The sequence below is a fragment of the Colwellia sp. BRX10-4 genome, assembly GCF_014077465.1.
GTDB lineage: Bacteria > Pseudomonadota > Gammaproteobacteria > Enterobacterales > Alteromonadaceae > Colwellia_A.
The window spans coordinates 1-57671 of the sequence record NZ_JACGVZ010000004.1 but is presented as its reverse complement, the minus strand read 5'-3'; the positions used below and the strand labels follow the sequence as shown (position 1 = coordinate 57671).

Sequence of the window (57671 nt, the reverse complement as noted above, 5' to 3'; positions counted from 1 at the left end):
TGCCGCTTTCGCCCAGTAATAAGGCTGTAATTTGTGTTGGCGCAATGCGCTTTACCATCATGCGGAGACGGTCAATAGCTTCACTGTTACCAATAATGCCAATATCACTACCCGCAACTTGACGCATCTTACGGTTTTCTTCTTCAATTGCCGAAACACTAAACGCCCGAGCAATAATGACATTGATCACATCAGCATCTATTGGCTTTTGATAAAAGTCGTAGGCACCCGCCGAAATAGCTTTTAACGCATTAGTACGATCATCATTGCCGGTGATCACTATCACCTTAGTATGAGGTGCTATGGTCAAAATTTCCTGTAATGCCGCTAAACCTTCAGTGGCATTAGCTTCATCTGGCGGCAAACCTAAATCAAGCGTAACAACTTTGGGTTCAAAACGACGTACTGCAGCAATAGCACTTTCACGATCACCAGCTAATACAGCCTCATAATCAGATAAGCTCCACTTAAGTTGCTTTTGTATTCCTTTATCATCATCAATGATCAGTAACTTTTCCATACGACTAAAACCCTTTTATTATTTATACACTTTATTTGAGCGCCTGATCCTAAATTCATGTACGTCATGCTGAATTCACGAACGTCATGCTGAATTTATTTCAGGATCTTAACCCAGATACTGAAACGAGTTCAGCATGACGGAGGAAAACAACCTTACCTATCGACATACTGAATCCACGAACGTCATCCTGAAACCACTACGTCATCCTGAATTTATTTCAGGATCCCAGCCCAGATATTGAAACGAGTTCAGCATAACGGGGAAAAACAACCTTACCTATCGCCGTCAAGAAATCACACACGTTATACTGAATCCATGTAAGTCATCCTGAAACCAAGTACGTCATCCTGAAACCAAGTACGTCATCCTGAATTTATTTCAGGATCTCAGCCCAGATACTGAAACGAGTTCAGCATGACGGAGGAAAACAACCTTACCTATCGACATACTGAATCCACGAACGTCATCCTGAAACCACTACGTCATCCTGAATTTATTTCAGGATCTTAACTCAGATACTGAAACGAGTTCAGCATCACGGGGAAAAACCTTACCTATCGTTGTCATAAAACCACACACGTTATACTGAATCTACAAACGTCATCCTGAATTTATTTCAGGAACTCAGCCCAGATACTGAAACGAGTTCAGTATGACGGGGGAAAATAACCTTATTTATCGTCATCCTGAATCCACAAACGTCATCCTGAATTTATTTCAAGATCTGTATTACACGGTAATATATATCATTTATAAGCTTGGGTTTATTGGTAAGTCTATTATAAAAACAGTGCCTTTATCTTCAATACTTTCGACTTTAATTATTCCGGCAATACCTTCAAAAAATTGCTTAGCCTCAAAGACACCAATGCCCATACCCGCATTACCTTTAGTGGTATCAAAAGGTTTGAATAGTCGATTATTAATAAAGTCTGTCGACATACCGCAGCCATTATCAGAAATTTTAATGCCTATGTGGTTTTCTCTCTGAGTAAGTTCTACTTTAACCCAGCCATCTTTGCTTGTCGCTTCCTGTGCATTCTGTATTAAGTGATTGAGCACTGAATGAAATGTCTCATTATCAATAGCCATTTCGCAATGGTTGATTTTATCAAAGGTCACCTTAGGCAACTCAATATTTCTCTGTTCTATTACACTGTTAATGACAGCTGAGATATCAACCAACTCACTTTTGGATTGAGCTGCTTGTTTATTACGTAATTGCGAAAGTACTTTAGATAAACGTTCTGTCGCTGACTCTACCGTTTCAAAAACATCAGCAATAAACTCTGGATTATCTCGGTGTTTTTCTGCATTAGAGGTAATAAGTGCTAACTGAGCTTGTACATTTTTCAAATCATGCACTAAAAAAGCGGACATGCGGTTAAAGGCATCAAACTGTTTTGATTCTGCTAATTTATCATTAGCTTCATGTAAAGACACGAAATTTCCTAACTGTTTTGATATGGCGAAAAGTAAGTCTCTGTCTTCCCAATTTAATTGCTTAACCTCATTTTTTCCCGCTAAAATAAACATCCCATAGAGTGCTTTACCAATAAAAATAGGGACTATAATTCTAATGTCTTTGGTATCGAATAACGATAAGTCTAGAGATAAGCCAGGATAAACAGTTGGCGTTTGGCGATATTCTTCAATATCAATGATCCAACCTTGGCGCTGACAAAAAAGACTGCACTCGACCAGTTGTTGATTAAAGGTATCATCTAGAAGCAATTTTTCAGAGTATTGAACACTGAAACGTTGACCTGTTACTTTTTTCAAAATAGCGCCAGCATAAGCATCTACTTTTGACATCATTATTTGAGTTGCCATTTGATAATAGCTTTCAGCATTGGTGGTTTCTATTTTTCCAATAAGGTTTAACCATTCATCTCGGTATTCGTATTTATTAGCAAAAAAGTTTTTTGCTATAAACACTTTTAATTTCCGGCGCAACGATTCGGTAATCAATAAAGCGACTAAGACCAAAGCACTTAACATTAGAAAGCCGATACTAACAACGCTGCCCCACTCTCCACCTATGTAGTTAATAACATAGCCAGCAAAGGCCATAACCAACAAATATATACCGGCAATCATCAACATTGAGCTATAAAAAACAACATGTCGAGAAACAAAAATCCTTACCGCGCCATTACGAATCCGTCGAGTACTGATCAGTAATAAAGGCACAACAATAAGAGAGATAAAGCCACGACTAAACCAAAAATCAAAATCAATACCATCAACCATTGTGGCTTGTGCATATAAAACAAAGTCAAAAATTGCAATGCTGGCTAATGCAATAACCATCGGCCAAATAGCCCAGCGCACTTGTGAGTCAGCACTTCGGTATAACTGTTCTAGTAGCACTAAACTCCATAAATTAAGCACAATAAAAAGCAGAAATAAATATTCGTAAGAGTAATGAAGTAAGACACTCGCCAACCAGCAAGCAACCATGAGTATGGTCCAAACTTTGATATATTGACGAATATGTGAATTCGCAATTATCGCTCGAAAAGAACGTTGTTCGGTGTTACAAAGTAGAATTAACAATGACCAACAAGCTACTTTAAGACCGTCAGCAAGCATTGCCCACTGCAAACTAAAGCCGATCTGTATTTGCAAGGCAGCAACCACATTAGCAATGACGGTTACTAATACTGAAACTAATACCCAGCGAGCTAGGCTTGTCTTATTTCGCGCCGCAAAAATGAGTAATGCAAAAACAAAGTATGCAGCACTCGCTAACGAATAACCAAAGAGCCCTAATGAATCCATAATATAAACTTCTTATTGAGTTTTTGTTTAATCGTTCTGCACTGCATTTTCTTTAGTAAATATTTCAGTTAATACCGGTACCAGTAGAAAACTAGCAATCGCCGAAACGCATAATCCTGAAATAATCACTGTACCTAATGGCTGCCATAAACCGCCGCCAAAAAGAGTGAGTGGTAATAAGCCGCCAATAGTCGTTAATGTTGTTAATAGTATTGGGGTAAAACGGGTGGCACTGGCATCGAGTATCGCTTGCTTTAAATTATTCGACTCAACAAAGTTACGGTTCGCCGTATCAATTAATATAATGGCGTTATTCACCACAATACCAAACAAACTAATTAAACCTATAAATGCCATCATCGAAAATGATTGACCCGTAATATATAACCCTATAACTGAACCAGCCATCGCAAATGGAATGGAAGTAAATATCACCAGCGGTTGTAAAAACGATTTAAACTGTAAGACCAACACCGCAAATATACCTATAGCAGTAACCAGCATTATTTGTGCTAAACCTGAAAAGTTTTCTTGACGAGATTCTTCTTCTCCGCCCAAGGTATAGCTAACTCCCTCAGGCATTTCATACTGCGCTAAGTAGTCGATAACTTTAGTGGTTAACTCACTTACGGTATGATTTTTATCAACATCTGCAGATACCTTCGCCATACGTAACTTTTGGTAATGATAGAACTCAGTACGACCTTTTTGCAGCTTGGTAGTAATAACTTGATTAAGCGGAATAGCTTCACCTAAACGGTTAGTGACATTAATATCAGCTAAACCGTCAACATCAGGGTTTTTACGGCGCACAACAATAGGATAGCTTTCACCATTATCATCATTAAATCGACCTACAGCCGTTCCAGAAAGTATTGTCTGTAAAGTAATATCAAGGGTATTAATATCAATGTTAGATAAGCCCGCTTTTTCATAATCAATATCAAGTAAGAGTTCGGTATTAGCAATGCCAATAGGATTATCAATGTTTATAATGCCTTTAGTGCTTGCCATCATAATTGAAAGGTCATTAGCGACCTGCTCTAAATCAGACAGTGATTCGCCCATTAGTCGAACACTTATTGGTAGATCGGTAACCGGTCCTTGGGTAAATTCACTGACCGTAATTTTGGCTTGTTGCCACTTGCCAAACTCTTCACGAAGTTGACTAACAAAATCAGATACTCTTTGTGCATCATACTCACTTAATACAACAATGACCTGACCATAAGTTGCCACACCACGTTTAGGAATTTGATTATAATAAATACGCGGGTTTGCATTGCCGACATTTAAAGCAACTTTATCAACCAACTCATGCTTTTCAATAACCTCAGTCATTTTTTGCATGATGCTATCTGTATAGGCTAACGATGAGTTGGGCGGTGTTTCAACATCAAGCATAATCATTGGCTTTTCGGCTTTAGGAAAAAGACTCACTCCCACTTTACCAAATAATGACAACATACCCACCAAACAGACTACGGCAATAGCGATAACAATCCAGCGGACATTCATAAATCGTGACAGCCATTTCGCATAAATGTGCTCGGCAAATATATTCACGTAATGCTGAAGCGTTTTTATTTTAGCTTTATTTTCAGCTGTATTTTTTGCAAAAAAACGACTGGCTAACAATGGCGTTAATGTCAGGGCGATTAATAAAGATGCTAGCAGTACTAAAACAACCGTTACCGGCATTGAACGAACAAAGTCGCCTGTGTTGCTGGCTAGCATTAACATAGGCAGAAACGCTAACATCGTGGTAACAGTACCGCTGGTTATTGCCCAACCTACTTTTGCTGTGCCCGCTGCTGCAGCTTCAGCAAGATTTGTTGTTGTTTTCTTTTCTCTATGGATGCTTTCAGTCACCACTATCGCATTATCTACGAGTAAACCTAAAGCGATAATCAAACCCACAATAGACATTTGTTGTAAACCAAAGCCACTAAAGTCTAACCAACCTATTGCCACTAAAAAGGACAATGGAATAACGGCAATGACCACTAAAGATTCACGTAGTCCTAAAAATAACAGTGACATAATGCCGACGAGCACCAGTCCTTGCCACAGGTTGTCAAAAAAACCATTCACTCTCATTTCTACACTGTCGGCTTGCTTAAACAAAACATCAACTTTCATATTGTCGGGTAAGCTGTCAGTAAAGTTGGCGATTTCATTATCAATACTTTCAGTTAGGCCAAAAATATTGGTATTAGGTCGTTGTTCTATAGTGAGAAAAATAACTGGCTTATTATCATAATAAGCTAAATAGTTTGGTTCTAATCCTGAAAACTCGACTGTCGCTATGTCTTTTAAACGCAGTACAAAACTATCATCTGAGCGAATAACCGTTTCACCTAACTCAGCTAGTTGTCCAAAGTTACCACTGGCTTTTACATTAAAACGCCGTGAACTCGCGTCAACATAACCTGGGGTAATATTTACCGCACGTCCTTGTAAAACTGAGTTAATATCGGTAACAGATAAGCCGTAATGTTTTAGCTGTGCTAAATTAATGTCAATGGCGACAATTTGCTGAGGATAACCCCAAACATCAGCTTTTCGAACATCGTTAATCGCTTCTAAACGTTTTTCTAACTGTTTGGCATAAAATTCCATAACTTTATAATCTATTGGCTCACTCCATAATGCCAATTGCATGATAGCAACACTTGTAGGCGTTGCTTTTAAAACGAGTAAATCATGAACACCTTCAGGTAGTGTTGGCTTTACTGTTGAAACCGCCTGCTTTACTTTGTTATAAGATGCCTCAGGATCTGTGCCGTACAGAAAAGTAATTTCAATACGTGCACCACCATTTTTGACTTGTGATTCTATTTTTTGAATGTTTTCTATATCAGAAAATTCTTCTTCGAGCGGATTAACCACTAAAGTTTCAATATCTGTTGGTGATGCGCCAGGGTAGATCACTTCAATTAAGGTGATGGGCATATCAAACTGTGGATCTTCTGAACGTGGCATTTGAAAGTAGGAAACAATACCAACGAGTACTAATAGCACCACTATTGTTAGGGTAAATTGTGCGTTCTTTATAGCGAGTTTAGGTAACAGCATAGTAATTACTTACCTAATTTAATATGTTGCCAGCCACTACTGACTATTTGTATGGGTTGATCATCAACTGAAGCAAACAAATACACAAATTGGTTATCTAAACGGTAAATATCGTAATACTGATAAACTAGTTCTTGATTGTCTTTTACAATAACAACAGCTTGCCCTTTATCGTTAACAGAAATCAATGCTGATATCGGTAAGCGATAAACAAAGTTATCACTAGTGAAATCGATAATGATTTCGGCAATTTGCCCAGCAACAATCCCACTGTTCAGATTAATATTTGGTAGCAACACTTCAATGATAAACATATGACCCTTGGTGTTTGAAATTGCGGGTATTTTACTTACTTCGCCAATAACACTACCAAGTGCTTGTAAAGAAACATTCACTTTTTGACCTAAACGCACTTGGCTGACTTCGTTACCTGTTAAGGCAACTTTTACCACCCAATTTTGTTCTAATGCGGCTATTTTTAGTACATTACTTCCTGGTGATTGTAGTTCACCTAGTTCAGTATAACGATTTAATACCACACCTGAAAATGGCGCAAAAATTTGTGCTTTTTCAAAATGATAAAACGCAACTTGATAGTTAGCTCTGCTTGTTTCAACACGAGTTAAGGCAAGATCAAGATCTTGTTCTGAACTTAATTTATTTTCGAGTAGTTTTTTTTGCCGGTTAACTTCGCGCTTTGCTTGTAATAATTGCGCATAAGTAGCGTTTTTATTTTGCAGTAATTCGCGAGTATCTAAAGAAGCAATGAGCTGGTTTTTTTCAAAGTACTGCCCTTCATCAAAGACTAACTTAGCTAAATACCCACTACTTTTAAATGACAAATTTAACGTTCTTTTAAAATCAAGTTTCCCTGTCCGTTTTATGGTATCGGCGTAGGGCTCAACAATGATCTGTTCAAAATCGTAACTCTGCGACAATGTCGATGATGATGCAAGAATTGTCATTCCTATCATCAAAAACCTAAAAAAACTATTCTGTGATTTCATATGCAATTCTATAACGCGTTAAATTAACTGATTTTATTATAGCCAATACTTTAGGGTTGTTGCTGAATAAAGTACATCTTTTTTCATTATTTTTGCTTAGCGCAATAAAGATGGATAGAATTCCCCCCTGTACCTAAAATAAAGACGACAAAGCTAGACAATTTTCACGATTAATTATAGTATTTGCCGCGCTTAACACAGCAAACCACCCGTAGCTCAGCTGGATAGAGTTCACGCCTCCGAAGCGTGAGGTCACAGGTTCAAGTCCTGTCGGGTGGACCAATTTTTTCCTAAAAACAAAATTCACGTTAAATAAACAGTTTTATTTTTACAATGACCGCTTATCTATTTTACCACGTCACTCATTAGCTGTAGTAAGCTGCTACTGCAGCTAAAAACGCTTCAATCTTATCTTTAGGAAGCGCATTGATACCAGCGGCAGCGGCACGTCCTCCACCTGTCGCAAACTGACTACAAATATCGCCAGCACCTTGTTTATTCGCTAATGGCGCTCTTAAAGAAACCGTATAGGTGTTATCTGTATTTATTGTAAAAATAGCGTGTGCTTTCTTTGGGTTTATATTGGCTAATTCATTACCAAAAACACCACTTATTCTTCTGGCCCATGTTTCATCCGGTAATTCAAATGCGGTTAATAACGCTGTGTCATAAAATGCTTTGGTGTTAACGGCTTTTAAATGGTCTTGGTTATATAGTTTTTGCAAAATATAATAAGGAGAGTCTAGATCTTTAATTGCATCAAAAGGGCTTGAGTAAGCTAACAGTAATTCATATAACCTTGCCGGATGAAAATGCAAGTCGTCAATATGTGAACCATAACCATTGTAGTTAATTAAGGTACCTAACGTTTCTAACTGCTCGCATTCGTTATCGTTTAAACCGGCTAACTTGGCTAACTTAGTCGCTTTAGCAATAAGATTGTCACCAAAAGCGGCACAAATTGCCCAATAATGAAACTTCCCAGCTAAAATCTTATCAACGATTAAAGCCGTACAAGTATTTGCATCTAAATCAATATGCGTTTGTAAATTTACATGTTCCGGAATGTCACCCGCACGGTGATGATCGATATAAGTTACGTTGCCGCCTTCAGCTAATAAGGTATTCAATGCGTCTTTATTTTTTTCCATTGAAATATCTAAAACGCGGATAACACTCCCGTCTCTACTATTGCCTTGGGCATTTGTTATTTCAACGACTTGTTGTAGTAAAGCAATATCACGTTTAACGCCAGTAATTTTGACACTTACTGTCGGATTGGCTAATTGCAACTGCAGCAAAGCGATAATTCCGTCGGCATCACCATTAAATACGTCATAATTCACAGATAAATCCTTTATTGTTATTATTTACAATAATTTCTTTTCGATAAAGCCATTGGTAAAGACTATGATTTTATAATTTGTTTTTCTATTAAAGCGTTTATCACTAAATCAGCACATTGTTCAATTGATAAATGCGCTGTTTCGATATGTATTTCAGCATTTTCAGGGGCTTCATAAGCTGAACTTATACCGGTAAAGTTAGCGATTTCACCTGCTCTTGCTTTTTTATATAAACCTTTAGGATCTCGGTTTTCACAAACATCTAAAGGTGTATCAATAAATACCTCTAAAAATAATGTGTCTTTGAGTAACCCTCTTGCTTGGTCTCTATCTTTTTGAAAAGGAGATATAAAGGCCGTTGAAACTAGCAAACCTGCGTCTACAAATAACTTAGCCACTTCACCTATCCTGCGTATATTTTCAATACGGTCTTCGTCAGTAAACCCTAAATCATTATTTAAACCGTGGCGAACATTGTCACCATCAAGTAAATAACTATGACAGCCACGTTCCAGTAATTTCTGCTCAACTGCGTTGGCAACGGTAGATTTACCCGAACCACTTAGGCCGGTATACCATAGTAATGCTGCTTTATGGCCTTTTAACTGGGACTTTTGTTCAGCAGTGACACTCTGTTGATGCCAAACCACATCTGACGATTTTTCTGTGTTGTTTTTTTCTATATAAGGGCTTGCTGGGTTATTTTTTTTCATAATTCACATTTATTATTGAACGCTATTTATAGCTAAAAAGGAAAGAAATATAAAATACTACCTATCGCAGTAGTGCAATATATAACGCTAATTGGCACACCTATTTTTATAAAATCTATTAACTGGTATTGCCCAGCACTAAAAACCATTAAATTGGTTTGATACCCATATGGGCTAATAAAACTAGCACTAGCACCAAAGGCTACGGCCATAATAAAAGGAGTAATATCTACGCCATAGTTCAACGCTATACTGTAAGCTATTGGGAATATTAGCGCGGCTGCGGCATTATTAGTGACCAACTCGGTTAATAATACCGTCAATAAAAATATAATAATTAAGGCGACAGTCGGTGTAATACTGCCAGAAAAAGAAGTAATTGTTTCAAGAGATGTTAATAACCCACTATTTATTAACGCACTGGCAAGCATTAGCGCCGTAGAAATAATCAGCCAAATTTGTATTGGAAAACGTCTAATCACTTCATCTTTAGACAAGCAATTTGACAATAAGAAAAAAGAAAATAGTACTAGCATTCCTTTGAATAAAGAAATAATCCCTAGTGCACTTAATGCTACGGTTAAGAAAAAACTTATAATAACAAAAGGTTCTTTTTTACCCGTCAGTTTTGATTCTGGCTCAACGCCATTGACAACAATAAAGTTTTTATCAACATTATTTCTGGCTTTAAAATCTTGGCCAGTTGCTAATACTAAGTAATCACCCGGACGAATACTAACATCCCCAAGCTTACCTGTAACGGCTTGCCCGTCTCTTTTCATTGCTACCACAGCGGCATCAAACTTAGCTCTAAAGCCAACACCTTTTAATGTTTTATTAATAAGTACACTTTCAGGTCGAATAAAGACTTCCGTCAAGTTGTCATCAGACAACCCTTGCTTGTGTGCAAAAACAGTTAAACCATCAAACTGCTTAAGTTGATTTACTTTAGTAACGTCACCATTAAAAATAAGCTTATCGTTGGCACTAATAACTTGATCGGGTGAAACAGGCGTAATTGTTTGCCCAGCACGAATTATTTCAATTAAAAATAAAGAGTCTAAATGCCTTAAAGCGTTTTCTTCTACGGTTTTGCCAATCAATGCCGAATTAAGTTCTACTTTAGCATCTAATAAATATGAACTTTCTAGCGTTGAATTAATATCTGTCTCGGGTAAATATCTAGATAAAAACCACAGCGCACAACCACAAGTAATGACGATAAAAAAACCTACCGGGAAGAAATCAAAAAAACCTAAGGCAGGTAGGTCAGCATTTAAGACTAAACTGTTAACAATTAAGTTAGTAGACGTGCCAATTAAGGTTAGCGTACCGCCAAAAATAGCCGCATAAGACAAAGGTAATAATAATCGACTGGCAGAGTGATAAGGGTTGTTTCGAATCGGCGCCAGCATGGTAGAGACAACAGCGGTATTATTTAACAAGGCTGAAGAAACAACCGTTAAACTAAAAAGCCTGATCCATGTTTTGCCATAACTTGAGAATAAAACTTTACTGGCAAGTAAGCGTAGTAAGCGGGTTTTTTCTAACGCTAGAGAACACAGTATTAACAAAATAAGCGTTATTAAGCCTTTATTAGACATACTGGCTAACACAGCTTCATTTGAAACTTGTCCACTAATAATAAGAGCAATAAAAGTAAAGCCAAAAACCTTTCCAGGCTGCTTCTGAAACTTTAATAAACCTATAATTGTACTAATAAAAATTAATAGTACGAACGCTGCATCTATATTCAAATATATAAATCCTTTTAACTTTTAACTGCTAATCTTAAGAAAAAAGTAGAGGTAAATAACAACTAAGAACAAAGCGGCTGAATAAAAAACTGAGATATTGCTAGCTGTTTTTTACACAAACCTCATTGCCCTTAGTTTACATCTTTTAGCCTCGTTACTTTTTAGCTAAATTTTTAGCTCCCCAATGAGGAAAGTGCTTACAAACAAAAGCATTAAGTTCAAGTTCGTAATCACTGTACTTTTTAGGCTGTCCTTTTTCCAATGGCGTCAGTTGTGAAGCTATCATGCCAGCGCCAACTGTTGCATTGGTCAAACGGTCAATAATAATGAAAGCACCTGTTTGACGGTTCTCTTGATAAGCATCAAACTGCACAGGTTCGTTTAACGTAAAATTACAACGCCCTATTTCATTCAACGATAAATGCTGTACGTCTTGCTTTTCCATGGTATTAACATTAACGCTATACTCTATTTTATCAACAGAACCAAACGTGGCATGAGTGCCCACTTTAATAATGTATTCACGGTCTATTTGTAGTGCCGCTTCATCCATCCACACAACATCTGCACTAAACGAATTAGAAGAAGCGGGTTGCTCATGCGGTCGCACAATCATATCACCACGACTAACATCTATCTCATCTTCAAGCGTCAACGTTACAGCCATATCGGCATAAGCCGTTTCAAGTTCGCCATCAAAGGTTACTATCGACTTAATTTTACTTTGCTTACCTGAAGGTAGCGCAACAATAGTATCACCAACACGTATTTCACCTGAAGCAATCGTACCGGCAAATCCTCTAAAGTCTAAGTTAGGACGATTAACGTACTGAACAGGAAAACGAAAAGCACTGTTTTTTTCACCGCTAATTTGCACGGTATTCAATAATTTAAGTAAAGGTGACCCCGGGTACCAAGGCATATGTTCACTTTCGTTAACTACGTTATCGCCGCGTAAAGCTGAAATAGGCACAAAACGAACATCTTCAATTTTTAATGATTTAGCAAATTCACGATAATCACTTTTAATTTTTTGGTATGTTTTTTGGTCATAATCTACTGCATCCATTTTATTAATAGCAATAACCACATGCTTAATACCTAATAATGAACAGATATATGAATGACGTCGTGTTTGCACTTGTACGCCATGACGCGCATCAATTAATATAATGGCTAAGTCACATGTAGAAGCACCCGTTGCCATATTACGTGTGTATTGCTCATGGCCAGGAGTATCGGCAATAATAAATTTACGTTGCTCTGTAGCAAAGTAACGATAGGCAACATCTATAGTAATACCCTGTTCGCGTTCAGACTGTAAACCGTCAACGAGTAACGCTAAATCAAAATCACCATCTGTGGTATTAAACTTTTTAGAATCTTTTTCAATAGCAGCCATCTGATCTTCAAAAATCATTTTGCTATCAAAAAGTAAGCGGCCTATTAATGTCGACTTTCCGTCATCTACACTGCCACAGGTGATAAAGCGCAGCATATCTTTGTTTTCATGCTGTTTTAAGTAACCTTCAATATCTGTTGCCAATAATGTTTGTTCATCGTTCATTAAAAGTACCCTTCCATTTTTTTCTTTTCCATTGAACCGGCTGAATCATTATCAATGACTCGGCCTTGTCGCTCAGAAGTGGTTGTTAAAAGCATTTCTTGAATAATTTCAGGCAATGTTGTTGCAGTCGATTCAATAGCGCCAGTAAGTGGATAACAACCTAGCGTTCTAAAGCGTACTGATTTCATTTCAGGCACTTCACCCTCATTTAGAGGCATGCGTTCATCATCTACCATGATTAACGATCCATCACGTTTAACAACAGGTCTTTTGGCTGCAAAATAAAGTGGAACCATTTCAATATCTTCTTGATAAATATACTGCCAAATATCAAGTTCAGTCCAATTAGACAATGGGAACACACGAATACTTTCGCCTTGATCAACTTTAGCGTTATAGATATTCCAAAGCTCTGGACGTTGATTTTTAGGATCCCAACGATGATTTTTATCACGAAATGAGTAAACACGTTCTTTAGCACGTGACTTTTCTTCATCGCGACGAGCGCCACCAAAAGCGGCGTCAAAACCATGCATGTCTAAGGCTTGCTTTAAACCTTGTGTTTTCATGATGTCGGTATGTTTTGCACTGCCATGAGTAAACGGACCTACACCCATAGCCAGTCCTTCAGGATTTTTATGGACGATTAAATCGAAGTCATACTTTTCGGCTAGATTATTACGAAATTCAATCATTTCTTTGAATTTCCAATCGGTATCAACGTGCATTAATGGGAAGGGAATTTTCCCTGGATAAAAAGCTTTACGCGCTAAATGCAAAAGAACAGAAGAATCTTTCCCTATTGAATACAACATAACAGGATTATCAAATTCAGCAGCAACTTCACGCATTATTTGAATTGATTCAGCTTCCAGTGCTTTTAAATGTGTTAATTTATTCTTATTCATATATGCCCTATTTTACATTTTTTATGTCAAAATCTTACAAAAAATTATATCAAACCAAAACGATATAGCGAAATAACTAAATAACTTAGGTTATAACTAGCTTGTAATAAACTAACTATACATAAACTAAAGCTAACTTAGAGAATTAAATTAAAACGACTAAACAAGAGTGAAAGCACGACTATTACAAACGCTATGTTAGTATTATTAAATATAGCTACCTTGCAATGATTATGGCGGTGACGAAGTTATTCTGCAATTAAATATTTAGCTGATTATAATGATCTATTTTTCTATATTTAGCATTATTATTGAGCATTTCTGGCAAAAAAAAACCGATAGATAAATCTATCGGTTTTTATTCAGATAATAGTTACTGGGATTAGTTACCCACCAGTACCACCTGTACCGCCAGTACCACCTGTACCGCCAGTAATTTCGTCATCTAGATCAACAGAAGCTGCAATATCATCAGGATTGATTACGTCAGGAATATTTACAATACCCACAGCATTACCTGTATCGCCCGAAATAACTGATGCTAAATCTATAATTGCTTGCGAAACTTGAGCTTGAACAGCATTAATACTTGCCATTGCCGCTACTGTGTCAGCATCTAATGCTGCGCCAGGGTTATTAATAATCGCTTTGGTAACTAGTTTAACTGCAGCGATATAAGTTTCAATTGCATCAGCAAGAGTTTCATCAGTGCCTGGCTCTAAACCTGAAAGCGAACCGTTAATAAGCGTTAACGTTGCTGCTACCATATCATCTGTTGATACATTTGCAGATACTGAAGCATCAACAATTACAACGTCAAAAATGTTAGTTTCAGATAAATCTAAACCTAAAGTAGCACCAATTACTCGAGAAGCATCTACTTGAAACGCTTCAAAAATTTCTGGGTCAGAAAGGTCGATATCTGCATCGTCTTCAATTACCGCTAAAATAGTTTCAGTTGCAAGTGTTGTTAATGCGTTAACTTCAGCAAAGATTGTACCGCTACCGTCAGAATTGCTCATTGTTGAAAGTTTTAAGCCCGCTAATTGTGAAGCAGGAACAACGCCACCTCTAACTACGTCACCACAAACTGTAGCATCACAAATCATTGTAGTATCTTCGTCAGCACTTACGCTTACAAAAAAAGTACCTGTAATTGCTTCACCAGAAGCATCAGTTAATGAAAGTGTGTAATCACCATTTTCATCTGTTTGAGTGTTTGCTAGAGCAGTTTCTAAATCTGAGCTATCAAAAACCTCAACTAAAGCGTTAGCTAATACACCTTTGATACCAGAACCTGATACATCTAATGTAGAAGGCGTTGGTGGAACCGGCGGCGCTTGGTTTGGCGCAAGAACAGTACCATCATCTTGGTAACATGCCGATAAAGTCAAAGAAATTGCCGCAGCAACTGTTGTAAGCATAATTTTATTCATTGTTAATCCCTGATTTGAAAGTAAAAAACCTAACATTCCTTGTTATATAGATAAACAACAGAATGATCTTTGCAGTAAATATTAGCATCGACATCACGCCTGATCAACAAAAAGAATAACAATAAAAAAATATTTAATGGCTGATTTGCATTATTAAAATCTTAAGCCTTTATTGCATTTTTATTACGGTGCCGGATGTTCAATAACTTAAATAAATCACTGTGATACAAAAGTAACTTCGCGATATAAGTTGATATAAACTAATAAATAGTCAGTAACTAAATTCAATATAACTACTTTATAAACAGTAGCTATTATTGAGTAATTTACTGAGGATAATAAAGATAGTACAGATTAAAATAATAATGTTATTTTTTCTGTTAACAAGCCTAATTGGTCAAAAAGTACAAGCTGCTGGTGTGCCTTAGCCATTAATTTTTTCGCTTGCTTGTGTTGATAGCCAGCCTCTAAGTACCACAAGCCATTAATGAGATAACAACAAGCGAGATATGTACGCACTTTTTGTTCATCAATCGTCGCATTAGTAAATTGCTGATAGTCTTGTATTAGAACATCTATATCGTTAACACTGAATTCGTTAATTGCGATAAACATGGCGAGATCATATTCGGCTTCAGCTAAACAACTGCATTCGAAATCGACTAACCAAGCATGCTTTTGCGGACTTTCATTATTAAACAGTGCGCTTACACGAATGTTTTCATAATTAACATCACCATGACAAAGTACTAAGTGATTATGCTTGGCTTGCGGAGGTGTTATTTCGCTGATTATTTTCTGTAGCGCGATATGCTGAGACTGCGAGAGTTTACTATTGGAGGCTTGGTGGTAAAGCAGCTCTTCAATGGCTAACACCGGATGATTTTCTGGTGGCGTTAGCTGATGAGTTTTTACCATTAAGTACATCGCCACCGTAAGTTTGTTATTAGCTGCACTGACAGTTTGTTGCTTATAAAAACAGGTTAATGAATCACCGTTAATAAACTCGGTAACAAGCCATGATGCTGAATGATAAATAATAGCCGGTGCTACAGCCATGTTTGCTGCTAATAAGTGACTGGCAATCTCGGCTTTTGCTGTTTGTTGATGGCCCGCAAAGGACTTTACAAAAAAATTTTGCTCAATAGTATTTTTGTTAACCGTCACTTTAAAACATTGATGACTTTCCCCCCCTGTTAATCGCTCAATTTTACAATCGCGATGAGTAAAACAAGGTAAGGCTTTAATCTCTTCAGAGTTGCTGTTACTTTTTTGATTGATTAAAGCCGCCACTCAACTACTCAGTCGCCGAGGCTACATTGCCTGTTGCTTGTTGATGACTCTTTTGATATTTGCTGTACCAAATTGCATAACCGACCATAGCCATCACTACATATAAGCCAAATAACACAGCGGTAGGTTGCAAGCCTTTTTCTAAATAGAGATAAATGGAAACAAAATCGATGACTATCCAGTATAACCAATTCTCTAAAACCTTTTTAGTGACTAAATAAGTCGCAAACACCGCAAATACCGTAGTTGCAGAATCTAAATAAGGGAAGTGTGTTGGCGTGTAATTGTCCATTAGCCAACCAATAGCCAAAGAGCAAGCAGCTAGTAAGACCACTATTTTGATATGAAAGAGTAGCGACCAGCTTTGAATGGCTAATGATGTGCCTGAATGACTATTATTTTTTGTGTTATTTTGCGACAAAGAAACATGGCGCCAGCAATACCAGCCAAAAATGGCCATTGCTAAATAATAAACCTGCAATAAGGCGTCCATCCATAAATAAACATCATAAAAAATAACGCTATAAATAATGGTACTCACTAGTGCAGCTGGCCAACACCAAATATTTTCTTTTGCCGCTAACACCACATAAAATAATGCTGAAATTACCGCTAATAATTCCCAGAGAGGCAAATGCGTAAAGTAATTGACTGTTGCTGATAAAGATTCAACCATTAGCTTTCAGCTTCGACTTCTGAGCGATCACCACCAATAAACTTACATACAAAAACAGCAGCATTTAAGGTTTGATGGACATGCTTTATTTCTGCCATGACATGACGGGTAGCTAAGTCGTAGTCTCCAAATACTTGTGTACTCATGCCATTAGTCACTACATTTAAGCCCACTACATTACGAAGGCGCTTAATGAATGCCCAAATTTCAGTTTTAAATTTTTCTTCTGCTAGAGGATACAAACTAATTTCTATAGATATTTTCATATTATTTCCTAATGGTATGCCACTTTTTCAAGTGAACAAAAAACCCGTCATCCTGAACTTGTTTCAGGATCTCATTACTCTAAACCACAAATACAGATACTGAAATAAATTCAGCATGACGGCGTGTTACTTCAACATAACGGTAAGGCCGTTTTTAACAACGGCTCTGCCAAGCTAAAAAAACCGTCATCCTGAATACCCCCGTCATCCTGAACTTGTTTCAGGATCTCATTGCTCTAAGCCACGAATACAGATACTGAAATAAATTCAGCATGACGACGTGTTAGTTCAACAAGACGACGTTTTACTTCAGTATTACGGCATGTTACTTCAACATAACGGCATGGCGGTTTTTAACAACTGCCCTGCCAAGCTAAAAAACCCGTCATCCTGAACTTGTTTCAGGATCTCATTGCTCTAAGCCACAAATACAGATACTGAAATAAATTCAGCATGACAACGTGTTACTTCATCATGACGAAATGTTCGTTCAGCATGATCGTTTGTTAACTTAAAAGTGCTAGCTTTAAAAGTTATAATCAAACGTTACACCAATTTGTCTTGGTGCTCCAAAACGTTGATATTTTTTAGCTACCCAATCTAAATCAGGTTCGTTGCCGAAGAAGAAGCCACGTGTTGCAATTTTTTCATCGGTAATATTTCTAGCCCAAAGTGAAATAGACCAGTCAGCGAGTTCATAAGCAACTTTCGCATTCAATAAGTTTGAACTTGACGCTTTTTCGTCATGGCTATCAGAGAAGAAAAATTCATCTTTTCCTGACCAGTTCACATTAAAAACAACGCCATTATCGCTGCGATACGTAGAGCCAAGGCTGAAGGTATAGCTTGGTGCGTGTGCTAAATCGCGTCCTGAAATGTCAATGTTTGTACCGTACTTGTCAGAATAGCCATAAACATCATATGTTGCGTTTAGGTAGCCCACTGTCGAGTCGATCGTTAAATTACTATTAACTTGATATGTTAACTCAAGTTCCAAACCGTAACTGCTTGAACTGGTGGCATTTGCTGTGTAAATGGTGAATTGCTGTGGCTTATCAGGGTTCTGTTGAGAAGCATTAACTTGTTGATCTTGTCTGTCCATATAGAATAAGGCTAGTCGGCTGACTAAGGTATTATTTAGCATATTCGATTGTAGGCCTAATTCATAATTGACTAAGACTTCGGTATCAAATTCTTTAAATTGGATTAATTGCTCGGGTAAATCCATATTAAAACCACCCGCTTTGTAGCCACGCGCGACACGAATATAGGCAGAATGCTCATTGTTAATGATCTTACTCAATGCGACGTGTCCACCCCACATGGTTTCAGACGGTTCAAACTCATCGCCAGCACTATCGCTATAATCGGTTGAACGTTTTTCAACGCGCAAACCTACTGATAACTCATGGCCATAGTTAAGAACACTGTCTAACTGGGTAAAAATTGCATAATTATTAGCTGAGTATGTAGAGTCTAGTACTTCGTCTGCCCAACCATTATAAAAAGAGTCAAGGTCGTTATCTTCATTCATTTTGCTAATGTAAGTACCCACTAGCCAAGCAGTTGTATTGTCGAAAATTCTTGAAGCGTCATTTGATGATAATCGAAACTCTTGTGACCATACATCTCTATCGGCGCGTTTGTCCCAAAGGTAACTGTATTCACATGGCGCACCATCACAATTTTTACTTGCCCAATAATCTGCGTTTGCCCAATCACCATCATAAGCGTGCTGATGCTCTGTCGTGGTATAGCTACTTATCGCTTCGAATTTTGCAAATGACAAACCTTCAAAACTAAATTTTAGTGCCCCACCATGCGATTTTTGATTATCAACACCTGGATTGTCCGTGATCGTATTAAAGCCGTTGTTATCTAATGTCCAAGGATCGAAACTATTATCGTTATCCGCAAATATATAAGTAAAATCAACACTTAAATCTTCTATTGCCGTATATTGCAATTTGAACTTTCCAGAAAACTCGTCAATGCCATTAGTATCATCTCTATTTAAATAAAGATTGTCGCGATAACCGTTTTGTTGATGTTGCTCTAGTGATATGCGGTAATTTAAGTCTTCAGTGAGAGCACCAGAGCTATAACCGGCAACATTAATTAAGTCGTCATTGCCTAATGTTACTTTAAAACCATGCTCGGGTAATTCTGTTGCGTCTTTTGATTTTATGTAAATTAAACCCGCAAGCGCATTGGCACCAAAACGTGTTCCTTGTGGACCTCTTAAGACTTCAACTTGTTGAACATCGTACATAGAAGCTGCCATGCCCAAGCCTGACAAATCGATATCGTCGACAATGAAGCCCACTGATGAGTTTGGCGCACCGCGGTATTCAGAGCGTTCACCGACGCCTCTAATTTGTAAATATTTCGGACGAGATGTTCCACCAGAGAAATTTAAGTTGGCGACACCATTAATAACTTCTTCAAAATGTTGAATGCCCTGCTCAGCTATTTTTTGTTGGTCGATGATTGCAATACTAGTAGGTGCTTGCGCTAAAGATTGCTTATTAAAACTGGAAGTGACAGTTATACGCTCAATATCATTTGACTCATTTGCTTGTGTGACACTGGCAAAAGTCAATAAAGTCGTTGTTACCGCGATTGAAATAGGAGATTTTATAAAATTCATACTGGGCTCTTTTTATGGCATGCAAGCAAAAAAGAGCAATAAGGCAAATACACCGTAAGTAAGCACTTACACAAAGTGTTTACGATAAATATTCAACATATTAACCATTCCTACGCCGGCATTATCCGTTTCAGGTATTAAGGGTAAAAATTCTCAGCAATACAAAAGCTTATTAACAACAGCTTTTTATTGCACCCCTTGGTTTGTTCGGCATACTAACAATTTTATCATCAAAGTACAGAAAAATTATGGTTGTTTAATGTCATGTATTTGCTTAATCTGATGATTTTCAGTAAATTAGCACTATAGTTTTTTTTATTAAATTGCCATGACAAATCATCTAAGCCAAAATCATTTATGTTCAGTAACCTTATTAGGAAATTTAGTTGCTAAGCCTGATATTCGTTATCAAGCAAACCCAGTCCTTGCTGTAGCTGAGTTGGTATTAGCAACCCATAGCCGATGGTTTGACAAAACGAGCCAACAGTTTAAAGAATGGACGAGTTATCATACGGTTAAAGTTATTGGTGATATTGTTGATCGTTCACTTATTCACTCGCAAAAGGGTGATATTATTTTAGTGCAAGGTTATTTACTTAATAGTAAAAAAGCTAACCGTGAAATACTACACGCCACTTATGCACAAACATTTGCAAAGGGTTACGCCCAGTCAATAAACCAAGTGCATATGAGTGGTGAAATAAGCAGCGACATTAATTTAGTACTAACCGAGAATAATAAAGAATTAGTCGCGCTTAACTTAACCGTTAATAATTTAGTGTATTCGCCTATAACACAGCAAACCCAAAATATTTCTATCGAACGTTCGGTACATATCTGGGGCAAACAAGCACATTATATTAAAGATAAAGCCGAGCTAGGCGACCAATTAGTTGTCGACGGAAGATTAAGCTATCTCAATGATAGTAAAAAATCACAATTTATTGATTCACACCAAGTCATTTTATTGAAACATTAAAACGGATTACCTATAATTTTATAAAATTAGGATTGTTGGCAAAATATGGACGTTTTTCATTATATAAAAAAAATAACTACGCAAGCACTTCTAATGTTGCTGGCTTTTTATTGGCTATTAACGCCCTTAACTACGGTTGCTGAAGAAGTTCGACTCGAAGTTTTAGCCCAGCTACCTAGCCTAAGTTCAACTAATAAAACAACCGTTATTGCATTACCTGTTAATAGTGAGAATAAGCAGCAATACTTAATTGCAAACGCTGCTGGCGAATTGTCTTTACTTAATAATGCCAAGCTCACTTTTTTAGCAAGCTTACCTTTAAATAATCATACTACCGATAAACAAGTTGAATTAACCGCGCTAACGTTTCACCCCAGTTTTTTGTTAGCAGATAAAACTGGCTTTCAAAACTTTTTTACTGCACATATTGAGCCCGCTAAAATAAACAATAATGTTGCGCGATTAACGCTATTAGCCGATCCGGTTGCATTGCCATTTGACGCTGTGATAACGCAGTGGCAATACGACAACACAGCGGCAATTAAAATTGATGTGCAGCAACGCAGAGAAGTGCTGAGAATTGCGGTGCCAACTGCCACACACCAAATACAGAAAATTGCCTTTAATCCATATAATAAAGTATGGCACGATGATTATGGCTTAATGCTTGTTGCTTTGTCTGACAGTAACGCTAGCTTAGCCAACGCTAGCGAAGGCGCTTTATATTCTGGCGTTGTGTTACGCATTAATCCTGAAAAATTGGGCTTAAGAAATTATAGGGTGCCAAGTAGTAACCCTTTTATGAAAACAAACGACGTTAACAATGAGATCTTTATTTTAGGTGCTCAAAGCATTAGTTCTTTTTCGTGGTCAAAAAAACATTATGGCGCATTACTCGTAGAACATGACTACGATGGCGCTCACCAAGTTGTTGTTGCTGATAAAGGTGCTGACTGGCGAGATTCTTACCAAAACAACCTTGTTTTTCCGCTGAAATCTACTCAAGGGACTCATGGAAATATTTTCCCTTATTATGGGCGAAACCTAGAAGCGTCTGTGGGAAGTGTCTTATATCTTATTAATGATTCAAAAAATTGGCAACTTGCCCAATTGAATACCACGATGGTAAATAGTGAGGCTAAAAGTGGCGCCGCTGCATTACCTATTTTGTCTTTTAGTCGTGATGAGCTTTCTCCAAAAAATAAAGTGTCATTACTCTTTAATCACAACGGCGAACCCTTACTGTTAGATTTAACCAATAAACAATTATTATCGGTAAAGGCTATCCCATTAAAAAGTGAGAATAGTAAGCGTATTCAGGTGGAGAAAAAAAGTGATGAACAATCGGCGCCACTCAACAATAGCGCTTATGGCAAACTACTGCTTACCCTGTTTATATTGGTGGTTGCGGTGGCGTTTTATCGATTACGACTAAAAACGGTCAATCAAAAAGCAAAATTAAGAGGTATGTTTGCACGCTTTGAACTCGATACTAGCCAAACAACCGTATCGTTTTACAAGCGCCATCAGTCAGAAGTAGACAGTCAATTGGCTATTGCCGATATTGTTAAAAGTGAAATTTGGGTAAACGATAGCAACGTCAGTATTATTAATGAGGATATTAACCATGGTTACAATGAGCAATGCGAGAACAAACTGCGCTTGTCATTTAATCAAGCGCATCGCCATAAGCTTATTAATGATGAAACTCGACAAGTCCTGCTTTATTTAACCGATAAAAACGCTAAAACATATGTTGTATGCTTATATTTTAGAAAAGGTAACCAGCGTCTAACCAAAGCGAAATATTTTGATACCTTAGAGTCATTAATTGATTGGAACTGGTTTATTGCCACCCAGCTGAATCCAGAAGCAACAACGCCACGACCACTAAAAGTAGCCATCGCTAAGAGCGCGATAAAAAAAGTTTTTAAGAAAAAAAAGGCCGAGCCTAAAAGCATTGATGCCTCCGTAATAAAAGAACCGCTACCTAGTAAGCAAACCGCAGCGGTATTGCACGACATCGTTGTTCATGACTCGGAATTAATAAGTGCGCTAGACAAGCTTGTTGATTTAAAACAACAGGGTTTTTTAACCGATGAAGAATTTAGTTTAGCGAAAGCGAAAATTTTATCAGATATGATTGTTTAATATGGATAGAGATGCTGAGCAAACAAACTAAAACACTTTTTTTAATGACCACATTAATTAGTATTGCCATTCTTTTTAGCGTGTTATTTTCTTTAGATGTATTGAAAAACAATAACCTACAGCCATTACTTGACCAGTTTATTCCTCAAGGATATCTGGGGGTGTTAATGGTTTTAAGTCTATTGGCATTACTGACCAGTATAGGTTTACCCAGGCAAGTCGCTGCTTTTTCTTGTGGTTACATCTTTGGCATTGTTTATGGGACGCTGCTGGCCACTTTAGCGGCAACACTCGGTTGCATGCTAACGTTATTTATCGCAAAAACCTTTTTTAGACAAAGGGTGCTTGACGCTTACCCCGAAAAACTAATCACACTATCTACTTTTTTCTCAACGGACACCTTCAGCAAAGCTCTAGTTATTCGTTTGTTACCTGCGGGCTCAAACTTTTTAACTAACATATTAGCAGGCATGGCTAAGGTAAGGTTTATCCCTTATGTTACAGGCACTTGTATTGGCTTTATTCCACAGATGTTGATATTTTCATTACTTGGCGCAGGTATTAAAGTCGGGGAGGAACAGCAAATATTACTGAGTTTATCTTTACTGGTTGTTGCGTTAATTTTTGGCTATTTGTTGTATAAAAAAGAAAAAAAACGCGATAAAAAAGGAGCTATTTAGCTCCTTTTTTATTGTCTTGCTAACGGTCATTTAGTCGAGTGTTAACAAATACTTCACTAAGTTGCTGTAGTCAGCTTCAAAGTTGTTTTTATCTAAACCTGCATTTTCAATTTTGTAGCGGCCATTAACAATAACGGCTGGCACACCTGTTAAACCACCACTTTTTGCGTAGTAGGTTTGCTTTTTCTTCATTTGTTTTACTTGGCTATTTACACCAAAGCTTTTCATTAATTTGTCAAACTTTTCGCCATCAGCGCCATTCAAAACAAAAACATTACGAATATCTTTTTCAGAAGTAAAGACTGCGCGCTGCACATGAATATAATTAAAAAGTGCGCCCATTAGCTTAGTTTCCATGTCCATTTGCTCGGCAACAACTACCGCTTTACTTAACGTTTCCTGCATCACTTGAGAAGCGCCACGTAAAAAATCAACGTGATTGAATTCAAATTTAACCCCTGCTGGTAACTGCTTTTTAACGCTAGTCATGAAAGGTGAAAACTTGAAACAATGTGGACAGTAAAATGAAAAGAATTCACGTACTTCAGGCTTTTTGGTAGCCTGTTCGCTCACGATTGTATAATGCGTACCTTCTTGATAATTTGCTGCTGATGCCATTAATGGCAATAATAACATCACAAATAAACTCACTAATTTTTTCATTTAACGTTTTTCCTCAAACAATAGCCCTGCGCTATTAATAATTATGCAGGTAATAAACTTAATGGTGGCTGTTGAAGGGCAGACACTTGCTCTTTCAACATTAAAATTTGCTGTTCCCAATACTTATCAGTATTAAACCATGGGAAGTTATGCGGGAACGCTGGGTCTTGCCAGCGCTTACATAACCAAGCCATATAATTAACAACACGCATGGTACGTAATGATTCTATCAAAATAAGTTGCTTGGGTTCAAATGAATAAAATTCTTCGTATCCCGAAAGCATAGTATCAAGTTGTAATAACCGTTGTTGGCGATCACCTGAAAGCATCATCCATAGGTCTTGAATAGCAGGCCCCATGCGACAATCATCTAAATCGACAAAATGTGGACCTTTGTCTGTCCATAAAATATTACCGGCATGACAATCACCGTGTAAACGTATTTCATGGCTGGGTTGATATTGCTGCGCTGCAATATCAACCACTTGTTCTAAAATAGTAAAGAAAGCTTTGCTTAGGTAATGTGGCACAAAACCAGAGTCTTTTATAATATCGGTGGCCTGAAAAAGCATTTCTTGCTTGTTATAGGTCGGGCGATGTTTAAAAGGTTTTGTCGCCGCGACGGCATGAATACGTCCTAAAAATCGTCCCATCCATTCAAGCTGATCTAAATTGTCTACTTCGAAAATACGTCCGCCCCGACAAGGGTAGATAGCAAAATGAAAGCCTTGATGAGAAAAAAGTGATTCTCCACCAATTTTTAACGGCGCAACTAAGGGTAATTCATGTTTTGCTAATTCAAAAGAAAAGCTATGCTCTTCTCTAAGTTCAGCTTCGGTCCAGCGTTGCGGTCGATAAAACTTGGTGACGTATTTTTTCTTATCTTCGTCATGAAATTGATAAACACGGTTTTCATAACTATTTAAAGCCAGCAAGCCGCTATCAACAAAGAGGCCAGTACTTTCTAGGCCATCTAAGATCAAGTCGGGTGATAGGGTAGTAAAATCAAATACAGACATTAGCGTTTATTAAAAAACCTGCTTTCATGTTCAAGAGAAACGTCATCTTCCTCTGAAACCAACTCAATAACAAATGAAATATCGGTCATGTAACCTTTTAATTCATAGGGGTCTACAGACAGACTCATCGGTAACGTATACACAGCAGCGGCTTTTACCATGACTTCTTGCTCGCCATGCCACTTAGTGTTTTCAATCCCTTTAACAGACAAGCGATAAACGTTATCAGTTTGCGATTTATTTAAGATTTTTAAGGTGTACACATTTTCTATATCACCGTTAAATTTTTCTTTGGCCAGTTCATTTCTGTCGCGAATAATGTCCATAGTGACCGGAGCGCGATTAACAATCTCTAAAACTAACAAGCTACACATCACCAATAAAACGATAGCATAACCTACTAATTTTGAACGAATAAAATGAACCTTCTTACCTTGTAATTCATGCTCGGTGGTGTAACGTATTAGCCCTTTCGGGTAATTCATTTTTTCCATAACCCCGTCACATGCGTCAACACATGCACCACAATTTATACATTCATATTGTAAGCCGTTACGAATATCTATACCGGTTGGACAGACCTGCACACAAAGGTTGCAGTCAATACAGTCACCTAATTCTAATGATTCATGTGCTATTTTACGCGAGCGTGCACCACGACTTTCACCGCGATTAAAGTCATATGTAACCGTTAAGGTATCTTTATCAAACATCGCTGATTGGAAACGTGCATAAGGACACATATGTAGACACATAATTTCCCGCATCCAGCCAGCATTACCATAAGTACAAAAAGCAAAGAACCAAACAGTCGCCGCTAAAGCAAACGAGGCCTGAAAAGTAAAAAAGTCAATAAACACTTCATCAACCGGTGCAAAATAACCGACAAACGTTAATGCCGTTAGTATCGAGAAAAATAACCAACAAGTATGTTTTAAGGCTTTACGCCAGAATTTGTCAAAATCAAGTTCGCGGCTATCCAGCTTTTTACGCTGATTAGCGGTCCCTTCAATTTTTTCTTCAAACCAGATAAAAATAAAGGTCCAGACAGTTTGTGGGCATAAATATCCACACCAAACACGCCCTAAAAAGGTGGTAACAAAAAACAGTAAAAAAGCACTAAGAATACAGAGCCAAGCGAGTAAGGTTAAGTCTTGTGGCCACAAGGTTAGTCCAAAGAGCGTGAAGCGTTGTTCTGCAATATCAAATAAAATGGCTTGATGATCGTTATATCGTAACCAAGGCAGTGCCGCAAAAAGTGCTAAGAAAAAAAAGTTCATCCGCTGCCTAAGTAATTGGAAAATACCACTAACTTTGCGCACATAAATTTGATCACGAGGCTGGTAGGTTTCTACCTGATTGGGTTGATGTATTTTAATATTTTTAACGGGAATTTGTATCTGCGCTTTTTTGATCTTGTCTTCTGATTTCACGATAAATCCTTGATATACGAAAGCCTCAAGATTATAACGATATTTATCTAAGAATACGTTATAAAACAATTAATATTAGTGAATAAGCCGAAAATTGATTATTCTTATATAATCATTCAATTATATAAAGAATTATGAAAAATTTATTGATCTTAATCGTCGCAGCGGCATTATTTTTACACTTTTATCCTCAACCAGAAGTAGACGAGTGGTTTTCAGAACAGAAAAACGCCATTTCTAATGCCTTTTCAGAAGCTACAGATACCAAAGTAAGGTTGAAGGCCGATAAAATTTATACTGACCTAAAGAGTCAGCTTGTTAATTTTAGTCTTGAAGAACAACAATTTTTAAAAGAAATAACCAGCGATAGAAAATCAGTAAAAGCTTTTTTTACTGATTTTTGTAATGCCAAACAACAATCCCCACATTTGCACCGAGAAAACCAAGCGAAAGTTTGTAAAACAATTGCTCAGTATAGTTCGTTGTTATAGGCAAATTGAAATATTAATAACCTATAAAAGATATAAAGCTGTTATCGAGCAGATCTACAACTTAGATGTGCGATAACAGTTTAATGCTAAGCAGAAAGACTGGCCAATAGCTTAGAGAATGCTTGTTCAGACTCTTGCTCTAGGTGATGAATGCCGCCGTTAATCACCCAGTGGCCATTGACCATAACGTCGTTAATCATATTATGCTGACTTGCAAAAATCATACTGTCTAATAAGTGTTGGTCGTGGTGAGCAAACAAAGCCACTTTTTTGGCATTAAGTACCAGTAAATCGGCTTGTTTACCTATCGCTAACTCACCGGTATTACTATTTGTACTTTGGGCGCCCCCTAAGGCTGCTTGTTGCCACAAATTACGACCTACTGAAGGTTGATCTTCTGTTGCTAAAATAGCACGTTGTTGCTTAATTAAGCGTTGTGCGTATTCTAACCAGCGTAACTCTTCGATAGGATTCACTGAAATATGACTGTCAGAGCCAATCGCTAAGGTGCCATTTTCTGCTAAAAATTCGCTGGTGGGGAAAATACCGTCACCTAGATTTGCTTCAGTGGTTGGGCAAATTCCTGCAATCGCTTTACTGGCAATAATGCCTTGGCGTTCTTGTTCGTTGATATGTGTCGCATGAATTAAACACCATTGTGGATCTAATGTGACATTATTTAATAACCATTCCACCGGGCGTTGGCCATAATGCGCTAAACAATCATTGACTTCTTTTTGCTGCTCAGCGATATGAATATGCACTGGCGCTTTATTATCTAAACTACGGACATGTTTTACCGCCTGCTCTAAAGACGTTTTATCAACCGCTCTTAATGAGTGAGGCGCAATGCCAACATTGGTATTTTGATAATGAGCACTTAAGGTAAAGCAGTCACTGACCAGTTGATTGAATTGTTCTATTGAATTAATAAAGCGCTTTTGGCCGTCATTTGCCGGTAAAGGACCAAAGCCACTGAAACGATAAAGTACTGGTAATAATGTTAAACCAATTCCCGACTGCTTACTGGCCTTAAAAATGGCTTTTGCCATGGCAGCAAGTTCATCATGGTTTTCACCATTAATTTCATGATGTAAATAATGAAATTCTGCAACACGGGTATAACCCATTTTAAGCATTTCAATATAAAGCTGTCGGGCAATTATTTCGGCATCGTTTACCGTCAGTTGATCGATAAACTTGTACATGATGCTGCGCCATGTCCAAAAACTGTCTTGCCCTTCACTACCTTGTTCACTGAAACCCGCAAAGGCACGTTGAAAAGCATGGGAGTGGCAATTAACCATACCAGGAATAACAACCCCTACTCGCTCAGCGCCATCAATATGGCCTGATGCTATTGCGGTGATTACACCATTTTCTATGGTTAATGTTTGCTGCGTATGCCAACCGCTGCTTAATAAAATACGTTCTGCAAATAACTTCATCGAAAATACCTTTACTAATTTTTGTTGTAAAACCCAATCTATATTTACTGCGTTTACCTATTCACCACTGACTGATGATTAAGGCTTAATAAAATAGTTATCGCGACTCATTCATACGAGCACACCTACACTAGAATTTTTGTTGTGAAAACTTAATCAAGGTTTCTACTAACTGTTTAAGCTTAGGAATAACCTCACTTGCCAACACTTCATTGTATTCTGGACTGGGCTCACTCATGTAAGTACGTTGTGAAAGCTCTAACTGTACCGCATGAATATTTTTTAGCGGTTGACCATACTCTCGGGTAATAAAGCCGCCTTTAAACCGCCCGTTAGTGATCATGCTATAAGGTGAGTAATCAAGTTTTTGTAGTGCGGTGATTAATTCAGGCGCGCAGCTTTTACCATCAGCTGTACCAAAATTAAAATCGGGTAATTGGCCTTCAAAAAATCTCGGCACGGTCGACAAAATAGAATGGGCCTCTAGTAAAACGGCTTTACCAAATTCATTCTGCATGTCAGCTAGAGTGCTTTTTAATGCTTGATGATAAGGCTGCCAATACGTGGTTACCCGATGTAATATTTCATCTTTTTCTGGAGCTTGCCCTTCAAGGTAAAGTGGCGCAAGGTCAAATGAGGTCGTCGGACACAATTCAGTACTATTGGCACCAGGGTATAAATCAACACCTGCTGGATCTCGATTTAGGTCAATAACATAGCGGCTATATTTGGGCATAATAATATATGCACCCCGCGCTTGAGCAAAGGCGTAAAGCTTGTCTTTATGCCAATCAGTATCAGCCACTTTTCTGCCTTGTTCAGTCATTTTATTGGCAATATATTCAGGTAAAGCCTCACCGTTATGCGGCATGCTGATAAGCAATGGAATTCGACCTTTTATTAACGTGTAAGTGTTAGACATCTTCAACCTTTTAATTGTATATACAACTTTAGGGGTAATTTATCATGCTGTTACTGTAGCAAGCAAATTTATTGCGCTGTGATACTGATCTTTTTAGTTGCTTTACTTGTTGGCCACTAAGGTTTATTTAATAATAACTCGGGAAGCAGTAGCTAGTATTACCTAAAAAACATCTGATTTTCATTATATTAAATCAATCACTTATTTATTAAAATTTGCTGGTTTGCTACTTATAGCATAGAGTGTATTTATTAAGACTTCACTTCTGCCTCCATAGATAAACGCAAATAAAGACCTAAGTTTTAAACCATGAATGATGACATTATAAGCGATATAAAGAATATGTTATGGCACTTGTCTACTTGGCTTAAACGCACATTATTGTGCAGTATTTTGTTAGTCACTTTTAGTGTCTATGCAGAGCAACTATCCAACAGTAAAGCGCCCCTTCGAATAGCTTTACCTGATAGAGCGTCAATCAATGCAGCTTCTGGAGAGAAGTTTCAACTGCTGGTTAACTTTCTTAAAGAATATTGGCAAATTTGGGCAATAGATAATCAACGTGAAGTATCGTTTAGCTACATGCCAACAGAAAAGGCTTATCAATCACTTGCTAATAAGAGTATTGATGTCGTCGCCGTTACTCGTTACCAGCAAGATCAAACAGATGTATTTTTTAGTATTCCCTATGCTAAATTCAAACAAAAAGTGTTTCGTCGCATTCAAAGTAATAAAAGTAACGGCCTGCAAATAGGTATCTACTCTGACGATCAATCAACTTTAAGTTCTATTAGTCGCGATATTGAACGCTATTATTATCAAGATCTTGATAAGCTGCTTGGCGATTATAAAAAGTATGATGCCTTATATGCAACAAAACCCTGGTTACTTAATGAAAAGTTAAAAGAATATAAGCTCAGTGGCGATTTTCACATTACTGAAGATGAAGCACCGGAAGTTGACTTTCGCTTTGCCGTGAGTAAAAACAATAGAAGCTTGATGCATAAAATTAACGACGGCATCCGCTCAGTAAGTCGACAACAAGCCGAGTTGTGGAATAACAAATATATTACCTTAAATGAAGGAAATATCTCGTTAACTTTTGGCAGCTATTTTACAAATTTATCTGTTGCTGAAAAAGATTTTATTATTGACCATAATCAACTTTTTTTTCCTGTGGTGTCTGGAGGTTTTCCGCCCTACATTATTACTAAAAACTTTAATCACATTACCGAGCGAGGCTTCACCATTGATTTATTTACGCTTTCAACTGAGCGTACCGGTATTATCTATAAACCTGTTTATGTAAGAAATGTAGAGCAAATTTTTTCGTCTTTAGCACAACAAAAAATTAATGTGCTGCCGTTGGTTGAGCGTAATAAAGATCGAGAGAAAAAGCTTATTTTTTCTGAGCCCTATTTGCAAGCCAGTTATAGTATGGTTTATCGCCATAATGACACAATAATAGATGGCTTAAGTGGCATAGGTGACAAAAAAGTTGCTGTGGTTAATAACTTTAATGCCACCCAATTATTATTAGAAAAGCTTCCTTTTGCGCACCTTAATTACTTTGACTCGATCAATGCGGCCATTACTTCAGTATCCTTGGGGGAATCTGATGTCTTTATTGGTGGCTCTCTCATTTCTTCTTATTTGGTTAAAGAAAATCAACTCTCTAATCTCACCAGCCAACCATTAATAAACTTTAATGATAATGCTCAATTTTTTTTCGCGAGTCCCCCCGGTAACGATATTGTTATTAGCTTACTTAATCGCACCATTAAAAGTGTTTCTGCTAAAGATTACGAAAGACTTTATACAAAATGGAGTCAAACGGCTTTCCATGAAAATAATGCCGATAAACAAATTGCTACTGCCTATCGAAATGTCAGTTATTTGTTTGTCGCTATTATGCTTTTTGGGCTGATTATTTTTTGGATTTATTATCGACAGCTTAGGGTCAGAAAGCTTGCACAACTAAAAATTGAACATGCATTATCAATTGCTGAGTCTGCAAAAATAGAAGCTGAGAAATCAGCACAAGCGAAAATTACTTTTCTTGCCCGGATGAGTCATGAAATTAGAACGCCGATGAACGGTGTATTAGGTATGGCAGAAGCCCTTGCTTTCACACCTTTAAATAAAGAACAAAATGATTTACTTGAAACATTACAAGGCTCGGCAACTAACTTACTCGCTTTACTCAATGATGTGCTCGACTTTTCAAAGATGGACGCCGGCAAACTGACTTTAGAATCGGTGCCAGTAAATGTTAACTTACTTTGTAAAAATATTATTAGTGGCTTTAATCACATTGAACACCACAAACCATTAGATATTAACTTACAAATAGACAATAAAATAAGCCACTGCTATTTAACCGACCCGACACGCTTCACACAAGTGCTTAATAATTTGCTTAGTAACGCGATTAAGTTCACTGATAAAGGAAAAATCGATTTAATTGTTACGGTTGTTAGCAGTGAGGTTATCAATAAAAATACCTACGACACACTTTATTTTGATGTAAAAGACACCGGCATGGGCATAGCGGCAGAAAAACAAACGTTTTTATTTACGCCCTTTATTCAAGCCGATGACGACATTACGCGAAAATATGGTGGTACGGGTTTAGGGTTAAGTATTTGCCAAGAAATAATATCAGCGATGGGTAGCGAAATTAAGATTGATTCAACGCTAAACCAAGGGAGTTCTTTCCATTTTAGCTTAAAGCTAAAACAGTCAACTTTAGAAAGTTCCACCGATAACCGTCGCAGTAATACCCGTTTAATTAATGCCGCTGACGATAACCGTTTTCAAGATCTACGTATTCTTATTGCCGAAGATAACCTAGTAAACGTTAAAGTGCTCTGTGCGCAACTTGCGCGTCTAAATATTAAAGCCGATATTGCTTACGACGGCCAAGAAGCTTTAGATTTACATGAAAAACAGGCTTATGACATTATTATATCTGATTGTCATATGCCAAATGTTGATGGTTTTGAACTCGCTCAAACGTTAACAGCAAGCGAGCAAAGCCGACCGCTTTGGTTAATTGCTGTAACCGCCGATGCTTTGAGTGGCGCGGCAGAAAGGTGTATTGCTGCAGGTTTCAATGACTATATGGCTAAACCTTGCCCACAGGAAGAAATAACCAACAAGCTCAACAATGCTTATCGACAGTTATTAAAGAAGCAGCAGAAAAACGACTTAATTAAACAAAATTTCAGCCTTTTTGATTTAGACATGCTGCTGAAAAATAATGAGCACGACATCGAACTGAGTAAAAATGTTGGTCGACTTTTTATCGCCTCATGGCAAAAAGAAAAAAAGCAGTGGCTAAGCGCCACCGAGAATTTTGATCATAAATATATACAAGCACTTGCTCACAAGCTAAAAGGCAGTACACGGTATTTTTCCCATCCTGAAATAGCTAAAACGCTCAATGAGGTTAGCCAGCAAGCTAGGGCTGAAAATAGTAAAGATATAAAAGCATCTGCTAGCTACCTTTATTTACAACTTGATATAATGACCGAAGAAATTAAACGTTGGCTATTGTCATAAGTCATGTGATTCTTTCATTATCAATCTGGATTAAAATTTTTATTATTAATCGCTTTAATCAATCATTGTAAATTGTTTTTATCACTTTATTAAATCAAGTTATTCACCCATACTAGTGCCACTTAATCGATTCAAATCAATCAAAGCGAGTGACTATGTTTACCAATAAAGAAACACAGCAAGTTCCAAACACTACTTTTCCTATTATTACTGCCGATGGTTGGGCAAGTCGAAACAGTGATGAAATTTTTGCGAATAAAACCGTCATTGTATTTTCATTACCAGGCGCATTTACACCGACTTGTTCATCTTCACATTTACCAAGATACAATGAACTAGCGAAAAAATTTAACGCTAATGGTGTTGATGAAATTGTTTGTATTTCTGTTAACGATACCTTTGTAATGAATGCTTGGGCACAAGACAAAGACGCAGCCAACATTAGTTTCATTCCTGATGGCAATGGTGACTTTACTCAAGCGATGGGTTTATTAGTTGATAAAAAAGAAATTGGTTTTGGTAAGCGTAGCTGGCGCTATTCAATGCTAGTAAAAAATGGTGTTATAGAAAAAATGTTCATTGAACCTGATTTACCCGGCGACCCATTTGAAGTATCTGACGCCGATACCATGCTCAATTACATTAATCCTGAAGCGGTGCAGTCTCAAGAAATTACAATTTTTAGTAAGCCCGATTGTCTATTTTGTAAAAAGGCTAAAGCATTATTAACAAGCCAAGGTTTAAAGTTTGAAGAATTGATCGTTGGTAGCGACGTAAATACTTCAATGTTCCGTGCTATTACTAACTCAGATACCGTACCACAAGTATTTATTGATGGTAAAAACATTGGTGGTAGTGAAGATTTAGCCGCTTACTTTGGTTAAACTTTATTATTAGCCAGCACTCAACACTTATTGCTGGCGATACAATAAAAAAAGCTAGATAACTCACGTTATCTAGCTTTTTTATACATTTGCACGTTAGACTTTAAACTTACCCACTATATCATTTAAGCCGGTGAATTCTTGTTGTAAACTGTCACAAGCTTGCTGCGTTTGCTGTAAATTTTGTACGCCTTGCTGATTTAAATCCATCAAATTTAATATATCTTCATCAATTGATCTGATCACATTAACTTGTTGTTGAGTCGCTTCAGTTACTGCATGATTTTCATTATCAACCTGTTGTAACATATGAATAATTAATTGCATTTTTTCGTCAGCTACTTTGGCTTTTTGCACACTACTGGTACTATTTTTTTGACTTTCGTCCATAGAAATAACCACAGCGTCGGTGCCTTTTTCTAAGTTATCAATCATGGTTTCGATTTCAAGTGCAGCTTCTTGAGTACGTTGTGCTAACTGTCTAACTTCATCAGCTACTACAGCAAAACCTCGGCCCTGCTCCCCTGCTCGTGCTGCTTCAATAGCGGCATTTAACGCGAGTAAATTAGTTTGTGAACTAACCCCTTTAATAACATCTAAAATGCTGACTATATTTTTAGTTTCACTGCTTAATTTTTCAATTTCGCCGCTTGACTGTGTCATTATTTTCAACAAATGTTCAATTGACTGAATATTTTCATTGAGTGCCACCAGCCCTTCATTTGACTGCGCTTGCATGCCTGATGTTAAGTTAGAAGCCGTTAGTGCGTTAGTCGAAATTTCTTGTGAAGAGTTATTTAACTCGGTTACCGCTGTCGATACACTTTCACCACGATTAAGCTGTTGATCGGCCATATCAATACCGACTTGTGAGCTTTGTCGAACTTGGCCAATCTGCTGTTGTAAATTTGCCGCTGACTCTTTAACTCGTCGCATCGAATGATGCATAGTTTCTATAAAATCATTAAAGTTTTCTGATAGTTCACCAAACTCATCGTGGCTCTCAACCGATAAACGTTGGGTTAAATCACCGTCGCCACGAGAAATACCTTTTATGGCAAGGTTTAAGGTATGAATAGGTTTCATTAAATAGCTAAACAATAAATGCATAAGAATAATCGTTGCAAGTAAGCTAGCGATAACCACAATAATGGCAGTGTTTCTCGAGTTCACCATGGGTTGGTAAGCTTTTTCGCTGTCAAGTACGACACCTACATACCAATTAACCGAGTCAATGCCTTTAATGGGGATAAATGAAACTATGGTGTTATTATTAATCTCATTTAAGTCACTCGAAAATGGCGGTGTTTGACCTAATAATTCACTCACCTCTTTATCGACATATTTCACATCAGGATGACTGAGAATCTTCCCTTTTGAAGTCATTAAATAGGCATAGCCTAAATCAAGAAAATCAATTTCATTCAGAATCGATGAAATTTCATCTAGAAAAATATCACCTCCTGCTGCACCAATAAACTGTCCATTTTTCAAAATAGGCGCTACAGCAGTCAATACTTTTTGATCCGTAGTGGCATCTATATAAGTTTCAGTAAAAGAAGACTTACGCCCTTCTTTTGCAAGTAAATACCAAGGGCGCTGCCGAATATCAAAACCTTCTGGAAGTTGTATCGATAAATCATCAAGGATAAATTCGCCGGTACTGGCTAGTCCAACAAAGGTATTTTTCATCATCCCGGCTTTTACTGCTTGCTGAACCGCATGAAAAATTTCTTCATGACTATTAATGTCAGTAATATTAAGCGCCACTGCATCAATTATTTGTAGACGATTTGTTAACCAGTTAGCAATATTTCCAGAAACCGAACGGCCTATTTCATCGATAGCATTATTAAGATTTTTTTGGGTGTGATCTTTTAAAAATATATAATTAATTGATGTAGATACCGACAAGGCTATTAGTAATAATACTGTAGACGCCATAATTATTTTATGGGAAAATTTTAATTTAATCACTGATGATCTTCCTTACTTTATTAGCTAACTTCATGGCATTACCATAGCACTGGAAATATCTAGATCCAACTTCCCGTTGCATTTAATCTTTTGAAAGCAACTTCAAAATTAATCTGATAAAATAACGCTATATTTTTATTGATAGTATCGCTAATTACTCTTATGGACAATCAACCTTTCAACCCATTACATGGCATCACCTTAAAAGCACTTGTTACCGAACTTGTTGAATTTTTTGGTTACCCTGCGCTTAGTCAACAAATAAAAATTAAATGCTTCACTGAAGATCCTAGTATCAATTCAACCTTAAAGTTTTTACGTAAAACACCTTGGGCACGTGAAAAAGTTGAGGCACTTTTTATCAAAAATTATCATAAAGTGCATCAAGTAAATGATGAAAAAAATAGCGGTCAATAATCACGCAAGCTACTCATACTCAATAAAAATTTTAGCTTATAGCGCAATAAACTAATTGCTTGATTAAAAACCTGTCACACTGACTCCATATTCATTATTTTTTGGAGTCAGGTATGAAACCCATTAATCACTATATTTTAACTTGGCAATGCCCTGATACTTCAGGAGTATTAGCAAAAGTTTCTCAGAGCCTTTATCAACACGGCGCTTTTATTACTGAAACCTCACAGTACAGCGACCCGTATACCTCGATTTTTTTCTCGCGTATCGCATTTGATGACAGAAATTTAACCGTTTCAATTGCACAATTCCGTCAAGCCATAGCCGAATTAGCCCAACCGCTTGCGATGAACTTTCAATTAAGAGAACGTGATGATTTTCCAAATGTTGTTATCGCGGTATCGAAAGATGATCATTGCTTGGTGTCGTTATTAACCAAAGTGAAAGCCGGTGTTTTACCTATTAATGTTGCTGCTGTGGTTTCAAACCATCAGGACTGCCAAGCTTTAGTTGATTGGCATAAAATTCCTTTTCATCACTTACCTATTTCTACTTCGACAAAAGCGCAACAAGAAAGTGAATTACAAGCCTTATTAATAAACTACAAAACAGACTTATTAGTGCTTGCGCGTTATATGCAAATTTTGTCTGATGATTTTTGTCAACAATGGCAAGGTCGAGCTATTAATATTCATCATTCTTTTTTACCCAGCTTTAAAGGCGCAAAACCTTACCATCAAGCCCACCAACGTGGTGTGAAAGTGATTGGCGCAACCGCCCACTATATCACTAGTGACTTAGATGAAGGCCCTATTATTGTGCAAGAAGTAAAAGCCATTAACCATAGCCTGACGATAGAGCAGATGGTTCATAGTGGTCACGACATTGAAGCAACAGCATTGTCTCATGCGGTTAGAATGCATGCCGAGCAACGTGTCTGTTTAAATCAGGGCAAAACAGTTATTTTACTTTAGCGGTTAATTTATAAGGTAAACATAACGAGTAAAGCCCCTAATACGCTGGGTGCTTTACTGTTTTCATTCACTATTTCTGCTACATTAAGCCATAACCTTTTGTCTTAATTAGTTGTGTTTTCCAATGATCCACTACCAAATAACGCCTAAAAATCTAAACAGCCATTTATTTTTGGTTACGCTTTCTTTTGCCACACAAGTGAATAAGACTTATCATTTATCGCTACCCGCTTGGTTACCGGGAAGCTATATGATCCGTGACTTTGCAAAAAATATTACTGAAATTAGCGCTTATAACAGTGACCCAACAGCAGCTCAAAATACTGAGACAATTGCGCTGAATAAAACCGACAAACAAACTTGGAAATTTACCGCAACAAGTGTCAATACTTCAATATGTTATCAAGTATTCGCTTTTGATTTATCGGTACGCACCGCTTACTTAGACAGTGAACGTGGCTTTTTTAATGGCAGCTCAACTTTTTTACAAGTGCAAGAATTGCCAGAAGAATGCTGTCAGTTGACTATTGCATTACCAAAAGAATTAACAACTGAATCGTCGCAACAGTTAAATAGTTGGCGAGTTGCCACGGGCTTAACACGCGCTACAGGCACTGATAAATATCAGTTAGGTGATTATATTGCTAAAGACTATCAAGAACTTATCGATTGCCCTGTTGCCATTGGTAACTTTGATGCTTTTGAATTTGTTGTCGAAGGTGTTACCCATCACTTAGTCTTTACTAGCCAACATTTTGGTGATCGGGAGCGCCTAAAACGAGATATAGCTAAGCTTTGCCAGCATCATATTAACTTATTTGGCGAGGTCCCTTTTAAAGAGTACTGGTTTATTACCCATTTGTTAGGCAGCGGTTTTGGTGGGCTTGAACATAAAAACTCGACAATTTTACAAGCCAGCCGCTTTGATTTACCCAACCCTAATAAACCTGATGAAACGTCTGAAAATTATCAAACTTTTCTCAGCTTATGTTCACATGAATACTTCCACGCTTGGAATGTATGCCGCATTAAACCGAAAGAGTTTATTCCCTACAACTTACAGCACGAAGTGCACACGAGACAATTGTGGGCCTATGAAGGCATCACTTCTTATTATGATGATTTTTCATTGTTTCGCAGCGGATTGATCAGTTTTGAAGACTATTTACTGCAATTATCTAAGACAGCGACTCGAGTATACCGGAGCCAAGGGGAATTAAAACAAAGTGTCAGTGACTCTAGCTTTGATACTTGGACCAAGTTTTATCAACAAGGTCCAGATGGCGTAAATAATATTGTTAGCTATTACACTAAAGGCGCTTTAATTGCACTTTGGCTAGATTTAACGATTAGAGAAAAGTCAGCAGGTGTCTACAGCTTAGACACCTTAATGCGCGAATTATGGATACATTTCGGTAGAACAAATATTGGTACCCGTGAGGAAGACTTTATAAACATTGCCAATATTCTCTGTAATGATGATATTACAGTGGCTTTTCAAGCCTTACTTAACAGTGCTCAACGTATTGAGTTAGCACCATTACTTAAGCAAGTAGGTATTGCCTTTACTGCTCAAAAGTTTCAGAAACTTAATAGCTTAGAGACTACTGACAATAAAGCCTATTCTCCTTATATCGGTGCACAATATAGCGCGTTACCTCTAGGCGTGAAGATTACTCAGGTTATTGAAAACTCTCCTGCAGCTGAAGCTGGCTTGGCAGTTAACGATATTTTACTTGCCGTACATAATATAAAAGTCACTGAAAAATCTTTGCAGCAACTGGCTGATCATTTACCAGAAAATACTGAGCTTACCTGCCACTACTTTCGTGATGATCAATTAATGACCGGTCACATTGTTTTTCTTGATTCACCACTGGCCGCCATCGCTATTACTGAAGTGGACAGCACGCTCAGCAAAAAATGGCGCTGTAAAAATCTACTGTAAATTTTTTGCCACAAAAAAGTAAAACGCTAGTGTAATTAAAAAACCACAAACTAGTAACAAAAGTTACTTTGTGCAAAAATAACCTTATTGCTTTCAAAACTAGAATATTAAGGGTTTAAAATGATCAAAATGAAACGAATTCACCACGTCGCTTATCGTTGTACTGATGCAAAAGTTACTGTTGATTGGTACAAAGAACATTTGAACATGGAGCTAACGGTAGCCATCGCTGAAAATGAGGTACCGTCGACTAAGGCACCAGACCCTTATATGCACATATTTTTAGACGCGGGCATGGGTAATGTTTTAGCCTTTTTTGAAATTCCTAATTCTCCAACCATGGGCCGAGATGAAAACACACCAACATGGGTACAGCACATCGCATTAGAAGTTGAAGATGTTGATGCACTTGTCGCCGCAAAGGAAGAGTTACAAAGTAAAGGTGTTGATGTATTAGGCCCAGTTCATCATGGTGTATTCAAATCAATTTATTTCTTTGACCCGAGTGGTCATCGCTTAGAATTAGCAGCGAATACCGGTACGGTTGAACAAATGAAAGAATTAAAAAGGGTTGCACCTTTAATGATTGAAGAGTGGGCTGTTACTAAAGTTGCACCAAAACACGCGGCCTGGTTACACGAATAAAACTATTTTATCCCTCATTAATCATTAATGCTCAAACGATATCCAATAAATAAAACTAAGCTATTATTTCTATTTAGCTTAGTTTATTGCGAACACGGTATAACCTAAAAATCACAACAAACTTCTCTCATAAACTAGACAAGATAGGACATTAGTACATAAAACGAAGGATTTCGTATATAAAGCGAGCGCAACAATGTACTCCATTTGTGATTATTAATGTAAGACATTAACCATAGAGAAAACATATTCTTACCATTCAATAACTTTTAATTAAATTAATAGACTTTAAAAACAACAAGTTAATCTTTTTTACCCCATGAATTGTAAATAAATGTATATTTATAACTTGCGACATTTATAAACTAAGGTAAAGTATTGCCTAGCTACTTTGTAGCCAAATAACAATATGGATTGAATTGCACGGAAAGCCTTAACCTTCTCTTATGAGTGGTTACTTTAAAAGAATACGGATGATTAAGTTAAGATTAGGATGATTGTTAATATTTAGGTCAATAGACCGATAAGGACAACCCAATAAAGTGTCAGGATGACCGATAATAAAGAACCGAGTATTTAACGCAACATAAAAAATAATAATACGTTAAAGCTTATAAACGGAATTGCTAATAGGTTAGGATAACCACTTAAAGTTTGATGAAAACGATGACTTGTTCATCGTTTTTTTATGCCTGAAAATTAATCATGAAAAACACTATCGCTGTTTCCCACAATATAACGTAAAATAGAACCATTGAATTTAAAAACGAAATTATTTTATGTCTCGTACCAAAAAATCTAGAAAACAAGGCAATGGTCCTATCGGCGCAGTAAAAGATGATAAGAAAAAAGCCCTAGTTCCTGTTGATAGAAAACCAAAGAAGAAAACAGGAAAGCAAGCCGGCAACCGACAAAAAGAAGCTTTTGATGCAGGTAAAGAATCTCACTTACCTACAGAAAAGAAAGATCCGCGTATTGGTAGTAAAAAACTAATAGATCTTGGCGGACCGGTAACAGCGGCAGTGCAACCTTTTAAAGCGAAAAACAAAGTAAAAGCAGATAACTCTCCAATTGCTGCTATTCGTGTTGTTGAAGCTGATACCTCATTGCAACAAGAGCTATTCGCTATTGAAGAAGATAGCCGTTTGCAAAGTATCCTTGCCCAGCAAGATGAAGATATTTCGCTAAGTAACGAAGATGTTGATTATTTCAATGAAAAAATGGAACGTCATCAACAAATACGTGAGATACTCGGCATAGAAGATGAAGATGACGACGACGAATCACCTGAAACGACAAGCACAGCAAAATCTGGTGATGATCTTTGGGATAAATTTGACAACAGTGACCTGTCAAAATTCGAATAAGGCTTTATCATGTTTTCAACCCCTTGGATTTATGTAGTAGTTGGCGGAGTAATTATTATTGCAGCGCTTGTTTTTTATGCGGTGAAATTATTAAGCCAGCTAAAGGCACAAACGGCTAAAATAAAACAGGCAGAGCAAGATAAAAAAATTGCCTTAGCAAAACACGATTCTAAGATCCTTAGTAGTGTCGTGATTATTGCCCACGCAATGAAAGAAGAGCAGTGTGATATCGCTGAGGGTTGTTGGCGATTGAGTGTATTGCTCGACTCTTTAAAGTTGAGTAGTGGTTTGTCAGCAGAGTTTCCTGCAGTCTTTGAACTTTATGATAAAATTAAACATATGCCTATTCTTGATGCAAGAAAGAAACTTGCCAAAAATGAGCGTATGAAACTTGATTTTGAACGTATGAAAGCAGAGAGCGATTTATCCGCACAGATAAAAATTGACGTTACCTCTTTGCATCAATATGCCCAAGAACGTATGAGTGCCCTAGCAAGTTAATTTTTATACCAAGTTAATAACGCTTTATTGCGCTCGATCAATATCATTAATGTTTGCATTGTTAAACTGTTACTTAGCATATACCCGTTACCATTCAACCTATATTTTGATTGATAACGCGTATATAAGTAATGGCTAACTCGGTAACCAACCATGCAAGCAAATCAATTTTTTGACCCTAAATTACTGGCTAAATATAATACCAGTGGACCTAGATATACCTCTTATCCAACGGCATTAGAATTTCATGATGAATTTTATGCACAAGATTTCGTCCAAGCAGTGAAAGATTCACCCAACCGTGAATTGTCCTTGTATGTACATATTCCCTTTTGCCATAGCCTTTGCTACTACTGTGGCTGTAATAAAGTTATTGCCCGCCACCGTAACAAGGCCGATACCTACTTAGAGTTTTTGTCGGAAGAAATTAGTGCACGAGCTGAATTATTTACTGACTATACGGTTAAACAGCTCCATTGGGGTGGTGGAACACCCAGCTTTTTAACCCAGATCCAAATCACAAAATTAGTCTCTTTATTAAAAGAAAAATTCACTTTTGCTGAACATGTAGAAATGAGTATAGAAATTGATCCGCGTGAAATTGAAATGAACCTTGCTGAACACCTCTTTGACTTAGGTTTTAATCGTCTAAGTATTGGCGTACAAGACATTGACAAAAAAGTACAAGAAACAATTAATCGTGTGCAATCAACCGAATTTATTAGCGACTTTATTGCCCATGCAAAGGCAGTAGGCTTCAAATCAATTAATATCGACTTGATCTATGGTTTGCCTCACCAGACGATAGAAACCTTTACAAAAACGCTTAACAAAGCTCATGAGATGGATGTCGACCGTATTTCATTGTTTAGCTATGCACATATTCCAAATCGATTTGCTGCCCAACGTAAATTACGTGACGAATGGTTACCCAGCGTGCAAGAAAAATTTGCCTTAATGAAACTTGCCATCGAAAAACTTTGTGACTTTGGCTACGATTTCATTGGTATGGATCACTTTGCTAAACCTAATGACGAACTTGCTATTGCACAAAAAGAGGGTTCCCTGCACCGTAATTTCCAAGGTTATACCACTAAGGGTGGTTGTGACTTATTAGGATTAGGTGTTTCTTCTATTAGTAATATCGGTACTTCTTTCAGCCAAAATATTAAAGAATTGCAAGCCTATTATAAAGCGATAGATACTAGAAAAAACGCGCAAGTGAAAGGGGTTATTTTATCAACAGATGACGTGATCCGTGGCGAAGTTATTCGTGAATTAATGTGTAATTTATATATTGATAAACAACAGAACAGTAAAAAGTACGACATTGATTTTGACGAATATTTTGCTGAAGATTTACCACTACTAAAAACATTTATCAGTGATGGTTTACTTGAAAATACGGCTGATTTTATTAAAGTAAATCAGAAAGCACGCTTGTTGATTCGTAATATTTGTATGAGTTTTGATGCTTATATGAAACAGCACGTTAACCAACAGCGCTTCTCGCGGGTAATTTAAGCGAAACTCTCACCTTTATAAACAATAAGTAATTATAAAGGTGAGAAATTTAATCAATTTTTCCTAAACTAAACTTGTGGTTAGCACTTGAAAAAATTAATTCAATCCCTTTTTCTGTAACCACTTCTTGTGCTAAATCGGCCCATTGGTAATAAACATTGCGGTGAACTTTTGCCAATAAATTACGACGCACTAAAACATATAATTCGCCGTTAGCATTCATCGTTAACGGATGAGTTTCATCAAGCACGAATTCGTCATCTACATTGGTACTAACCGTCATTATTAATTTGTTATCATCTTGCCAAGCCCATTGCGTTAATACAAAAGGAGCGTCTTCAACAATAATCTTAACTTTTTCAGCGGGGGTCACTAAAAAGTACTCGTCGCAATCACCTATGACTTCTCTTAATAAAACCGAAGCAAAAAGTTTAACTAACGATAACCGTTTAAATATTGTGCCACCATAAAACCAGTCACCATTACCTTTAACCTGTAAATCAATTTCGCCACAATAGGGTGGATTCCATGATTCTATCGGCGGTAATTTTTTAGTGTTACCTGGTGTTAACTTATTTAATTGTTCAGAAATTTTGTCTAGAGACATTTATACCGCCAAATTATCCGCTGGATAGTAATTTTAATACCTAAGTTAAAAATACAGTATGAGGAGACATTAGTAAAACGGCATCTAAAATTAACTTAATAATTAGCAAAAAATACAGTTAAGCAAAATGATGCGCATAAAACGCTTAAAAGCAAAAATTTTCCTTGTCAATCTGCTTAAAAATACAATATACTCTTCGCGCCTTACCACAAGGCGTTCTAAGTAAGTTCAGTGGTGGCTATAGCTCAGTTGGTAGAGCCCCGGATTGTGATTCCGGTTGTCGAGGGTTCAAGTCCCTTTAGCCACCCCATTCTAAGTAACTGTTTCTAAAAATATAATTATTTCAAAGTTCGTTAATTCCTCTTGGTGTGACAATCAGGTGTGACAATGTACTTAACTAAAAATCGAAACGGCACTTACTATACTCGTATTTCCCTCCCAAAATCATTGAGGGATGATGGATTCCCATTTTCTGTTCGTACTTCCCTCCAAACTAAAGTTCGATCAACAGCAATTAACAGAAACTTATCTGCATCATTATTTATTCGACAATTAATCGATTCAAACGACCAACACTTTAACTCAAAGACCTTTAAATACTACATTCAACAAAATCTTCACTTATTTAAAACCCATGAATTTAATCCAAAATATTTCCTAAAAAACGTTAAAAATGAGGGGAAGGAAATTATTGAACCCTCAAATATCTTTGACATAGATACAGCGAATAAAGAATTTCTTATAGGAAAAGAAAAAGAGGACATATCTTACCGATCATTAAACCAATTAAAACTACGAACTAAGCACTTTATAGTCTGGTATAAACAAAGTGCTAAAAAAGAAATATCACCGAGTTTAATCATGCAATATAGAAATTTTCTTATCTCGGAAAAAAGAAGCTATAAAACTAATCGCGACTATATGGCTTCAAATAGCCAATTTTTAAAATGGTGTGTAATCGTTGAATATATAAAAACGAACCCATTTGAAAAGGTATCCCTAGGCCAAAAGCCGATCAAGAAAAAGCATGAACAAAGAGAACGATGGAGTAAATCTCAATTATTAGCGTTGTTTGAACAACTTAATGAACGACTCAATAACAAGAAAAGAGTGCATCGCTATGCCGATTACTGGATACCTTTAATTTGCTTGTATAGCGGTCTTAGAATCAGCGAAGCTTGTCAGTTAAGTATTGATAATATTTATAAAGTTGACGATATTTATATTTTCGATGTTGATAGCGCTGATAAAGATGTTCAACTGAAGACAGTTAATGCATATAGACAAGTGCCAATTCATTCTCAATTAATAAAATTGGGCCTTTTAGCTTTCATGGAACTAAAAAAATCTCAAGGTAGCCATTTATTATTTAACGAAAAATCAGAGGGCGCATATGCAGATTGGAGTAAAAGAATAGGAGGTCGTTTAAAATCTGTTTTACAAAATATCAGTTTGAACGAAACAAATAGGCTTACGTTATACGGTTTAAGGCATACCTTTATTGATGAGTTACAACAAGCTGATGTGAATGAAAACATCGTTGCTGAACTTGTGGGTCATAGTAAGCGTCACATTACCTACGGTAGGTACGGAAAAAAAATAAATATTAAGCTTTTGAAACAAAAAATTGAATTAATGGCTATTTATAATGAAAATAATATTTTTAATTTTTAAAAAAAAACTAAAACCCTTATATATAGGGCTTTACCGCCTATTTTTATTTTTACATTACTAATAATAATGATCCTTCTTTTATACAGTACGCACTCCGTACGTATAAAAAATCATGATATTTTTGAATATTACTTAAATAACTAGTGGGAATTGACCACCTCCTTGTAATTCACATCTTGTAGCAGGATTGTGGCTTTTAGTTTATTTAAAATAATTCGTTTCTTTTTATTTATCAGGGTACACATTGATTACTGTATAACAATGGATTTTTTTACTTTAATTTCAAATGGTTAGGTTGGGTGTGTGTTTGACATAGGCATAGTGGTTAGTATATTGTTTTTAACGTTGCTTACTAACGAGCACCGATTAAAATAATTTACTGGAGAAAGCATGAATATAGATTTAAACAAATTCACCCACGAAGACATGAATATAGATTCATACGAATTCAACGATGAAACGACATTAAATGAAGTGATTGATATAGCTGTCGCAATCAAATCAGGGGGTCAAGCAAAGTCGACTAAAGAGGGCTATCAGAAAAAAGCTAATCAAGTTAAAGGTTGGATTGGTGACCGAAAAGTGAGTGAGTTTGGATATACACAGTGGGCAATATTTCTAGCGAAATTACTTGAAAGGTATAAACCAAAATCAATTACTAATTTTATGGATATATTGAATCCCACTTTCGATTTACTAATAGCAAATGATTACCTAGCTTCGAATCCATTTGAAAATAAAAAATTACCTCGCCCAGTAAAGCAAGTACCAAATGTCTTTACGGTAGGGAAAATAAGGTCATTAACCGTAATGAATGCTGATCTAGAGTCTGAAATTTTATTACTACGATTGGGAGTATTAACTGGTTTAAGAGTTGGTGAATTATTAGCTATCAATGCAGAGGGATACAAAAAAGAGAGAGGGGTTTATTGTGTTGAAATTACTTTTTCTACTGATAACTTTAGAACACCCAAAAATGAAAGATCTAAACGTGAGGTCGACCTTTGCTCTAACGCAATAAATACATTTGATAGGTTAATCGTCTTGGCTCAGGTTAGAGGAGCTTCATGTATAACAGTAACTCATAGCGACAATAAAACCATTGAAATACAATCAAGGACGCTATTGGCTTATAACTCTAAACGTAAAGAGCTTTACAAACAAGTAAGCCATTATGCAACTGACTTTTTAAAAATGCATTGTGCATCAACAGGGGTAGATTATTTGCCTCCATCAAATTTAAGACATACCTACGCTAGCCAACTATTAACAAAAGGAGTTCCTTTAGCTTGGGTCGCTAAACAAATGGGACATACTACGGAAGAAATGATAGAAAACCATTACGGCGTTTGGATAAAGGAAGATGGGATCGAAACGACTGTAAAAGTTGATGAACATTTTGATACTTATTTTGACAATAATATTGAGGCTGCAAATGATGAAGTTTTTATTAAGCAAGATAACTTAAAAATATCATGGTTTAAAAATTTACTTACTAAACTATTTACTAAAGCAGCATAAGCACTTTTACTAATACTCTCCATAATCGCAATGATTAGATTTAAAGGCTTTAATAATAAAAAATAACAATGCCTTTAAAGTGCAAACACTTCAAAAAACACTTAGTTCACACTGGTTTAAACAACCACTTAAATACAAAATCTTTTATATTACCAAAATCACATTGACAGCACTTCGTTATTACTTTATGATATAAGAGCTAGGGACCGACTAGGTTTATGTGCCATAAACTGCATGCGCATCGGAAATTAGAAATTTAATACCGGATAAAAAGAAAGATAAAGCCTCAGAATTTGCTTGTATCTCATGGATAATATTTTAATTAATTTTTCATGGTGATATATGAACAACAGCTACCAATTTATACACATCGAAACTTACTGTGATAAGCCCAGAAAAAATTCACTTCGCCCGTCAGCAGAGGCTGTCGCAAGAGAATGTCAGAGACTTGAGCATTCATTTCCTCATATAAACAACCCTCTTCCTCCTGAATTAATCTACGGAATACAACCCCTTGATGCACTTAATGAAGTGCGTAGTCATCTAAAAAGCTGCAAAGACCCCATCGGACGAAAAATCAGATCAGATGCACAAATAATTGCATTTGGAGTAACTTCTATTAAGATCGAATCTACTCCTGAAAATTGGGAGTCAGAAGAAGTTAAGAGGTGGGTTCAAGATACAATTTCATTTCTAAAAGAAAGATTCGGTTCATCTTTTATCTCTGCGACGGCTCACAAAGATGAGAAATGGTGCCATATTCATTTCGCAACGAGACCTAAAGTTGATGAAAATGGTTTATTAGACCTAAATTCGTTTCATCCAGGCTTAGCCGCTCAAAGATCTGTAACAACGAAAACAAAAAAAGCTAAAGATTTCGCATATAAAGAAGCGATGAAAATTTTACAGGATGACTACTTTTCAGCCGTGAGTATCAAAAATGGTTTATTACGACAGGGGCCACGTCGCAGACGGTTGTCTCGAAAAGAGTGGTTTTCTCAAAAGCGCTATGCTGAGTTAATTAGTAAACTATTTAATGAACAATCCTCATTGATTCAAACCCTGAATTCTCGTTTAGAGCGAGCAAAGAGCATGTTAACGGGTTTAATTTCAGCAAAAATAATAAATAAAAATCAGCAAAAAACATCAAATTTGGAAAAATCATGAACATATCAACAAGTAAACTTAATTCAGCACTCGAACTTTATTTAAGTGCTTTTCAGTGGCAGGAACCTCATAACGGTAAGAGCCTCGGGTATCGTATTCATAAATTAATATTCCAACTTATGAATTCTCATTTTGAAAATATATCAGTCTATACGGACATTCAAATTATTGTAAAAGAGTTAGATGGATTTATCCGTCAGTTGAAAGCAGAATTCAACTGTATTCATGTAGATTTAGATAGTTTGGAGTATCCAAACTTTGTCGCTAAACTTGAGGCTTTGAAGCCGCATTCAATACTTGATGAATATCATGCTTTGACTATTGAACTATCCAAATTAATGCTATTCAGAATAGTGAATTCAGACGAACAAAATAGTATAGAGAAGCGTTATAGAGAATTAATTATGTCACTAGTGCATGAATACTCACCAACTAAAAAAATAAATCCTCTGTTTAACGATAAAAAAGTGAGTAAATCAAAAACAGACATTCAAGCGTTAATTAAACAACAAATAGATATAACCATAGACCATTGATGAAAATAAATTTTGGCTGATAATTAATAGTCGATCCCCTATCTGATATTATTTTTAATATGGCGATATTTACCTACTAAATAATTAATTCCCCGCTACGCGGAATACTTCTATTCTTCTCTCCCAAAAGTGATGTTTTATTTATATAGAGAATGGCTGTTTTTGGGGAATATATTTCATTACAGAAGAGCTTAATATTTAAACAAACAATTATAGAGAAGATACGACGAAGTATTATAGAAAAGTAAAATAAAAATAGTCTTTATTATTTTTATTAGGACTGGTTAATAATTATTTAACAAAACCTATTTTTATTTAAAACTACTAATAAAAACACAAAAATAACTATTAAAATCATCGCTTTATACTAGGTAGCTAATTGGAGGTACGTAACAGTAGTCATATAATATAAGCTCTTAAACAAATAGGAATTTATTATTATGAAAGCACAATTAGCACAAACTACATACATCACTACTGGCCCATGTATTTTCACAAAACATGATAACTCACAGCTTATTTATTCATCTGCTATAGATTTGGATGAAACTATAAAAAAACATAAAGATCGTAATGTTATTTTAATTGCTGCAACGGCAAGGAATCCATATGAACTCATCGAAAAAGCTTATAAACGCGGTATCAAAGTTTATTTTGAAGAAGACCTTATTTATGACTTTTTTGGACTATGGGATGACACATTAAGCAGAGAGTTGAACCTTATTAATCTTCTTTCAATCGCTCACGAGCCAATATTCTTTGATGTTGCAATAGATATACTATTTGAACACTTGAAGCATAAGATACCTTCAACAATGGACTTGGATGTAGCGCTTGAACTTATTACCTCTAACGTTACCACTACGTTAGATATAAAAGCTGCCATAGAGCGTTTTAAGTCTTTATATACTGAGCACTTCAATAGTGTATGTAAACTCATAGAGCCTGATTTAACGCACCCACAGGTTAAAGTTCTACATCTCAGTTATAAAAATGAGTTATCTGATTATCTTATCAACAACAATGGCCTATTTATTCTAAAAGAAGCTATGTCCGCAGGAAAGACAACTCTCGGCATTATTCCTTTATTTGAACATAGTGCAAACAAAAAAAATGAAAAAGCTCTACTAGTTGCACCAAATATTTCTTTAACCAGAAGCTTGCAAGAAATTATTATCGATAATGGAAATGTGAGTGCCTGTGATTATCAACACTACCTTGATGTTCCACTGAAAGGCTCTGTGTCCCCATGTGCTAGTTTAATTTGCTGTGTAAACTCTGCGGTTACTAATGAGAAATTCATTCAACATCGAAATAATTGTAATACTGTCCTTATTGATGAGGTTCAAGCATGTTTAAATGTATTCTCCCAAGGAATGATAGGAGATAAAAAGCTATCGCAAAGCGGTAAGGCTATGAAATCTTTTTTTAATCTTTTAAAGAAGCCTAAAGTTCTTCTCGCTGACGCATTGATTAATACACTTACGGTGCAGCAAATTATTGAGCAAACGGATAGAGAAATCACAATTCTTAGCAATAGTGATGAAATTTATTCCCCAAAGAAAGAAGTACATTTATATGAACGAACTGATCATTTAGAACAAATCATCAGCCAAGCGAATGAAAGTCACTGTGAAACAGGGTTTTGTGATGGAGGACAAAAATTGTCAACGGCCTATTTCGATATTGCTGATGTGATAAAAAAATCACTCAAAGGAGAAGTGCTAACAGTCAATGCCGATTTTTTAAAAACTAAAATAGGGGTTCAGTTTATTAAAAACCCTCTTAAAGCTCTAAATAAAGCCACTTTTACTTTATTTTCTCCCGCAGTTACCGCAGGTCAAAACTTTCCATTTAAACAGTTTACCCACTCAAATCTATTGGCGCATGGAACAATTTCGCCTCAACAACTTCTTCAATCCGCTGGTCGTTTTCGAAATGCGTATAAGACTCAAATTTCATTCAATACAAATTATGGAGAATACATTTGTGACGCTGATTTAATTAGGTCACTTCAAGTAATGGATACGACTAAATGGAGTGAGTATGCTGATGAACTTGAGTATGTAGAAAATGATATTTGGTGCAATTATATTATTGAACGCATCGTACAAGAAAATATAATTCGTCAACATTATCAGAACAACACCTTGATTCTATTTCAGCGCTTAGGCTTTAAAATCGTAATAAAAAGCTATGGGCAAGTGACTATGCCAAGACCCAAGAAACAGTTAGCCATCGATGTATCAAAAGAGATACGACCAATTTCAAGGCCTAAATATAATCAATTAATGAAAAAATCCCTATTTGTCACAGATGAAGAAAAAGAACAAATATACATTTTTGAGTTGTTAGATTTTTTTAATGCGCTGGAAAATCCTGAACTTTACCAAGAAATACTAACCTTTGATAAAGAAGGTAAGGTAAGAGATTGGATGCATCAATTACACATTTGCCGCCATTCAGGTGAAAACAAAGATATTACAACCATCCTCAAACTAAAGCAGATAGTGGGTTTAAAAGTGCTTCGCACTTTGGGGCTTGATATTCATACGTTAGAGGGCGTTTATGGCTACAAAGAAATCGAAAAACTAGAGCGTTATTTACGACATGGTAAATTGAAGTTATATGGAAAAACTTTGGAAGTAAAAAAAATCAAAAAACTACTGTTTAACATTCCACACGCCAAAAAAGAGTCAATTAGTAAAGGGGCTTTTTCGAAGGCAATATTAGCTAAAATATTTGGCCTTGAATATGAAATAGCTGATAGAGATGAATCAAATGCAAAAGGACAATATTTCTATCAAATATCTACAGAGTCAAAAAATAGAATCAATAGGTATTATGATATGTCCCTATAGCTATATACATAATTTAGATACCTATAATGAATGTTATCAAATAGGTATCTTCTTTGTGGTAACAAAGGAGTTACCGATTATTAAAATATATTAGGGTTTGATTTGAAATTTATTTTCTTATAAGATTTTGCACTGTGGTAGCCAAAGTGAATATACCGAATGTCTGGAAGGTTAACTATTGAACTAACATCAATATCCCTTTCTCCTACACCTTGTAAATGCAAATAATTTAATTTATCCCATTTTTCTAATCCTTTCAAAGATTGAATTTTTGTATAGCTTACATCAATTGAGAGCATATTTATTAGGGGTGACAAAGCTGAGATACTGCTGATGTCATTCTTTGATAAGTTTAAACTCTTAAGTTCATGGAGATACTTTAAAGTTGCTACGTCTTTAACTTTATTTTGAGATAAATTTAAATTCTCCAGCTTTTGAAGGCTTTTCAAAGCGGCTATATCAATAATTTTATTTCTATTTAAATCTAATGTTCTCAATTTCTTAAGGTTTTTTAAGGGTGCTATATTAACAACCTTATTATTACACAGTCTTAATTCACTTAGTTCAGGAAGATTTTTTAAAGATGTTATATTAGTAATATTATTATTAGACAAGTCTAATTCAGTCAGTTCTGTAAGGGTATTTAATACCGATAAATCAGTAATTTCAGAATGAGATAGGTCTAACTTCTTCAGTTTATTAAAGCCTTTTAAAACTGACATATCAATGGATGGATTTCCACACATATACAATTCATTTAAAAACGATAACTTTTCTAAAGAATGATTTTTAGAAAACTTAGAGAACTTCATATTAAGTTTTTTAAAATTTGTTAAACTTGCTAAACAAGACATATTCTCTATATATGTAAAGGAAATATCTAAAGAAGTTAATTCACTCAGATTAGACAAAACATCAATATTATCGAAGTTTCCTCTAGAGATGTTTAAGTATTGTAACCTTGTTAAATTAGCTAACGGATTTAAATCTGATATATGAATATTATTTAAATCTAAATACTCTAAGTGGTTTAAACGCGATATAAATGAAATATCTTCGCAGTGCGTATATGCTATTTTGAGTGTTTTTAAATTAGATAACGCACCTAAATCAGAAAAAGAATTTATATGCTTAACCCTCATACTTTCAAGATTAAGGTATTCAAGGTTTACTAAATTGTCTAATTGAGGAAATTTACTTATTGTAGCTCTCTGTAAATCAATATGCTCAAGTTTCCTAAACTTATTTATAATGCTTAAATCGTTAATATAGCAATAAGACAAATCTAATTTTATTACTTCATTTTTGTTAAGTTTAACTAATGGAATAAGGCCTTGAGATAATTTCCACTGACGTTCAGAACCTAATAATACATCTTGATCGATCCCATCTTCGATCAAAGAGGTTTCTTGATTTAAAAAAGATAACATTAACCTGATGGATTGGTCATACTTCTGAATACCATCCTCTACCATTATTGCAATTAAATTAGAATCTTTGATAACTTCAGAATCCATTTTTTTTATTTCAGAACATAACTTTTGAATATATGATCTTCTACTATCTATAAAATAATCCTTTAACATTATGTAAGCATCAGGCGTTGCTATTTTTATCAATGCTAATGCACAATAGTGATCATTCTTGATAGATTGTCTTCCTTTAGGTCGAGCAAGATATGGAATAGCAATCCCTCCTGCCGACACTAATGCATCTCTAACTTTTGCAGATGGTGGTGGCACGACTTTTCTAATGATGTCTTCTAATCGATAAGAGAATCGAGGAGTAATTTCTCTCATACTTTCTTTACAACTTAACACTAATAAATAAAGGGAGATTGCAGAGTTTGAATCATCACTTGATTCAAACTCCGTTGCTTTAGATAATAATTTAGTTAAATATCTTTCATTTTCTGTTTTTGATGTTCGTAAACCTATCGCGAGCTGAATTGTTCCATTCCAATAATCATTTCCGGCATTAGTTGATAAACTGTCATTATCATATTCAGATATTATGTATTTGGCAGTGTAGAACTCTTGAAATGTTCGATGTGTAAATTGTATCTCGTTAACTCCTACTTGAACCAATAAACCGCTACGCTCTAGAAAAAATAATTCAAGCTCATCTGGGGATATTTTTCTCCGTAGTTCAGGCATATCTCTACATTTTGATGAAAGCCTCTGTTTTAGATCTTTTGGAGATATTGATGTTTTCCCATTATTGGTCATCCAAAAAGCTATATCTGACAAGAAAGATTCTTTACTTCGAATATCTAAAAGCATGAAATTATCAGTTTCTATTACTTTCTTTTCGCGGTCTCTACTGTCTAAGAATAAACGACATGTAGATTCATATAAATCTGTTTTATCTTTTGGTAAATACCCGTTTCGATCATGATGTAGCATACATAAAACACCACATAAAAGTGGATTCTGAGCCAGGTTTCTTAATACTTTCTGCTGTCTAAGTTGACCTAATAAGCTCATTGCCTCTTTTTTCAGGGCATCTGGCTTTGTTTTATCATATTCTAAGGCAATGGCACGGTGCCAATGTTCAACAAAGTCAGACTGGGCTTTCCTATCCATTGTTTGTAACTGAATAACATTGAAGTCGAGGTGTTCTAACGATGTATTTTCATAAGCAGACGGGCGTGAAGTAAGTATAAACTGGTTTCCATCATATCGATTACAAAGTCTATCAATCCAATCGAGTACTTGTTTTCTTCTATTTTTGGGTACTTCGTCAAAACCATCAATCATGATGATAGCTAGTTTATTTTCCAGAATGCTTTTTATCCATTCTCTATGTGGATTTTTAATTTCTATCCCTTCGGCCATAAAGTCATAAAAATCAATATCCTCAGGCAAAGAATTTTCGTTCAAAACAGATCTAAGTTGAATTAAAACAGGTATTTTTTTATTAAAATTAGCTTGGTCACCTCCGAATGAACGACGACCACATTGAACTGTTAACCACTGTAAAAGAGTAGTTTTTCCTTGCCCTGCTTCTCCCAAAATAACTAGCCGCTTATAACAAGTAAGAGCTTCATTGGTGGACATGACTTTATTATCTTCAGAATTATTAAAATCAGTTTCTGTCGTTAAAGATATATAGGCAACACTTAATTGATATTTCCTTGTTCTTTTACCAAAACTAAGGCCAAAAATTTTTAATTCATCAAAACGTCTAGCTATAGCGCGTCTAAACTCATCTTCTATTAAAACGACTTCATCAATTTCATTTAAAGTATTATTGTTCCATCGACTTAATTCATCTCTAACGTTTTCGAAAAGTATATTGTGGTCTGTTAGTTGAGTAATTAAATTATCTTTGGTCCATGTAGGAAGTGCTCGACTACAATCAATAATAAGTTCACAAAACCCTTTTAATATTCTTTTAAACTCCTGACTTATATGATCATCAACACCTACTTCTTTAGTGGTGTGTACTTGTAAAGAGCCATAAACTGTATGTGGGTCAAAATCAATTGCTTCGATTGTTTGATGTTCTGGAAAGTGTTTACTTAAAACTGAATCTAAAAGTAAAAAAACCTTTTGTTGATATTCAAATTCAAGTTTATTACCAATTAGTTTTTTACTCAGCTCAACAAAGTCTTCTAGTAAAGTTTTAAACGCTATTTCACCTTTGTTTTTAGCTTTGGCTCCGCCAAGCTCTTTTAATCGTTCAATATATGAAATGTTTTGTGGTGTCTCTAACCAAAGTGAGGCAACAATATCAATTATTCGCGGAGATACAGTTTCATATAATAAATCATCTAATATCTGCTTCTCTCGTTCAGTTTTTTGTTCAGCATCTAGATTAGAAATTTCAACCGAATTTTCAATACTTACGTCTTCAAGCTCATTATTAATAGCGTTAAATAAAAGAGGAAGTTCATCAAAATCATTAAAAAACAATGGATGCATATTAGATCGTAAATAAAGGTCTTTAAGCTTATCTGGTAAGCTCTGCCAAGTATCTTCTTTTATGATAACAATAGAGTAGTCAAGTTGGCTCGATAATTCTTGTTCTTCATTATATTGATACCACTCAATAACTCTTGGATCGAGCATTGAACAACCAACATATACTATAGGATGCGGAAATAAGGTAGTTTTGAGTTTCGCGTTAAGAAATGGGTATTTATCTGAGAAATTCAAATAACTTTTTTCATCTAAGGTCCATTCTCTTATATTGGTTACACTACCATGAATTTTATATAGAGAAATAACATCACTTTGTTCGAGTCCATAGTTATTTTCTTGAGTTACGATATTAAAATTAACTTCATTCTTGTTTAAAGCTATTTCTAGTAACTGATCATAGTTAGTGGTAAAAATGCTTTTCCAAGGATTAGTCGTTAAGGCTAAATGAGTAGAGGTCGGTACGTTTGGTAATTTTGAAAAAATACTTGCAAGAGCATTATTCAGCCTACCGTATCCGTTAATTTCTGCAAAACTTTGAATCCATAATGTAAATGATCTATTTACTGAGTCTATAGCTAATGTAATATCATTTGGCGAAAAAGTTGGCAGTGGTTTTACACTTTCTTCTTTTAGTAACTCAATAAGTTGATTTGTTGTGGGATAGCCCGCAGGAACCGAAAGACCAGCTCCTACCCAAAGAATAGGTTGAGAGGTTGTTTTTTTTTGTCCTAACCTTAATAATTTTAGAAGTGCACCCCATTCGTCTGACTTTTTAAAGCTATCACTCATTACAATTCCATTTGAATTATGTTTAATTGTTTTTAGTATACTTCATTGAAATACTTATTAAAGGTGTTTATATACTAAGTAAACTAGCTTTGATTTGAGGGATTAATAAAACAGCATCCCTTAATTCACTTCAAAAATAGGCTTTTTCTCGTATCGCGTTTAATAATTTACTATTGGAGGGATTTTAGTTATTATTTTAATGATGAATGATTCACAATTAGGTGGTTCAATTAAACCAAGATAAATTAATAAAACTTAAAGAAATAAAATAAATTATATATTTAACAACAAACTAGAAGTGCGAACTTACTAAAAAAACAAGTTGTCGAGGGTTCAAGTCCCTTTAGCCACCCCATCTTATCTCCTTTAAAAACAATACCTTTAGTCCCTCTTACAAATATAAAACTGGCTTTTCATCACATCCTCCTGTGCATTTCCTGTGCTCACGGAAAGTATACTTAAGTCAATTATAGCTAATAAAAGTAAACGCTAACGCTATTACGCCAGCATCGACAGGATGTGATTGGTTTTAGTCACTTAAGTTGTTTACAGTCTGATTACTGTGCTTTTTTCTAGTTTTTAATGTTATTTACATTTCTATGGAATGGTCACTTGTGCGCTTTGATCTAATGTTCTGAAAAGCTTAATGTCTTATTAGAGCTTGAAACGGCCAGTTGATATATTATCAAAACGAACATTATACATTCGTGGATTAACGCAGGTTTATGATTTTGATAAAAATACCAATTATTTAGGATTATTTATTAAATTGACGTGCTGCGAACCCCATAAGACCAAAGACTAAAATAGCAAAAATTATTATGCCACCCATGATAATACTACGCAGTGATAATGCTCTGAAACACAGCTATCCATTGGTCAACAATAATGCATGTACTGCATCTTGTAAGCTTTTGCCTATCGATTTTTATAGATGTTGATTAAAGGAGTGAATTTCAGGCAAGTTTTACTTGCTACTTAAAGGTAGTCGTATTTTTT

39 protein-coding genes, 2 tRNA genes, 1 pseudogene and 1 riboswitch (1 of these 43 running past the window's edge) are annotated in these 57671 nt (G+C 36.1%); of the genes and pseudogenes, 20 read left to right on the top strand and 22 right to left on the bottom strand.

The window, feature by feature from the left end:
- From prsR to H4J67_RS05420, 4 genes are all read right to left on the bottom strand, one after another.
- On the bottom strand, positions 1–520 hold the beginning of the coding sequence (gene prsR / locus H4J67_RS05435) for a PEP-CTERM-box response regulator transcription factor (protein ID WP_182174175.1). Its footprint begins 833 nt before the window's first position; the window shows 520 of its 1353 coding nt (coding positions 1–520); the start codon lies at positions 518–520; its stop codon lies off the left edge, out of view.
- 753 nt (positions 521–1273) lie between these two features.
- The gene (prsK, locus tag H4J67_RS05430; protein ID WP_182174178.1) at positions 1274–3307 is read right to left on the bottom strand and encodes an XrtA/PEP-CTERM system histidine kinase PrsK; all 2034 of its coding nucleotides are present in this window, start codon (positions 3305–3307) and stop codon (positions 1274–1276) included.
- A 27-nt stretch (positions 3308–3334) separates the two neighbouring features.
- Entirely contained in the window at positions 3335–6385 is a 3051-nt protein-coding gene (locus H4J67_RS05425; RefSeq protein WP_182203119.1) for an efflux RND transporter permease subunit, read from the bottom strand.
- 5 nt (positions 6386–6390) lie between these two features.
- The gene (locus tag H4J67_RS05420; protein WP_182174184.1) at positions 6391–7359 is read right to left on the bottom strand and encodes an efflux RND transporter periplasmic adaptor subunit; all 969 of its coding nucleotides are present in this window, start codon (positions 7357–7359) and stop codon (positions 6391–6393) included.
- Positions 7360–7597: 238 nt separating this feature from the next.
- Between H4J67_RS05420 and H4J67_RS05415 the strand changes: the two genes are divergently transcribed.
- Positions 7598–7674: transfer RNA gene (locus H4J67_RS05415), tRNA-Arg, on the top strand.
- Between the two features lie 83 nt (positions 7675–7757).
- Here the strand turns inward: H4J67_RS05415 and H4J67_RS05410 are convergent.
- The 10 genes from H4J67_RS05410 to H4J67_RS05365 all read right to left on the bottom strand — a co-directional run bounded on the left by H4J67_RS05410 (position 7758) and on the right by H4J67_RS05365 (position 20004).
- Positions 7758–8738 carry a DHHA1 domain-containing protein gene (locus H4J67_RS05410; protein WP_182174188.1) on the bottom strand — a complete coding sequence of 327 codons (981 nt, stop codon included), beginning with the start codon at positions 8736–8738 and terminating at the stop codon, positions 7758–7760.
- A gap of 62 nt (positions 8739–8800) precedes the next feature.
- Complete coding sequence (cysC, locus tag H4J67_RS05405; protein ID WP_182174191.1) at positions 8801–9451, bottom strand: adenylyl-sulfate kinase; 651 nt, start codon at positions 9449–9451, stop codon at positions 8801–8803.
- Positions 9452–9483: 32 nt separating this feature from the next.
- On the bottom strand, positions 9484–11208 hold the full coding sequence (locus H4J67_RS05400) for an SLC13 family permease (RefSeq protein ID WP_182174194.1): 1725 nt from the start codon (positions 11206–11208) through the stop codon (positions 9484–9486).
- A 154-nt stretch (positions 11209–11362) separates the two neighbouring features.
- Positions 11363–12775: a sulfate adenylyltransferase subunit CysN gene (cysN, locus tag H4J67_RS05395; protein ID WP_182174197.1), complete on the bottom strand. Its 1413-nt coding sequence runs from the start codon at positions 12773–12775 to the stop codon at positions 11363–11365.
- Complete coding sequence (gene cysD, locus H4J67_RS05390; RefSeq protein ID WP_182174200.1) at positions 12775–13683, bottom strand: sulfate adenylyltransferase subunit CysD; 909 nt, start codon at positions 13681–13683, stop codon at positions 12775–12777. The genes cysN and cysD overlap by 1 nt, the downstream gene beginning before the upstream one ends.
- Positions 13684–14069: 386 nt before the next feature.
- Positions 14070–15119, bottom strand: coding sequence for a hypothetical protein (locus H4J67_RS05385; RefSeq protein WP_182203117.1), 1050 nt, complete (start codon positions 15117–15119; stop codon positions 14070–14072).
- Between the two features lie 354 nt (positions 15120–15473).
- A complete protein-coding gene (locus H4J67_RS05380; protein ID WP_182174206.1) occupies positions 15474–16412 on the bottom strand; it encodes a phosphotransferase in 939 nt (312 codons plus the stop codon).
- Between the two features lie 4 nt (positions 16413–16416).
- Complete coding sequence (pnuC, locus tag H4J67_RS05375; protein ID WP_182174209.1) at positions 16417–17088, bottom strand: nicotinamide riboside transporter PnuC; 672 nt, start codon at positions 17086–17088, stop codon at positions 16417–16419.
- Positions 17088–17354, bottom strand: coding sequence for a hypothetical protein (locus tag H4J67_RS05370; protein ID WP_182174212.1), 267 nt, complete (start codon positions 17352–17354; stop codon positions 17088–17090). The genes pnuC and H4J67_RS05370 overlap by 1 nt, the downstream gene beginning before the upstream one ends.
- Positions 17355–17880: 526 nt before the next feature.
- Entirely contained in the window at positions 17881–20004 is a 2124-nt protein-coding gene (locus H4J67_RS05365; protein ID WP_182203115.1) for a TonB-dependent receptor, read from the bottom strand.
- A gap of 90 nt (positions 20005–20094) precedes the next feature.
- Positions 20095–20213, bottom strand: a riboswitch (TPP riboswitch).
- Positions 20214–20332: 119 nt separating this feature from the next.
- Between H4J67_RS05365 and H4J67_RS05360 the strand changes: the two genes are divergently transcribed.
- From H4J67_RS05360 to H4J67_RS05350, 3 genes are read left to right on the top strand one after another with little or no spacing between them, the layout of a single operon-like run.
- Complete coding sequence (locus H4J67_RS05360) at positions 20333–20983, top strand: single-stranded DNA-binding protein (protein ID WP_070375161.1); 651 nt, start codon at positions 20333–20335, stop codon at positions 20981–20983.
- 45 nt (positions 20984–21028) lie between these two features.
- Positions 21029–23134: an SHOCT domain-containing protein gene (locus H4J67_RS05355; RefSeq protein WP_182203113.1), complete on the top strand. Its 2106-nt coding sequence runs from the start codon at positions 21029–21031 to the stop codon at positions 23132–23134.
- A gap of 11 nt (positions 23135–23145) precedes the next feature.
- On the top strand, positions 23146–23814 hold the full coding sequence (locus tag H4J67_RS05350; protein WP_182174221.1) for a TVP38/TMEM64 family protein: 669 nt from the start codon (positions 23146–23148) through the stop codon (positions 23812–23814).
- A 30-nt stretch (positions 23815–23844) separates the two neighbouring features.
- Here the strand turns inward: H4J67_RS05350 and H4J67_RS05345 are convergent, their stop codons facing one another.
- From H4J67_RS05345 to ccoG, 3 genes are read right to left on the bottom strand one after another with little or no spacing between them, the layout of a single operon-like run.
- Complete coding sequence (locus H4J67_RS05345) at positions 23845–24477, bottom strand: thiol:disulfide interchange protein DsbA/DsbL (RefSeq protein ID WP_182174224.1); 633 nt, start codon at positions 24475–24477, stop codon at positions 23845–23847.
- Between the two features lie 41 nt (positions 24478–24518).
- On the bottom strand, positions 24519–25496 hold the full coding sequence (locus tag H4J67_RS05340; protein WP_070375165.1) for a serine/threonine protein kinase: 978 nt from the start codon (positions 25494–25496) through the stop codon (positions 24519–24521).
- Positions 25496–26929, bottom strand: a complete 1434-nt coding sequence (gene ccoG, locus H4J67_RS05335; protein ID WP_182174227.1) for a cytochrome c oxidase accessory protein CcoG — start codon at positions 26927–26929, stop codon at positions 25496–25498. The genes H4J67_RS05340 and ccoG overlap by 1 nt, the downstream gene beginning before the upstream one ends.
- Positions 26930–27063: 134 nt before the next feature.
- Here ccoG and H4J67_RS05330 point away from each other — a divergent pair, with 134 nt between their 5' ends.
- Positions 27064–27420, top strand: a complete 357-nt coding sequence (locus tag H4J67_RS05330; protein ID WP_182174230.1) for a hypothetical protein — start codon at positions 27064–27066, stop codon at positions 27418–27420.
- A gap of 86 nt (positions 27421–27506) precedes the next feature.
- Here the strand turns inward: H4J67_RS05330 and H4J67_RS05325 are convergent, their stop codons facing one another.
- Together H4J67_RS05325 and hutG are read right to left on the bottom strand one after the other, a co-directional pair.
- Positions 27507–28868 carry a formimidoylglutamate deiminase gene (locus tag H4J67_RS05325; protein WP_182203111.1) on the bottom strand — a complete coding sequence of 454 codons (1362 nt, stop codon included), beginning with the start codon at positions 28866–28868 and terminating at the stop codon, positions 27507–27509.
- Positions 28869–28998: 130 nt separating this feature from the next.
- The gene (gene hutG, locus H4J67_RS05320; RefSeq protein ID WP_182174235.1) at positions 28999–29790 is read right to left on the bottom strand and encodes an N-formylglutamate deformylase; all 792 of its coding nucleotides are present in this window, start codon (positions 29788–29790) and stop codon (positions 28999–29001) included.
- Positions 29791–30099: 309 nt separating this feature from the next.
- On the opposite strand from hutG, the gene H4J67_RS05315 reads away from it, so the two are divergent.
- Both H4J67_RS05315 and H4J67_RS05310 read left to right on the top strand, forming a co-directional pair.
- Positions 30100–33354 carry an ATP-binding protein gene (locus H4J67_RS05315; RefSeq protein WP_182174237.1) on the top strand — a complete coding sequence of 1085 codons (3255 nt, stop codon included), beginning with the start codon at positions 30100–30102 and terminating at the stop codon, positions 33352–33354.
- A 155-nt stretch (positions 33355–33509) separates the two neighbouring features.
- Positions 33510–34238, top strand: a complete 729-nt coding sequence (locus H4J67_RS05310) for a glutathione peroxidase (protein WP_182174240.1) — start codon at positions 33510–33512, stop codon at positions 34236–34238.
- A 96-nt stretch (positions 34239–34334) separates the two neighbouring features.
- On the opposite strand, the gene H4J67_RS05305 is transcribed toward H4J67_RS05310, so the two are convergent.
- Positions 34335–36215 (bottom strand): methyl-accepting chemotaxis protein, encoded by a 1881-nt coding sequence (locus tag H4J67_RS05305; protein ID WP_182203108.1) that lies wholly within the window; start codon positions 36213–36215, stop codon positions 34335–34337.
- 162 nt (positions 36216–36377) lie between these two features.
- Between H4J67_RS05305 and H4J67_RS05300 the strand changes: the two are divergent.
- The 7 genes and pseudogenes from H4J67_RS05300 to hemN form a co-directional block, all read left to right on the top strand.
- Positions 36378–36614 (top strand): annotated as a pseudogene (locus H4J67_RS05300) (VF530 family DNA-binding protein); the annotation flags it as partial.
- A 131-nt stretch (positions 36615–36745) separates the two neighbouring features.
- Entirely contained in the window at positions 36746–37606 is an 861-nt protein-coding gene (gene purU, locus H4J67_RS05295; RefSeq protein WP_182174249.1) for a formyltetrahydrofolate deformylase, read from the top strand.
- 124 nt (positions 37607–37730) lie between these two features.
- Positions 37731–39554, top strand: coding sequence for a M61 family metallopeptidase (locus tag H4J67_RS05290; RefSeq protein ID WP_182203106.1), 1824 nt, complete (start codon positions 37731–37733; stop codon positions 39552–39554).
- 120 nt (positions 39555–39674) lie between these two features.
- Positions 39675–40199, top strand: a complete 525-nt coding sequence (locus H4J67_RS05285; protein WP_070375174.1) for a VOC family protein — start codon at positions 39675–39677, stop codon at positions 40197–40199.
- 779 nt (positions 40200–40978) lie between these two features.
- Entirely contained in the window at positions 40979–41566 is a 588-nt protein-coding gene (gene yihI / locus H4J67_RS05280) for a Der GTPase-activating protein YihI (RefSeq protein WP_182203104.1), read from the top strand.
- 9 nt (positions 41567–41575) lie between these two features.
- On the top strand, positions 41576–42067 hold the full coding sequence (locus tag H4J67_RS05275) for a DUF2489 domain-containing protein (protein WP_070375176.1): 492 nt from the start codon (positions 41576–41578) through the stop codon (positions 42065–42067).
- Positions 42068–42220: 153 nt separating this feature from the next.
- Positions 42221–43591 carry an oxygen-independent coproporphyrinogen III oxidase gene (hemN, locus tag H4J67_RS05270; protein ID WP_182203102.1) on the top strand — a complete coding sequence of 457 codons (1371 nt, stop codon included), beginning with the start codon at positions 42221–42223 and terminating at the stop codon, positions 43589–43591.
- Positions 43592–43640: 49 nt separating this feature from the next.
- On the opposite strand, the gene H4J67_RS05265 is transcribed toward hemN, so the two are convergent.
- A complete protein-coding gene (locus H4J67_RS05265; protein ID WP_182174264.1) occupies positions 43641–44198 on the bottom strand; it encodes a DUF1285 domain-containing protein in 558 nt (185 codons plus the stop codon).
- A 234-nt stretch (positions 44199–44432) separates the two neighbouring features.
- On the opposite strand from H4J67_RS05265, the gene H4J67_RS05260 reads away from it, so the two are divergent.
- The 6 genes from H4J67_RS05260 (at position 44433) to H4J67_RS05235 (ending at position 51957) form a co-directional block, all read left to right on the top strand.
- Positions 44433–44508 (top strand) — tRNA-His (locus H4J67_RS05260).
- Positions 44509–44585: 77 nt separating this feature from the next.
- Positions 44586–45872 carry a site-specific integrase gene (locus H4J67_RS05255; RefSeq protein WP_182203100.1) on the top strand — a complete coding sequence of 429 codons (1287 nt, stop codon included), beginning with the start codon at positions 44586–44588 and terminating at the stop codon, positions 45870–45872.
- A gap of 390 nt (positions 45873–46262) precedes the next feature.
- Positions 46263–47393 (top strand): site-specific integrase, encoded by a 1131-nt coding sequence (locus H4J67_RS05250; protein WP_182203098.1) that lies wholly within the window; start codon positions 46263–46265, stop codon positions 47391–47393.
- Positions 47394–47735: 342 nt separating this feature from the next.
- A complete protein-coding gene (locus H4J67_RS05245; RefSeq protein ID WP_182203096.1) occupies positions 47736–48560 on the top strand; it encodes a plasmid recombination protein in 825 nt (274 codons plus the stop codon).
- Positions 48557–49096 (top strand): hypothetical protein, encoded by a 540-nt coding sequence (locus tag H4J67_RS05240; protein ID WP_182203094.1) that lies wholly within the window; start codon positions 48557–48559, stop codon positions 49094–49096. Before H4J67_RS05245 ends, H4J67_RS05240 begins: the two co-directional genes overlap by 4 nt.
- Positions 49097–49536: 440 nt before the next feature.
- Positions 49537–51957, top strand: coding sequence for a DEAD/DEAH box helicase family protein (locus tag H4J67_RS05235; RefSeq protein ID WP_182203092.1), 2421 nt, complete (start codon positions 49537–49539; stop codon positions 51955–51957).
- Between the two features lie 80 nt (positions 51958–52037).
- Here the strand turns inward: H4J67_RS05235 and H4J67_RS05230 are convergent, their stop codons facing one another.
- Entirely contained in the window at positions 52038–56672 is a 4635-nt protein-coding gene (locus H4J67_RS05230) for a leucine-rich repeat domain-containing protein (protein ID WP_182203090.1), read from the bottom strand.
- Between the last annotated feature and the right edge of the window lie 999 nt (positions 56673–57671).

Excerpts from the sequence above, each read along its gene's own strand:
- prsK (WP_182174178.1), bottom strand. The coding sequence starts at position 3,307 with ATGGATTCATTAGGGCTCTTTGGTTATTCGTTAGCGAGTGCTGCATAC.
- H4J67_RS05425 (WP_182203119.1), bottom strand. The coding sequence starts at position 6,385 with ATGCTGTTACCTAAACTCGCTATAAAGAACGCACAATTTACCCTAACA.
- H4J67_RS05420 (WP_182174184.1), bottom strand. The coding sequence starts at position 7,359 with ATGATAGGAATGACAATTCTTGCATCATCATCGACATTGTCGCAGAGT.
- cysC (WP_182174191.1), bottom strand. The coding sequence starts at position 9,451 with ATGAAAAAAAATAACCCAGCAAGCCCTTATATAGAAAAAAACAACACA.
- cysN (WP_182174197.1), bottom strand. The coding sequence starts at position 12,775 with ATGAACGATGAACAAACATTATTGGCAACAGATATTGAAGGTTACTTA.
- cysD (WP_182174200.1), bottom strand. The coding sequence starts at position 13,683 with ATGAATAAGAATAAATTAACACATTTAAAAGCACTGGAAGCTGAATCA.
- H4J67_RS05385 (WP_182203117.1), bottom strand. The coding sequence starts at position 15,119 with ATGAATAAAATTATGCTTACAACAGTTGCTGCGGCAATTTCTTTGACT.
- pnuC (WP_182174209.1), bottom strand. The coding sequence starts at position 17,088 with ATGGTTGAATCTTTATCAGCAACAGTCAATTACTTTACGCATTTGCCT.
- H4J67_RS05370 (WP_182174212.1), bottom strand. The coding sequence starts at position 17,354 with ATGAAAATATCTATAGAAATTAGTTTGTATCCTCTAGCAGAAGAAAAA.
- H4J67_RS05365 (WP_182203115.1), bottom strand. The coding sequence starts at position 20,004 with ATGAATTTTATAAAATCTCCTATTTCAATCGCGGTAACAACGACTTTA.
- H4J67_RS05360 (WP_070375161.1), top strand. The coding sequence starts at position 20,333 with ATGACAAATCATCTAAGCCAAAATCATTTATGTTCAGTAACCTTATTA.
- H4J67_RS05355 (WP_182203113.1), top strand. The coding sequence starts at position 21,029 with ATGGACGTTTTTCATTATATAAAAAAAATAACTACGCAAGCACTTCTA.
- H4J67_RS05350 (WP_182174221.1), top strand. The coding sequence starts at position 23,146 with ATGCTGAGCAAACAAACTAAAACACTTTTTTTAATGACCACATTAATT.
- H4J67_RS05345 (WP_182174224.1), bottom strand. The coding sequence starts at position 24,477 with ATGAAAAAATTAGTGAGTTTATTTGTGATGTTATTATTGCCATTAATG.
- H4J67_RS05340 (WP_070375165.1), bottom strand. The coding sequence starts at position 25,496 with ATGTCTGTATTTGATTTTACTACCCTATCACCCGACTTGATCTTAGAT.
- H4J67_RS05330 (WP_182174230.1), top strand. The coding sequence starts at position 27,064 with ATGAAAAATTTATTGATCTTAATCGTCGCAGCGGCATTATTTTTACAC.
- H4J67_RS05325 (WP_182203111.1), bottom strand. The coding sequence starts at position 28,868 with ATGAAGTTATTTGCAGAACGTATTTTATTAAGCAGCGGTTGGCATACG.
- hutG (WP_182174235.1), bottom strand. The coding sequence starts at position 29,790 with ATGTCTAACACTTACACGTTAATAAAAGGTCGAATTCCATTGCTTATC.
- H4J67_RS05315 (WP_182174237.1), top strand. The coding sequence starts at position 30,100 with ATGAATGATGACATTATAAGCGATATAAAGAATATGTTATGGCACTTG.
- H4J67_RS05310 (WP_182174240.1), top strand. The coding sequence starts at position 33,510 with ATGTTTACCAATAAAGAAACACAGCAAGTTCCAAACACTACTTTTCCT.
- purU (WP_182174249.1), top strand. The coding sequence starts at position 36,746 with ATGAAACCCATTAATCACTATATTTTAACTTGGCAATGCCCTGATACT.
- H4J67_RS05290 (WP_182203106.1), top strand. The coding sequence starts at position 37,731 with ATGATCCACTACCAAATAACGCCTAAAAATCTAAACAGCCATTTATTT.
- H4J67_RS05285 (WP_070375174.1), top strand. The coding sequence starts at position 39,675 with ATGATCAAAATGAAACGAATTCACCACGTCGCTTATCGTTGTACTGAT.
- yihI (WP_182203104.1), top strand. The coding sequence starts at position 40,979 with ATGTCTCGTACCAAAAAATCTAGAAAACAAGGCAATGGTCCTATCGGC.
- H4J67_RS05275 (WP_070375176.1), top strand. The coding sequence starts at position 41,576 with ATGTTTTCAACCCCTTGGATTTATGTAGTAGTTGGCGGAGTAATTATT.
- hemN (WP_182203102.1), top strand. The coding sequence starts at position 42,221 with ATGCAAGCAAATCAATTTTTTGACCCTAAATTACTGGCTAAATATAAT.
- H4J67_RS05265 (WP_182174264.1), bottom strand. The coding sequence starts at position 44,198 with ATGTCTCTAGACAAAATTTCTGAACAATTAAATAAGTTAACACCAGGT.
- H4J67_RS05255 (WP_182203100.1), top strand. The coding sequence starts at position 44,586 with ATGTACTTAACTAAAAATCGAAACGGCACTTACTATACTCGTATTTCC.
- H4J67_RS05250 (WP_182203098.1), top strand. The coding sequence starts at position 46,263 with ATGAATATAGATTTAAACAAATTCACCCACGAAGACATGAATATAGAT.
- H4J67_RS05245 (WP_182203096.1), top strand. The coding sequence starts at position 47,736 with ATGAACAACAGCTACCAATTTATACACATCGAAACTTACTGTGATAAG.
- H4J67_RS05240 (WP_182203094.1), top strand. The coding sequence starts at position 48,557 with ATGAACATATCAACAAGTAAACTTAATTCAGCACTCGAACTTTATTTA.
- H4J67_RS05235 (WP_182203092.1), top strand. The coding sequence starts at position 49,537 with ATGAAAGCACAATTAGCACAAACTACATACATCACTACTGGCCCATGT.
- H4J67_RS05230 (WP_182203090.1), bottom strand. The coding sequence starts at position 56,672 with ATGAGTGATAGCTTTAAAAAGTCAGACGAATGGGGTGCACTTCTAAAA.